This is a genomic window from Bacteroidales bacterium (assembly GCA_016709865.1).
Taxonomy (GTDB): domain Bacteria; phylum Bacteroidota; class Bacteroidia; order Bacteroidales; family VadinHA17; genus LD21.
This window is the reverse complement of sequence record JADJLX010000006.1, coordinates 115,344-173,014: the sequence shown is the minus strand read 5'-3', so window position 1 is coordinate 173,014 and position 57,671 is coordinate 115,344. Positions and strand designations below refer to the sequence as shown.

The following is a 57,671-nucleotide window of genomic DNA, read 5'->3' as shown; positions in this document are numbered from 1 at the left end:
ATATCCCGTCCATATTTGACTACAGGTGATAATATTATCTCCTTTGCATATCTGTTTGCTTTTATACTTCTATTTTCTAACATAGTCATTCTTGTTATCCGGCGTCCGGTAGTCAGGAGCATGAATCTGTTTAATTTGCGTCAGAAGCTTCAGCTTTCATACATAGGCATACTGTTATTCTCATTTATCCTGATCGGAGTTGTGGTTGCTTATCTGACAATAAATCAGTATCAGACGAAACATCATGAAAATATTAAGGAAAAGCTTAATTCCATTTATCTTGAGCTTGACGGGAAGCTTGCAATGGAGAAATATCTGTCGAACACATGGAGCAGCGGAAGTTACACATCGCTTGATGAATTGCTTATTAAACTTTCGAATGTTTTTAATACTGATATAAACCTGTATGATCTTACAGGAAACCTTATTTCAACCTCACGGCCCGAGATTTTTTACCGCGATCTGACAAGCAGCCGGATTAACAATATGGCGTTAATTAATCTGCAGGATTTTTCACGGACCGAATATTTTCAGACGGAGAAAATTGGTAATCTTGAATACCTCTCTGCCTATGTACCTTTTCTGAATGCTGAGAACAAAGTACTGGCTTATCTTAATCTGCCTTATTTCAGAATGCAGAGTGTACTTGCTAAAGAGATATCAAATCTGATAGTTGCTGTTATTAATTTCACACTACTTCTGATAGTAATAACAATGAGTATAGCTGTTTTTATTAGCGGAAGACTCACAGCACCTCTTTCAATGTTAAGCGAAGGACTCGCTTCTGTTGAAGTAGGTAAGAAAAGTGAGCAACTCAAATACAAGGGAAATGATGAGATCGGAGAGTTGGTGAAGCAATATAACAGGATGGTTGATGAGATTGAAGAAAGCACCTATAAGCTTGCCAATTCTGAAAGAGAGTACGCATGGCGTGAGATGGCAAAACAGATTGCCCACGAGATAAAGAATCCGCTCACCCCAATGAAGCTTAATGTACAGCAGCTTCTTAAATCGTGGAATGACAAGGTGCCTGATTTTGGTGAGAAACTGGAGAAGTTTACAAGGAATCAGATTGAATATATTGATAATCTGTCATCAATCGCTTCAGCATTTTCAGCATTTGCCAAAATGCCCGGTACCAATCCGGTTGAGGTAAATCTGATAGACCAGCTAAAAATTACGCTTGAACTATTCAAGGATACCGATAATACAACTTTTGAAGTTGTTTGGCCGCGCGAGAATAAAATCATAATTTATGCTGATAAAGAGCATCTAAACGGAGTCTTTTCAAACCTGATTAAAAATGGAATCCAATCTGTTCCGCAGCAGAGGGAAGGAAAGATAAAAGTTAGCATGGAGGTAAGAAGCGATAAAGCTATTGTAGCAATAAGCGATAATGGGACAGGCATATCGGAAGAACTTCAGAAAAAACTTTTCACCCCTAATTTTACCACTAAAAGTTCCGGAATGGGGTTAGGGTTGTCAATTGTAAAAAAATATGTCGAGAGTGCAAATGGCAGAATCTGGTTTGAGTCGGAAGCTGAAATAGGCACTACCTTTTACGTTGAATTACCTCTTAAGTATACAGTTGAAAAGCTGGCTTGAATAAGTGCCTGGCGTATTTAGGGTGGCCAGCAAGTACTTGATGAGTATTTTAACTTTAGTCACTCCAAACTCTAGTCACTCCAAACTTCCCTTTTTCATAAACGGGTTTTTGTAAATAATATTCAATATTTTAGTTATATTAGCGGTTCATTTTAGTTTCTAATGAGAGGAAGTTCAGGTCGCAATATTTTTAAACGCCTTATCCTTCTGTTAATGCTTTCAGTGTTAACGGTTTTGCTTTATTCGCAGGACCGGAAAATCAGTGGGATAATTAATGAATACAAAAAAGTAACAGCAATAGGGCCAGGGTTAAATAATATAACTCTTGCAGATGTGGGGAATATCGCTCAATTCGATACTGTGCTTCTTATTCAAATGAAAGGATCGATAATCTATGTGCCTGAGACAGGATCATATGGCTCATACAGAGAATCCATTGGTGCTTCAGGAAAATATGAGTTTCTTATCGTACAATCTGTAAATCCAGGGACCAAGGTTGTTGATTTCACCAATCCGATTCTCAACACTTATGACATTAATGGTTTGGTTCAGCTGGTAACAGTTCCTTCTTATCCCTCAGCTACTGTTAAGGGAACACTTACGTGTCAGCCGTGGGACAGCATAAGTAAAACAGGGGGTGTTCTGACTATGATAGTCGGAAGAAATCTTGCCCTTAATGCAAATATAGATGTTTCCGGAAAAGGTTTCTATGGAGGGGCCGTTCCAGCAACTCCTTCATCCGGAATTTGTTTAGGCACCGCAACATATGATAATTTCAGCTATCCGAATAGTTACCTGAATTCAGGATTTAAAGGTGAAAGCCATGTGACAAGAGCCTGGCTTGATCTGTCAAACATTCCATCAATCTACCCCACTTATGCCAAAGGTAAAGGTAATAATTTTACAAGTGGAGGTGGTGGAAGTGGAAGATATTCAGGTGGAGGTGGTGGTTCAAATTATGGTTTGGGAGGTAAGGGTGGAAAAGAAATGGCTTCGTGCACACCTCTTCCGGGTGAGGGAGGACTTGGAGGTAAAACAGTTGATAACACAGATCTTGAAGGATTTCTCTTCCTGGGAAGCGGAGGTGGCGGATCGACTTATGAATCGGCACCTACAGCTTCAGCAGGTGGCAGAGGCGGAGGGATCATAATAATAATGTGTGAGACTTTAAAGGGTAAGGGTAAAATAATTTCAGCTGACGGAGCACAGCCGGGAACAACTGCTTCAGGTAATGCCGGTGCCGGTGGTGGTGGTGGCGGCGGATCAATTGCATTATATCAGCAGAGCTTTTCAACTCCTCTCGATAGCTCCCTTTTGACAATATCTGCAAAAGGTGGGAAAGGTGGTAATACATCAAATCTTTATGGAGAGGGCGGAGGTGGAGGCGGTGGTTTTATTCTAACTAACAATCCAACCGATCCGGGAAATGTTACCAAGACCACTGCAGGAGGAATAGGAGGTACAAGATCAAATGCAACAACAGGTTCATCAGGAACGGCAGGTATGTCAGTGACAACCTTTGCCCCTACACTGAACGGATTCCTTTTTAATACTATTAAATCAGAAGTCACAGGTAATCTTATTGATTCAATATGTTCGAATGTTCCATTCGGAAACATACTCGGTACAAAGCCTGTTGGAGGAGTAGAAGGTTCCGGTTATCATTATCAATGGCAAAGCAGTACTCTTGCATCTCCTGTTGATGCTGATTATGTTGCAGCAGCTGGCGTAAATGATCAACAGAATTATTCCCCCGGGTTATTGACACAGACAACATGGTTCAGAAGAGTTGTTACTGATAATGGTACACCACTGGTTCTGACTGATAAAAGTACACCCATTAAAATTATTGTCCAGCAGGCAATTACCGGAAACTTAGTCGGAAAGGATACAACAATTTGCTATAATCAGAATCCTCTTCCCCTGGTGCCTCTCAATGCTGGTCCTTCAAATGGGAGCAGTAAAAATTATTACTTATATAAGTGGATTCAGAATACAACAAATACAAACTGGAATACATCACCTGATGCGACCGGAACATTCAATAAAGCTTCTTATGATCCTCCTGCTCTTACGATTACAGGACCAAATTATTATCAGAGAGTAGTTACATCAGGAAGGTGCATCAGCTACAGTTCAACAGTGACAATCACTGTTCTTCCATTGATTACCGGTAACATAACTGCCCGTCCTGATTCGGTAATCTGTGAAGGAAGCTTATTCAATAATCTTGGTGCCTCTGCCCCGGGGGGAGGAGATCTTGTGACTTATAAGTACCAATGGCAGGACAGTATTACTTCTTCGGTCTGGAAGCCGGCTGTAGGACTGAATACAGCGACTGGTTATATCCCTGATACCTCAACTTTTAGTGTTGTTGAAAACAGGTACATTAGAAGGGTTGTTTTTTCCGGACCAGATAGTGTTTGTAAAAGTAAAAGTGTCCCTATCCTTTTGACACGGTACCATAAGATTAAAAGTAACTCAATTGCTTCTGATCAGACTATTTGCTCAGGTACTTCACCTGTTCCATTAACAGGGACTATTCCAATTCAGGGAAAATCGGGAAGTTATACATATATCTGGCAGGACAGTATTAAAAATGGTGTATGGACAAATCGGGGAGTTACCGATTTTACCCATGCGCCGGGTAATCTTACGGATACAACATGGTACAGACGAATAGTAAACTCATCGAAATGTACAAACGCCAGTCTCCCGATAAGAGTTAATGTACATAAACCGATAGCATCTAATACTATTTCGGTACTTGCAGGTGGCCTTACCGACACAATAATCTGCAACGGACAGACACCTCATCTTCTCAAAGGTTCAATTCCAACCGGCGGGACAAATATTCCGGGGAGCTATATCTACCAGTGGAAATTTTCTACTGATAATGTAACTTATAACACTGTTGCAACCGCAGGAACAACAACGAATTATCAGCCTCCGGCACTTACTGCGACTACATATTATAAACGGGAAGTAACTTCAGGTACATGCTCACTCTTAAGCAGTGCTATTACAATACAAGTTCTTCCGTTAATAACAAATAATACAATTTCAGCAAATCAGACAATCTGCTACAATACTGTTCCAACCCAGCTTACAGGTACAGCTCCTGCAGATGGAGCCGGCCCCGGGTCCTATACTTATTACTGGGAACAGAGTTCAGATGGGGGGACAACCTGGTCGGTAATTTCCGGAGCTGTTTCACCGGATTATTCTCCACCGGCACTTACAATACCTATGAAGTACAGAAGAACCGTGACTTCAGGATTAAGTGGCTGTTGCACAAATATTTCCAACATTGTTACAATTTCACAATACCCGCCTTTGCCAACAGGAAAAATTACAAATATTGCAGATACTTCGATTTGCGGCGGATTGCAGGTTCTTCTTAAGGTTGAACTGACAGGTGTCTCACCATGGAAAGTTACTTATAAGGAAAACAGTGTCGACAGTCCGATAATGCCGGCTACGACTGCAAAAACAACTTTTACGGTAACTCCCGCAACAGTTTCTACCCTTGATGTATATTCTTATTCGGTTGCCAAAGTTGAGGATGCAAACGGCTGTATTGCAACCAGTCTGACTGGTACGAAGAAGGCAAATGTTTATCATGTTCCGAAGGCAAACATTACAATGAATGATTCTATTGTTTGCGGTCCGGTTATCGATCTTAAAGCTACCCCTTCATACGGAACAGGACTCTGGAAATATCCGGCAGCAGTTGTTACATCCACAGCTAATGGTCCAACTGTTACAGCTACTATTGATGATATTTATGTTGATGGGAAAATCAAGCACAATTTCACATGGGAGGAGACAAACTGGAACTGTAAGAGTCAGGATGTTATAGGTATAACATTCTATAGGAAAATTGCCTCTGTTGAAGCAGGACTAAATACAACACTTTACTCATTTGACAATATATTTTCTATGTCGGCATCACCCCCTGAACCTTGGGAAACAGGGTTATGGAGTGTTCTCAGCGGAAGTGGTGACTTCGATAATTCAACCCTTTATAACACGAAGGTACTTAATCTTGACCCTGATGTTACTAACAGCTTCAAATGGTATGTTGAGAATGGCGAGTGTAATGCTGAAGATATTGTTAATATTGACGTTGATGATATATTTATTCCTGAAGGATTTTCTCCTGATGGTAATGGTGTGAATGACATTTTTGAGGTAAAGGGCTTAGATCTTGATAATCAGGATGCAGAGCTAAAAATTGTAAATGGAGCAGGATCGGAAGTCTTTTCGACAGCTTACAGGTCAGGGCAGGATAAGAAAGTCTGGAAACCATGGGATGGGAAGAACTCAAATGGTTACGACCTTCCTGAAGGAACATATTATTATTTATTAAAACTGACTTCGCTCGGAAACGGGAAAGTATTTAAAAAGAGCGGGTTTATTATTCTTAAAAGGTATTGATTGGATGTTTTTAAAGAGGTTATCAGATGAAATAAGGCGCATGAACAAAATAAAATTTTTATTCTTCTTTTTGTTCTTCTATTCATTCACAATTGTTCCTGGTCAGGCAGTGCCTGATACCAATGGGATAAGCCTTGGATATCCCGTTTACAGCCAGTATCTGCAGAACGGACTTATGATTAACCCTGCCTATACAGGTAGTCGTGGCGCCCTGAGTTCATTTTTATCATACAGGATGCAGTGGATGGGCACTCCGGGAGCTCCGGTCATTCAGTCTGTCTCACTTCATACCCCGTTGAAAAATGACAAGGTGGCACTGGGGCTGATGGCGCAGTTTATGCAATTCGGATATACAAAGTCAACAAGTATTTATGGAGATTATGCATATCATATCCGTATGGGTAAAGGTAAGTTGTCTTTCGGACTGAAAGGCGGTGTTGATATTTCAAATACTGATTATTCAGGAATAGATCTTACTGATCCAAATGATGATGTATTTATAAAGAATGACAGACCATACAATCTTTTTAATGTTGGCGCAGGAGTCTATTACTTTAGTGAGAAAATATTTGCCGGGGCATCTATTCCGCAGTTTCTGAGTTACAGAAAGACCGACGCAGGGGATGTTCAGGCTTTTCATAGCTTTAATGAATATGATATCATTTTTTCAGCAGGCGGACTAATTACTTTTTCACAATTCTTTAAGTTCAAGCCATCTGTGCTGATTGATTATTCACTTCAGAACACAAAGAAACTCACACAGTTTGATATAAACGGTAATTTCATTTTAGGTGATTTAATCTGGCTTGGCGGCTCTTACAGAACATCGGAAGAGGTTGCTGTTGGCATACTCCAGGTGCAGGTTAATCAGAAACTTATGTTCGGATTTTCTTACGATTACCCTGTCGGGAGAATGAACTCATATTCAAAAGGATCAAGTGAATTCATTTTGCGTTACGAATTCGGCTCAAAGGTTAGTGCTGCAAATCCGAGGTATTTTTAAAGCTATGGCCAGAAGAACATTATATATAATTGTAACAATTCTCTTCGTTGGGCTCCTTCCATTGGATACCGGTGCACAGCAGCTTTCGCTGTACAAAGTCAAAAGGATGTCATTCAATTCCGGTGCTTTCAGCGAGATCTCTCCGGTAATTGTAAAGGATGGGATTATTTTCTGCTCAAGCAGGCGTTTCAGTACATTGAAAGACCGGACAACATATGACGGCAGAAGACTCTATAACATATATATTACTGAACAGAAAGACACCTCTGAGTGGAGTAATCCAAAAGAGATAAAAAGTGAGAGGAGCTCCTTATTCAATAATGGTCCTCTGAGTATAGCTGCTGATGGTAAAACTGTCTATTTTACAAGTGAGGTTGAAACAGGAAAGGTTGCAAAGAAGAAGAATTTTAAGAATCACCTGGGCATATTCGTTGCCGACCTTTCAGGAACTGATCTCACATCATTGCGACCTTTCAGGTATAATAGTACTGAATATGAAGTTGCCCATCCATCAATAAGCAGCGACGGGAAATATCTCTTTTTTGCATCTGATATGCCCGGAGGCATCGGAGGTTCTGATATATGGTATTGTGAATTTATTAACAATGACTGGTCTGCCCCGGTTAATCTTGGTGCTGACGTTAATTCCCCGGGAAGTGAGAATTATCCGTACATGCATCCCTCCGGAAGACTCTACTTTACATCTTCAAGGCCCGGAGGACTAGGTAACCTGGATGTCTACTATACATCTCTTTATTATGGTAAATGGGATGCTCCGGTACATTTGCCATCTCCGATAAATTCTGCGGCCGATGATTTTGCTTTTGTTGCCGGAGAGAATTTACAGGCAGGTTACTTTGCCACTAACAGGGAGAATAGTGATGATATTTTCAGATTTGCTTCAACAATAATCAGAAAAGCCTCATGTGATACACTTCTTGAAAACAGTTTTTGCTTCAGGTTCCTCGAGGAGAATGCTGTTAAATATGATACAATTCCATTCCGTTATGAATGGAACTTCGGTGATGGAGATAAAGCCAATGGTGCAATGGTGGAACATTGTTATAAAGGGCCGGGTACATATATTGTTAAACTTGATGTAGTGAACCTTATAACAAAAGAAGTGTTATCTGATGAGAAGGCAGATACCCTGGTACTGACTGATTTTGAACAACCATATATTACAGTGCCTGACAGAATTATTGCAGGACAGAGTATCAGATTGAGTGCGGCCAATACTAATTTACCGGGATGGAACATTGCCCAGTATTACTGGAATTTTGATGACGAGTCAGCTGATATTGGCAAGGAAGTTGATAAGACCTATATGAAGCCGGGGAGGTACAATGTTCAGCTAATTGTCACAACTGAACCTGAGCCGGGAGGAATGACCAGGGAGGCATGTGTCTCGAAAAATATTAATGTGTTGCGGCAGCCCTGATAGCGAATTTAACTAATTTTGAGATTCATGAAATTGAACAAGTCAATATATAAGTTACTCTTTACAATCCTGGTTCTGGGATTTTCGCTGGCTCCCGGGTTATTAGGGCAGCCTGTCCCGGGGAAGGATGAGAATATTCCTTTCCTTGTGACTTTCGGAAAGGAGGGCAAAACATCATGGGGTGATGCTGATTTTAACCAGATTTTCTTCTTCACTATACCTAAGGATTACAGTAAGCCAATCTATATCAGAGTCTTTGATCCAGATTGCGGCGGGCAGCATGATGAGATACAGGGCGACTTCAATTCAAGGACACTTTTTTCTGTTTTCGGAGGAAAAGGTGTTGACCCTGAAAGGAATCCGGAATCGCAGGGACTGGAAAAAGGATTAAACAACTATAAGGGGGGTAACATGCTTGCTTCCAAGGTTTTTGGTACTGAAGCAAGGTATGATAACAAGTATTATACCTTTGGCCCTTTCAACCCAACCGACGGTGATTATAATTTGAAATGGGACAGTTATATCTTCAAAATTGTATGTGAAGGGGTAGCCGGTGATGATGGGAATCTTTACAGGTATTTTCTTAGCAGTGATCCTAATAACAATATTCCTGTTGAGGGAGCCAATGCATTTACATATGAGTATACTTTCCGCATGTGGAATGATTTCAGAAGCGTTGCACATATTTACCCTTATATTGACACAGGTATTGTATATACTCAGCAGGATAATTTTGACTGGGATAATGACGGTAAAATTTTGGTTGTTTCGAGATACAAGGAAGGAATTTCTGTTGATATTTCTAATGAGGACAACTGGGCAAAAAGCAGGTTCCTGATCCAACCTGAAGAATGGAAATCATCACTCGACTTCCAGTTTCATAAGCGACAGGGCGAGTTGGTTAAAAATAATAATGTTGTTATAATCATCAGAAACTCACGCGGTGATGCTATGCCATTCTTCAGCTCACCGATCGGAGGAGTGCCGAAATACGAGCAAAAAACAAATATAAAACAGGTTCCCCCACCAAAAAAATAGATGAGATTTTCGATGAAATTTAATAATATCCTGAAATCATTCAGCGTCACTATTGCGTGTCTGCTTTTGTTTCCTGTGATATTAAACAGCCAGACTTATAGTTTCAGAAATTACAGTGGGGAGAATATTCCAAATAAATTTATCTACACCATAAGTCAATCTACAGATGGGTTTCTCTGGGTAGGAACAGGAGGAGGCATTTTCAGATTCGACGGTTATGATTTCTTCCCTGTGGTTTATCCCGACTCTGTGTTTAGCAGAAATCCCACAGTCAGTTTTAAAGATAAAAAGGGGACTCTTTGGTTTGGCTCAAATGACGGGAAGCTTTACTTTAACAGAGATGGAGGACTGGTTTCTTTAAATGTTGAAAATTCAAGAAGTATAAGTGAGATACTTCAGGGACAAGATGGCCTTATATATATTGTTCCACAGGGGAGAGCTGTTATATCTGTAAATCCGGAAAAACCGGACGAAATAAAAAAATATGAAATCACTTCTGACAGGGTAATGTTTTCTGCCACTCTTACTGCATCAGACGAGTTGCTTATTGGTTCCCAGGGTTACATTATGGCATGTAAGTTAGTAAATGATTCATTAATAGTAAAGGATATTATTGAAGGCTTTGACTATTCAAGTGTTACCTCGATCCACAGAACAGATGATGACTCAAGATTTATAGTTGGTACTGAAGATAACGGTCTGTTTCAGCTGAGGATTACTCAGGGTGGCAACCAGGTCACAAGGTTCAGGGAACATCCGGAATGGTCTGATCTTCGTGTAAAAGTTATATCTGAAGATTCAGAAAATAATATCTGGGTCTCCACTCTTGACAGGGGAGTGATACAGTTTAAATATTCTGCAAATTTCGAGAACATTGAGTCTGTGCATCTTTATAATAAGGAAACCGGACTAAGTTCGGATGATATAAGATTAACTTATCAGGATGCAGAAGGAAATATCTGGTTCGGTCTGTTTGGAGGAGGGATTTCAATGCTTACTTCTTATGCATTTGAGTATTATACTCCCGATATGTCAGTCTCAGAAAACAACATCATTTACATCAATAAATTAAATAGTAATTACATTCTCGGAACACCAGTAGGATTTCATCAGTTCGATCCTGTTAGGGGTAAATTTATTTCTTTTACAAATATCACTCGTCAATTGGGAGGAACGATGATTACATCCTATCACCTTGACAAAGAAAATAATCTCTGGATAGGAACTGACGGCAACGGATTGTATGTCAGGAATAGTGCAGGAAATGTGAGATTGTTCCACCGATCAGGTGATTCAGGTGCTGATAATATTAAAGATATCGAAGTGGATGGTAATAATATTTGGCTTGCAACAATTAATGGAGTATTTGTACTTGATATTAAAACAGCACGTGTTAAAGGTGTATTTAACAACTCTGACGGCGTTCTACCACATAACAGCATAAATAAAATTCTTATTTCTTCTGATGGAAAAGCATATATCGGCACTGAGAGTGAACAGCTTTATATGATTGACCGACAGTTAAATGTATCAAACAGTAACGGAGTATTGTCGGGAAGTGTCATCAATAAGGTTCTTTCTTTTACTGAAGGCAAGGACGGAGTTATCTGGGCATCTACTAATGGGAACGGGATATTCGGATGCAAAAATGATTCGGTTTCACCGGTTGACCGAACTAACGGTTTAATGTCAAATTATTGTTACAGCATTCTGGCTGATTCCAAAAATAATATCTGGACCGGGCATGAAAAGGGATTTTCGAGATTTGATCCTGCAACAGGTGTAGTGAATGTTTTTGGTGCAGATTTTGCAAAAGGAGGCGTATGCAACCCGGATGCAATGTTTGAGTCATCGGATAACAAGATCTTTATCGGTACCACAGAGGGTTTGATTATTTATGATAGTCAGAAGGACAGAAAAAGTAAGGTTCCTCCATTTAATAACATCACTTCAGTCATCATAAATGACAAAGTATATAGTTACCAGAAATCTTATGTTTTACCCTATGCCAGATATAAGATTATTGTAAACTATACCGGAATCAATTTCAGTGCCCCCGACAAAGTATACTACAGTACATACCTTGAAAATTGGGATTCTGACTGGAGTAAAATGACAGTTTCGCGCGAAGAGACTTATAACCTTAGAGATGGCAGATATAAGTTTAGTGTTATATCAGTTAATGAAAATAATCTGTCACAGGATCTTCCTGTTACTTTCGAAATTATAATAGCTAGCCCCTGGTGGAGAAAATGGTGGTCAATTCTTTCGGCGATAATCCTGGTTGCAGGTACGATTATAATAATTGTACGGGAGAGGGATAAAGCACAGAAAAAAATCCAGGACTATCTTGAAAAAGAGCTTGATGCCCGTACAAGTGTAGTTATGAAGCAAAAAGGCGAAATTGAACTTCAAAATATCGAGATAACCGATAGTATAAATTATGCGAAGAGAATTCAATCAAGTATACTTCCGGATATCACTAAACTTAAAGAATCATTCAAGGATGCATTTATACTTTTTCATCCGAGAGATATTGTAAGCGGCGACTTTTACTGGTTTGATAAGCTGGATGATGAGAGATTTGTACTTGTATGTGCAGATTCGACCGGACATGGTGTTCCGGGAGCATTTATGTCGATGATTGGGTCAACCCTGCTTCAGGATATTGTTACAAGAAAGAGAATCTCTAAACCTTCAGAAATCCTTGGTTTGCTTGATAAGCAGATCTTCTCTACACTTAACCAGAATGTTGAGCTTGGTGTCTCAAACGACGGAATGGATATGGTTGTTTGCGAATTCAACCTGAAAACCCGTCATATCAGATTTGCGTCGGCTATGCGTCCTGTTATTATAGTTCTTGATAATGAGCCATTTTATATAAAAGGCAACAGATCGTCAGTGGGTGGCGAGTCTGCGATTGACAAATACTTCGATGATCAGGAATACTACCTTAGCGAGGGCGATACAATTTATCTCTTCTCTGATGGTCTCCCCGATCAGTTTGGTGGTATTGACGGCAAAAAGATGAAGATAGCCAGACTTAAGAGAATTTTAGAGCAGGTTTCCAAGCTGCCTATGAGTGAACAGAAAGAGGCTTTGTCAAAATTCTATTATGACTGGAAGGGAGAATATGATCAGGTTGATGATGTACTGTTGATGGGAGTAAGAGTTTAATCCTTATTCCTTTTTATAGATGTTATTCTCTGATATTATTATCTCAGCAGTAGATTCAAGGTTGCTTTCGTTCAAATCCCTGTCCCTCAGATAAAAATCATACTTAATTGTATCTGATTCATTGTAAAAAAAGTAAAGGAATGTTACTGCAATAGTTCCTTTCAATATTTTGTTTTGGCCCAGGCGTTCCATATACGGAATCCTGTATGGTGAAGGCTTCAAAGGATCATTTGCAGATGCGGGAACCATTTCTCCATTTGTCTTCCGGTATAGTGTAAAGAAAAGATTAGTGCTGTCTTCCAGAAGACTTTCCGCAGGTTCTTTAAGACCGATATTGCCATCACCATCCTCAAAATAGAATTTTAGCCTTCCTGCCTTAGCCCTGTTGCCAAGTATATCAGTTGTATCCAAGACTTCAAAACTCCTGAATTCTATAAAAGGTACAGGAGGCAGATGCTCAATTTTCTTGCATGAGGCGGCAGCAATTGTTAAAAGAGAAAAGATGATGGTATAAATAGTCTTATTCATGGTTTTTCTGATAACATATTCCTTTAAGCAAAAACCACACCAAATTTGGTTATTTTTTTCTGAAAAATATCCTAACAGGCACACCGGTAAACTCAAATTTTTCGCGTAACCTGTTTTCAAGGTACCTCTTATACGGATCCTTGACGTACTGAGGCAGGTTGCAGAAAAATGCAAATGCCGGGGTATAAATAGGAAGCTGTGTTACATATTTGATCTTCACATATTTCCCTTTTAATGCCGGAGGTGGATTGTTCTTTATTACCTGAAGCATCACCTCATTCAGCTCAGAAGTACTGATTTTCCTGTTCCTGTTCTGGTTTACCTGTTCAATAAGTTCCAGTACCTTATGAATTCTCTGTTTGTTAATTGCTGATATGAAGAGTATCGGATAATCGGTAAATGGTGCTGTTTTCTCTCTGATATCCCTCTCTATCTGGACTGTTGCATTATTCTCTTTTTCAATAAGGTCCCACTTATTTACAAGGACTATCATACCCTTGTTATTCTTCTGAATAAGCGACATGATATTAAGATCCTGTGACTCTAATCCTCTGGTTGCATCAATAAGAAGAAGGCAGATATCAGAATTCTCTATTGTTTTAACCGCCCTCATTACTGAATAAAATTCAATATCCTCACTAACCTTGCCCTTTTTTCGTAATCCTGCGGTATCCACCAGCAGAAAATCATGATGGAATTTATTATACCTGGTGTAGATTGAATCTCTTGTTGTTCCGGCAAGTGGAGTAACAATATTTCTCTCTTCACCTAACAGTGAGTTAACAAGTGATGATTTTCCCACATTGGGTCTTCCTACAATTGCTATCCTTGGAAGTTCAGGAAGGACAGATGGTTCTTCAGCTGGAAGATGCTTAACAACTTCGTCAAGAAGTTCTCCTGTTCCGCCTCCGTTCATTGAACTGAGAGGAAAATAATCACCCAGTCCGAGGTTATAGAATTCGGTGGCATCCATCAGACGTTCACCATTGTCAACCTTGTTTACAACAAGTATAACTTTTTTATCTACCCTCCGGAGCATTGAAGATACTGCAGTATCCATTTCATGTATTCCTGTAGTGACATCAACCATGAAAAGTATAACGTCTGCTTCTTCTATTGCCAGCAGTACCTGTTTGTTTATCTCTTCCTCAAATATGTCGTCGGAGTTCTGCACATACCCTCCGGTATCGATGACTGAAAAATCAACTCCATTCCAGAATGACACACCATAATTCCTGTCTCTGGTTACACCACTCACCTCATCAACGATAGCTTCCCTCGAATCGGTAAGCCTGTTGAAAAGTGTTGATTTCCCAACATTTGGTCTGCCTACTATTGCAACTATTTTACTCATAATTAATTTAAATTTATTCTAACGGTACCCAAATCTTTTGAGAGCCAATGGCTTATCTCTCCAGTCTTTAGTAACCTTCACATATAATTCCAGGAAGACTTTCTTTTTGAAGAAATCTTCCATGTCGCGCCGGGCCTCAGTTCCCACTCTTTTCAGCATCAGACCTTTGTGTCCGATTATAATTCCTTTCTGGCTGTCGCGTGTTACATGTATAAGCGCCCTTATCTTTAATATTTTCGGTTCATCTTCAAAACTTTCTATCTCTATTTCAACTGAATAGGGGATCTCTTTCTTATAGTTTACAAGGATCTTCTCACGAATGATTTCCGACGCAAAAAAGCGTTCATACTTGTCGGTAAGCTGATCTTTAGGAAAGAATGGCGGACCTTCAGGAAGTTTTGCAAGTATGGCATTAAGAAGTGAATCGAGGTTGAAATTTTTGAGTCCCGAAACAGGTATTACAGGTGATTCCGGAAACGCTTTATGCCATTCTTCAACAACTTTTTCAAGAGTCTCCTGGTTCGAAAGATCTACTTTATTAATTGCTATAATTGCCGGAATTCCTGATTCCTTTATTCTGTCAATGTATTCACCCTCGAAAGCGTTATGTTCATTTACATCAGTAATATAAAGTATCATATCTGCATCGGATAGAGCAATGTTAACAAAGCTCATCATCGATTCCTGAAGCTTATACTGTGGTTTAAGTATTCCCGGAGTATCTGAATAGACAATCTGAAAATCTTCACCATTGACTATACCCATAATGCGGTGGCGGGTAGTTTGCGCTTTAGCTGTGATGATAGAAAGCTTTTCACCTACCAGGGCGTTCATGATAGTCGATTTACCAACATTAGGATTGCCCAGAATATTTACAAAACCTGACTTGTGATTCATAAACAAATTTTAAAATATTCCCCTTTTAAGCATACTCACCTCTTTGTCGGTAAGGAATCTCCATTTGCCACGTGGTACATTCTTTTTTGTTAGTCCGGCAAAATAAACCCTGTCGAGTTTCTTCACCCTGTATCCCAGAGTTTCAAACATTCTTCTGATTACCCTGTTCTGTCCTGAATGAAGTTCTATGCCAATCTGGCTTTTATCATCCGGATCTGCGTATGATACAGCATCTGCAACAACAGTGGTTCCGTCGAGTTCGACACCTTCTGTAAGCTTGAAAAGATCATTTTTTGTTACCGGATTGTCTAGAAATACGTGATAGATCTTTTTCCTTTTATATTTTGGATGCGTAAGCTTGCCGGCAAGGTCGCCATCGTTTGTCAGAAGAAGGACACCGGTTGTTGCCTTGTCAAGTCTTCCAACAGGGTAAACACGCTCAGTACAACCGTCGGTTATCAGATCCAGAACGGTGTGTTCGGCGTGCGGATCTTCAACAGTTGTAACATAATCTTTTGGTTTGTTAAGCAGTATATATACCTTCTTTTCTGAAGAGAGCCTCTTGTTTTTATATCTTACATCATCATCGTATGTGACTTTTGTACCGAGATCTGTAACAAGTTTTCCGTTAACTGTGACAAGTCCGTTTTTTATATGCTCATCGGCATCTCTTCTTGAACATACACCACTGTTGGCAATGAACCTGTTAAGTCTTATCAGAGTTGTATCCTGGATACCTTTTTTCTTGCCTTTTTCAGGTTTACCTGTTGTTTTACCAGCCGGTTTGCCGGATCTCCTGTCTTTTCCTCTAAGATTTTCATACATCTCAGCAGGAGTTTCTGTGGGAGCACTGCTCTTTGAAACCCTTCTTTGTGGCTTTTCAAACTTGGCAAAGGGTCTTCCTGCAGGTTTTCTGTTCTCCATATCAATTAATTATCAGGGTGCAAAGGTACAATTATTTGGCGATATAATAATTTGATCTTTTTTTAGCACCTTTGCAAGTCTGAAATTATTATCGGTATGGCACTAATAAAATCTATCTCAGGAATACGCGGAACTATAGGCGGGAAACCGGGCGAAAGCTTATCTCCCCTTGATATTGTCAAATTTTCTGCAGCATACGGAACATGGGTACAGCTTCGTCATAAGAGGGACGGATTGAAAGTTGTTGTCGGTCGCGATGCGAGGAAATCAGGAAGTATGGTAAACGGGCTGATAATAACTACTTTGCGGAGTCTTGGTATTAGTGTTACCGACCTTGGAATGGCTACAACACCAACTGTTGAGATGGCTGTTACAGGACTGAAAGCAGATGGCGGGATAATTATTACCGCCAGTCACAATCCGGCACAATGGAATGCCCTAAAACTTCTTAATGAAAAAGGAGAATTTCTGTCTTCTCAGGATGGTCTGGAGGTACTTTCAATTGCTGAAAGTGATGACTACAATTTTACATCTACTGAATTGTCGGGGACACTTGTTTACGATGAATCCTGGGGGAAAAAACATATTGATATGGTGCTGGATCTGAAACTTGTCGATTTGAATGCAATAAAACGGGCAGATTTTACTGTTGCAATCGATTGTATCAACTCTGTGGGAGGAATTATTGTGCCGCAATTATTAAAAGCACTTGGTGTAAACCGGGTAGTTGAACTTAATACAACACCAGATGGTAATTTTTCTCATAATCCTGAACCGCTTCCTGAAAATCTTAATGACATTTCAGAGGTTGTTGTAAAAGGAAATGCAAATCTCGGTTTTGTTGTGGATCCTGATGTTGACCGGCTTGCAATTGTCTCAGAGAGCGGGGAAATGTTTGGTGAGGAGTATACACTGGTTGCGATATCTGATTACATACTGAAAAGCACTCCGGGAGCAACAGTTTCAAACCTCTCATCAACGAGAGCACTGAGGGATATTACAAATAATCATGGTTGTAAACATTATTCATCATCTGTTGGAGAGGTAAATGTAGTTGAAGAGATGAAAAAGAGAAACGCTGTGATTGGAGGAGAAGGTAACGGAGGAGTTATTTATCCTGAGCTGCATTATGGCCGCGATGCTCTTGTTGGTATTGCTCTTTTTCTTTCACATCTGGCAAAAAGTGGAATGAAATGCTCTGACCTGAGAAAGATTTATCCTGATTATACTATAGCAAAGAAGAAGCTAACACTCTCTCCCTCTGCGGATTTTGGAAAGATAATAGCGGCAGTTAAAAATCATTTCAAAGGTTATCCGACTGATGAACGCGATGGGCTGTGGATCGAACATCCTCACGGATGGGTTCAGATCAGAAAATCCAATACAGAGCCAATAATGAGGATCTATGCTGAAGGAAGAACTGTCGCAGAGGCAGATGAACTTGCTGAGGCGGTCATTTCAATTGTTAAAAAATCCTAATTCTGTTTTTTTTTCAACTCCTTCGGAATAAAAGGGGGAGAACAAGTGTCTTAAAGTCATAAAGACAAAAAAGTAGTTGGTGTTAAATATTGTTAACGGCCAAGGAAAGGATAGCCCTTTTTAATACTTTTGTCCCTGATTTTTTTGAATCTATTAATTATTTTGATTTAAGATGAAAAGAACAATTATTATTACAGGCATTATCGTAGCGGTGGCAATCATAGTCCTGATTGTAGTAAGCAAACTATCCTCAAAGAATGATATAGCTAATCTTTATGCTATTGCTCAGAAAGGTCAGTTTGATATCGTTGTTACCACAACAGGCGAGTTACAGGCAAAAAAATCAGCAGATATTTTTGGCCCTAATTTCCAGCAGAGCAGAAACATCAGGGCAATGGATATCAAAATTACCGACATGGTACCTGAGGGAACTGAGGTTAAAACCGGTGACTATGTCGCAACACTCGACAGGACATCTTTTGACAACAGTCTTAAAGATGAACTTGAAAGACTTACTACCCAGGAGACAAATCTTGAGATGAAGATACTCGATACTGCCGTTACTCTTAGTAACCTCAGAGACAATATCAAAAACCTGAGATTTACAGTTGAAGAGGCAGCTATAACACTTCAGCAGTCAAAATACGAACCGCCTACCACTATACGTCAGGCAGAGATTTCACTTGATAAAGCTTCCCGTTCACTCGATCAGGCTATAAGGGGATACTCCCTGCGCGTAGAACAGGCAAAATCTGATATGAGGACTATTAAGAATAATCTTGCTGAACAACGTCAGAGAGTCTCAGATCTGCAGACGGTTCTTTCAAAGTTTATTATCACTGCGCCCTCTGATGGTATGATAATCTACAAGAGAGACAGAATGGGTGCAAAAAGGAAAGTTGGTTCCTCAATAAATCCATTTGATAATGTTGTTGCAACTCTTCCCGATATGTCGTCGATGATCTCAAAAACCTATGTTAATGAGATAGATGTTAGCAAAGTAAAAGCTGGTCAGCAGGTAGAAATTATCGTAGATGCATTTCCTGAAAGAGCATATACTGGTATGGTTACTACTGTTGCCAATATAGGTGAACAGCTTCCGAATGCCGATGCAAAAGTATTTGAAGTACTTATCGAAGTAAATGAATCTGATCCGATACTCAGACCATCAATGACTACCGGAAACAAGATTATTACCAAAACAATAAGCGATGTTACTTATATACCTCTTGAAAGTGTTCAGGCTGGTCCAGACAGTATTCCTTTTGTATATATGAAAAATAAGACACGTCAGATTGTTGTTCTTGGCGAATCGAATGAGAACAATGTTGTAATTGAGCAGGGATTGGAGCCTGGTACCGAGATCTATCTCAGCACACCTGAGGAACCAGAAGGATTCAAACTTGTCGGAGAAGAACTTATATCTGTAATTAAAGAAAAGGAACAGGCTAAAAAAGATGAAGAAGCACGCCTGAGAAAAGAGGCTGAAGCCGCAAGAGCACAGAGAGGAATGATGGGACCTGGTGGAATGGGCGGCGGAGGCAGAATGAATATTACTCCTGAGATGATGCAGCAGTTCCAGAATATGAGAGGAACAGGTGGTGCGGGCGCTGGTGCAGGTGCAGGTGCTGGTGCTGGTGGTCGTGCAGGTGCTGGTGCAGCAGCTCCGGGTGAAGCAGGCGGTGTTAGAGATACAGCAGCCATGCGTCAGTTCAGGAATATGCGTAATCAACAGGGTGGTCAGGCAGCTCCGGGTGGCGTAAGAGATACTTCAGCCAGGAGAAGAATGAATACACAGGGTGGTCAGGCCGGACAAGGTCAGGGTGCAGGTAGCGAACAGGCAGCAATCAGAAACTAACAATTAATAAGTAATAAAATGTTTAAATTTATATTACGATATTTCCACGATATAGAGATTGCTGTTGAATCAATCGTTTCAAATAAACTGAAATCGATACTTACAGCACTTGGAATCATATTCGGTGTGGCAGCTGTTATAGCCATGCTCGCTATCGGAAAAGGTGCCAAACAGGAAATTATGGAGCAGATGAAGATGGTTGGAGTTAACAATATCCTCATAAATCCTGTGATCCCTGACAAATCTTCATCATCTGATGAAGGTGAAAAGCAGCAGAAGAAATTCTCAAGAGGATTAAACCTTCTTGATGTTGAAGCAATAAGAGAAACACTTCCATCGGTAAAAAGAATCAGTCCAGAGATATCATTTAACTCTACAGCAATGCTCAACGGAGTAAAGTATTCCGCCAAGCTTGTAGGCGTTTCAAATGACTATTTTCATCTCTATAATCTTCCACTGGTGAGCGGTGCCTTTTTTAACTCCTACCAGGAAGAAAACGGAATCCAGGTTTGTATTATCGGAGCTAATATCAGGGCAAAATTCTTTAGTAAGGTTGATCCACTTGGACAGTATATAAAATTTAACGGAATATGGCTTAAGGTGATTGGTGTTCTTCAGAAAACCAATGTAAACCTTACCGGTTTTGAAGAAAAGGGGGTAAATGTTTATAACGACAATATATACATCCCTATTCAGACAATGCTTCTCAGATATCAGAACAGAGCTCTTCTTAATACAAAACTTGTATCGGAAGCAACTTCTGTGTCGTTCTTTGGCGGCGGCGGTGGCGGCGGAATGATGATGGGCCGGGTAGTTGTAAGCGGTTCAGATGCATCGAGCGATGTTGAGACCAATTATAATCAGCTCGACAGAATTGTTGTACAGGTTACCGAAACAGAGCAGCTTAATCCAACTACTGAAATCCTCAGCCGTATGCTAACAAGAAGGCATACAGGTGTAAAGGATTTTGAGATCACAGTTCCTGAACTTCTACTTAAACAGCAGCAGAGAACAAAAGATATCTTCAATATCGTCCTTGGTGCTATCGCCAGTATTTCTCTGATAGTTGGTGGTATCGGCATCATGAACATCATGTTTGCATCAGTTATGGAGAGGATTAAGGAAATAGGAACAAGAATGGCTATTGGTGCCAAAAAGATGGATATTGTTGTACAGTTCCTTGCCGAGGCAGTTCTTATAAGTGTTAGCGGAGGATTTATTGGGATTTTCTTCGGAGTGGTTATGGCAAAGCTGATAGAACAAATTGCAGGGATTATGACCATAGTCTCCTTTTTCTCTGTATTTATAGCATTTGGGGTCTCTGCAGCAGTAGGAGTAATATTCGGATATTCACCGGCAAAAAGGGCGTCTGAAAAGGATCCTATCGAGTCATTAAGATATGAATAACCCCTTCTGCCTCCTGGGGCCCCCCCCCCCGGGGGGGGGCGGGGCCCCCCCCCCGGCGGGGGGGATTAAAATATAATATAAAAATGAAGAAATTACGTTTGTTTTCAATGGTAGCTGTTCTCGTTTTTTCAGCTACAACTATAAATGCTCAGGAAGTTAAAAAGCTTAAATTCGAGGATGTTATAAAGCTGGCAGAGGAGCAGTCACCCAATGCATTGATGGCGAAGCACAGATTTCGTGCAAGCTACTGGCAGTACAGGACTTTTGTTGCCCAGTACAGGCCCTCACTTACCTTGTCAGGTACAACTCCTGATTACAGTAATGCCTATACAAGAGTATTCACAGGCGGAGTATTTGACTACGTTGCAACAGATATGCTTCAGAACCTTGGTTCTCTTGCCCTCGCTCAGAATATCGGATTAACCGGCGGATCAATTTCTCTTCAGTCTGATCTGACAGTTCAGAACGACCTTCAGGCCAATACCAACAAGTATATTACTGTTCCGGTAAGCGTAAGGCTTGTACAGCCTGTTTTCAGGTATAACTCACTCAAATGGCAGAAGAAAACTGAACCTTTGAGATATGATGCTGCGAAAAAGACATTTCTTGCAAATATTGAAAATGTTCATTCACAGGCAGTTATGAATTTCTTTTCACTTGCACTCGCACAGATAAATCAGCAGATTGCAGAGATGAACTATTCAAATGCTGATACGCTGTGGAGAATTGCCCAGGGCCGTTACACTCTTGGTACTATAGCCGAAGATGAACTGCTTCAGATGCAGCTATCGTGGTTAAACTCTGAAACTGCCAGAAAGCAGGCTGAAATGAATTTAAGAGACAGAGAGATTCGTCTGAGATCATTCCTTGGCTTTAACGATCAGGTTAGACTGGAACTTGTTATACCTACTGAAATACCTAATCTTCAGGTGTCTACACAGGAAGTATTTGACCTCGCAATGGCCAACAATCCTGAAATACTGAATCAGCAACTTACTCTGTTAAATGCACAGGCAAGCGTAGCTCAGGCAAAGGCTGACAAAGGACTAAACGCAAATATTATTGCCAGTTTCGGTCTTCAGGGAAAGGATGAAGATTTCAATACTTCATATTCAGCACTTAACAGGAATCAGGGAGTGCGAGTCGGTTTCCAGATGCCAATACTTGACTGGGGACTGGGACGCGGAAAATACAGAATGGCGCAATCAAGTCTTGAGCTTGCTCAGGTTCAGTCCGATCAGGCAATTATCGACTTTCAGCAAAACCTGCTCCTCGATGTCGAACAGTTTAACCTCCAGGCTGCCCAGGTTGCAATTGCAGCAAAATCTGACACAGTTGCTATGAAGAGATACGAAGTAACCAAACAACGCTTCCTTATCGGGAAGATTGCAGTACTTGATCTGAATGACGCTGACTCAAGGAAAGACCAGAATAAGAGGGCTTATATTCAGTCGTTGCAGAATTACTGGAACTATTTCTACAATATTCGCGCACTCACTCTTTATGATTTCGTAAACAGAAGGCCCCTGGAGACAGAATATGAGAAACTTATTGAATAATAGTTAGTATTGCTTGTTTCAGAAAGGCTGGGAATGAATTCCGGCCTTTCTTATTTAAACATGTCAAAAATCGAACTGCAAGCTGGAATTTTCTCCTCCCGGGGGAGATGTTGCGAAGCAACCAAGGGGTTTTAAACTTCTGGCTGGTCATGCTAAATACCCCAAACCCCCTTTAATTCCCTCCGGAGGGGGGATAAAAACCTTCATATTAATATTATTCTTACTGTTTTTACAAAAATTTAATATCTTTGCGCCTCAATAAAGTAGAATAAAATATAACAGAATCATTATAATCCCAAAAGTACAGACAGATGCAGAATAAAGCAGCGATCATCATTCTGGCAATTGCACTGGGTCTGGTATCAATTTACCAGCTCTCATTTACAGGTGCAACCTATAAGGTTAGAAAAGATGCCAGAGAATATGCAAAAGGAAGTTTGGTTAAAGAGACTCAATACCTCGATTCAATTTCAACTCTGACCAAGGAACAATGGAGTTTTCTTGGTAATACCTTTAAAGAGTGCCAGAAGAAAGAGCTGAACCTTGGTCTTGACCTGAAAGGCGGAATGAGTGTTATCCTGGAAGTATCTGTCGAGGATATCCTCAAAGCACTCTCAAACTATAATCCTGACAAGACATTCAATACTGCCCTTGCCCGTGCAAAGGAACTTCAGAAGACAAGTCAGTCTGATTACCTGACACTCTTTGGTCAGGCGTTTAAAGAAACGGATCCAAATGCAAAGCTAGCTTCTATATTCGGGACAGTAGACCTGAAGGATAAAATAAACTTTAACTCCACTAATGAGGATGTACTGAAAGTCCTTGATACAGAGGTTTCCGGTGCCATAACAAATGCATTCAATATCCTTCGTACTAGGATCGACCGTTTTGGTGTTGTTCAGCCCGATATTGCGCAGATGGCGACAAAGGGCCGTATTTTAATTAACCTGCCCGGTCAGACTAATCCTAAAAGGGTTCGCGAACTTTTGCAGGGTACTGCTAACCTGGAATTCTGGGAAACATATGAGAATGCTGAAATAATAGGTTACCTCTCACAGGCAAATGATCTTCTTAAGGAGATTCAGGCGAATACTGAAAAAACTGAAGTTACACCTGTACCCGGACAGGCATCTCAGACTACCCCCGCTGATACTACTAAAAAAGATCAGTCACTTCTAGATCTGATTGGTAGTGATACTACAAAAGCCCAGGAAGCTACAACCCGTGAAGAATTTGCAATACAGAACCCGCTTTTCGGACTGCTTAATCCACGAGTAGATGCTCAGGGGCAGCCACTTAGGTCAAGTATGATCGGACTTGCAAGTCTGAAAGATACTGCCAGAGTAAACACTATGCTGAAAATGAATCAGATTAAGGCGCTTTTCCCGCGCGACCTAAAATTCGCATGGAGCCAGAATCCTTATAAATATGATGAATCAAAAACCTATTATGAACTTCATGCTATAAAAATTACAACACGCGATGGCCGTCCTCCTCTCGACGGTGATGTAATTACCTCTGCACGTCCTTCTTCAGGTATCACAGGATCAGAGATCAAAGTTGATATGTCTATGAACGCTGAAGGTGCAAAAATATGGGCAAGAATGACACGTGAGAATGTTGACCGTTGCATCGCAGTTGTCCTTGATGGATATGTTCGCTCTTATCCAAACGTTGTCGGTGAAATAACCGGCGGAAACACTGAGATCTCAGGCGACTTCACAATTGAGGAAGCAGATGACCTTGCCAATATTCTTAAATCAGGTAAACTGCCTGCTCCTGCTAAAATTATTTCAGACACAATTATTGGACCTACACTTGGTAAAGAAGCTATAAATTCAGGACTTACCTCATTTGTAATAGCATTCTTCATAGTGTTGTTTTACATGATATTCTACTATAGCCGCAGTGCAGGTACAATTGCCGACATTGCTCTTATGGGGAACGTCTTCCTGCTTATGGGAGTATCTGCTTCACTCGGAGCAGTTCTCACACTTCCCGGTATCGCTGGTATTGTCCTTACTATGGGTATGTCTGTTGATGCCAACGTTCTTATTTATGAAAGAATACGTGAAGAACTGAGATCAGGGAAAGGTATAAAACTGGCCATTGCTGATGGTTATAAAGGTTCTTTATCTGCTATCATGGACTCTAACATAACTACTCTTCTTACAGGTATAGTATTATATGTATTTGGAACTGGACCAATCAAAGGATTTGCCACAACACTGGTTATAGGAATTTTCACCTCACTTTTCTGTGCAATTTTCATAACCCGTTTATTATACGAATGGCTTCTTAGGAAAAATGTTAATCTGACTTTCTCAATTAAGATGACAGCTAACATTCTCCGTGGTACCCATATTGATTTTATCGGAAAGAGAAAAATCTTCTATGCGATTTCAATACTTGTTACTGTTATCGGTATTGGTTCTCTTGTTGTCCGCGGATTAAACCCGGGTATTGATTTTACCGGTGGCCGTACATATGTTGTCAGATTTGATCAGGCTGTTAAAACAGAAGATGTAGCCAAGAACCTTCAGGGTGTGTTCGGCGAGGCTCCACTGGTTGTAACTTTTGGAAGCGATAACCAGGTCAGAATCACAACAAAATACAAGATTGGAGAAACTGGAGTAGACGACGAAGTTGAAACTGCATTATATAACGGTTTGAAGGGAATGATTCCGGGAGATATAACACTTGAGAAGTTTCTGGCTGATTACAGAAAGAGTTCGGAAACAGTACAGCCTACAATTGCAAGTGATATCAAAGGAAAAGCTATATGGGCTGTATTCTTATCGCTGATCATTATGTTCTTCTATATCTTTATGAGGTTCAGAAACTGGCAGTATGGTCTTGGAGCTTTAGTTGCAATTGCGCATGATGTTATGATTGTTATCGGGATCTATTCACTGTTCTGGGGTATACTTCCTTTTACGATGGAGATTGACCAGGCATTTATAGCAGCTATTCTTACTGTGATTGGTTACTCTGTTAACGATACTGTAGTTGTGTTCGACAGATTAAGGGAGTTTCTCCCGTTGCACAGGAAGAGACCTGTAAAAGAGGTTATTAATCTTGCTATGAATGATACTCTCAGCCGTACAATGAATACAGGTGTTACCTCAATACTTGTGCTTATTGCTATGTTCTTCTTCGGTGGAGCTACAATCAGAGGATTCCTTTTTGCAATGATAATAGGTATTATTGTAGGAACATACTCTTCCATATTCATAGCATCTTCAGTTGTTTATGATACTACTAAGAAAAAGGGAATAAAATATTGATGACAATTAATAATTCAATAAGGGACAGCCTTATCAGGTTGTCCCTTTTTTTTCTTATTGATACTGGTTTAATACTTATGAAAATCATTAAACTTTTCTAACTTTGCTGACTGTGAAAAAAGGAATAATCATTATTCTTGATTTATGAGCGGACCCGAAATATTTATAATTATAGTTGTTGCCTTGATGCTTTTCGGCGCAGAGAAATTACCTGATATAGCGAAGAGCGTTGGAAGAGGTATGCGGGATTTTAAAAAGGCCACTGATGATATAAAAAGGGAATTTGAATCCAGCACTGTAGATATAAGGAAAGATTTAAATGATGTTAAAGATTCCCTCTCAAAAGATGTTTCAGATATTTCTGATAAAATAACGAGGGATGTAAACGATGTGAGCGAATCAATCCAGAATGATATGAATGATGTAGCTTCTTCAGTCCGCCAGGAAATGAATGATACAGCTGAAAATATTCAGTCGGAAATGAATGATGTTGCTCAAAACATCGAATCGGGAATGAATGAGGTGCAGGATAATATTCAGAAAGATGCAAATGAAATGTCTGACGGATATTACAAAGAGATAAATGATTAGCACTGCCGGCATTACCAAAGCATATGGAGACCTTAAGGTTCTTAAAGGAATTGATTTAAGAATTGAAGCAAAGGAAGTAGTTTCAATTGTAGGAGCCAGCGGTGCGGGTAAAACGACTCTTCTTCAAATAATTGGTACATTGGATCGTCCGGATAGCGGATCTATATTTTACAATGGTACCGATATCAGCCGCCTTAAGGGAAAGGCCCTGGCTAATTTCCGTAATAATAATATCGGATTTGTATTTCAGTTTCACCAGCTACTGCCTGAATTTACTGCTCTGGAGAATGTATGTATCCCGGCTTATATTGCAGGAAAAAGTAAGGCTGAAGCTGAAAAGAGAGCTACAGAACTTCTTGGTTTTCTGAGTCTTTCTGAACGACTGGATCATAAACCATCTGAGCTCAGCGGTGGAGAACAACAGCGCGTGGCCGTTGCAAGGGCACTGGTTAACAACCCATCTGTAATACTTGCAGATGAGCCATCAGGGAATCTTGATACTGAAAATAAGAATGAACTGCATAAACTCTTCTTCAGGCTCAGGGATACATTCGGACAGACAATTATTATTGTTACTCACGACCGTCAGCTGGCAGCCATGTCTGACAGGATTATTCAGATCAAAGACGGACTCATAGTAACCGAATCCTGAGTCAGGGAATAAAAATTTAAAATCCTTATCTATTGCTTACCAGAATTTCTTTCTTACCGGCATAAAGCCTCATGCTTTCAAGGATTATCTCATATGCTTTCTCCCTGTTCATAAATTGATCAACTATAACATCCTTATGTTCAAGCATTTTATAGTCTTCAAAGAATCTCTTCAGTTCAACAAGAGTGTGAGGAGGTAATTCCGAGAGATCATTTATGTAATTGACAGACATATCATTACTGGCTACAGCTATTATTTTGTCATCACGTTCATTACCGTCAATCATTTCCATGGCACCGATAACTTTTGCCTCTACAATGCACATCGGATAAACATCAATTGAACAGATAACAAGTATATCAAGCGGGTCCTGATCGTCGCAATAGGTTTGTGGAATAAAACCATAATTTGCAGGATAGTGAACCGACGAAAACAGAACCCTGTCAAGCCGCAGCAGTCCTGTTTCCTTATCCATTTCATATTTCCCCTTTGACCCCTTTGGGATTTCAATTATACTTTTCACATAAGAAGGTGCATCTTTGCCTGTTTCAATACTATGCCAGGGATGAGTAAATGGATTCATTTTCTGAATATTAATATAATTCCAAAATTAAAAATAAACAACCAGTAAACATTATTACCGGAGATTAAACAATTAAAGGCTTGAATGGTTTGAATTATTAAATACCGATATTTGTGACAGAGATGTTGTATACAGTCGCAGGAAATACAAAACAACATGTTAAATATTCCAAAAACCAATAGGAAAAGAGTTGTAATAGCAGGATGCGGATTTGCAGGTCTGACTCTTGCGAAGAAACTTAAAAACAAAGGATTTCAGGTAGTTATACTTGATAAACATAATTATCACCAGTTCCCTCCTCTCTTTTACCAGGTAGCATCAGCCGGACTTGAAGAGAGCTCAATTCTGTTTCCTCTCAGAAAAATCTTCCAGAACTATGAGGATTTTCACATCAGAAAAGTAGAAGTAAGATCTGTTGATTCTGAAAATAATCAGTTAAACACTTCAGCAGGTATACTTGATTATGATTTTCTTGTACTTGCTCATGGTGCTACAAACTCATATTTCGGCTCGGCACAGATGAAAGCACATTCAAGGGGTATGAAGAGTATTGCTGAAGTACTTGATTTAAGGAATTCTCTTCTAATGAACTTTGAGAATGCTTTGATAGCCAGGGATAAAACTGAGCAGGAGATGCTTCTCACAGTTGTAATTATTGGCGGAGGACCTTCCGGAGTTGAGATTGCCGGAGCTCTGGCGGAAATGAATAAATATGTTTTGCCAAAAGATTACCCTGAGTTCAGCGAAATAAGGGCAAAGATTTATCTTGTAGAAGCAGTTGACAGAGTGCTTAGCTCGATGTCACATAAGTCATCTGAGAAGGCCAGATTGTTTCTGGAAAAGATGGGAGTGACAGTGCTTACAGGCACTAAAGCTTCGGGTTGTGATGAAAAAGCAGTTTTTCTTGACTCGGGACAAAAGATCGGAACGGCAATGATAATATGGACAGCAGGTATTGCCGGGAATAAGATTGATGGTTTAAAGCCGGAGTGTTTTAACAGAGCCGGAAGGATTAGTGTTAACAGAATAAATATAGTTGAAGGGTACACAAATATCTTCGCATTAGGCGATATTGCTTTGATGACTGAAGACAAATATCCGAAAGGACATCCGCAGGTAGCTCAGGTTGCAATTCAGCAGGCAGTACGTTTGGCAGATAATTTAGTAAGGATGCAGAAGGGAATTGTTGTTAAGGATTTTAAATACAGGGATTTAGGCACCATGGCTACTGTTGGAAGACATCTTGCAGTAGTTGAGTTGCCATTTGCAGCATTCCATGGAATAATGGCCTGGTTTATATGGATGTTCATTCACCTTATGAGTATTATTGGTGTAAGGAACAAGCTCGTAATTTTCATCAACTGGGCATGGAAATACTTCACTTATGACCAGTCAACAAGGCTGATACTCCGGCCAAAAGATCGTTCAGAATCCTTCAAGACATCTGAGTTAATATAAAACGACAGCTTACCTCACAATTGAGTGTTTATCGAGATAGCTCTTTTCAATTGAGATACCCAGACCCGGCCCGGTTGGAACCGTTATTATTCCATCATTGCTTTCTAATGAAGATGTTGGACAGGTAAATGGGATTTCATTATTAAAGCCTTTGAATTCATGATAAAGTCCCGGATTGGGAATGGCCGAAACAAAATGCATCATATATAGATAACCTAAGCCGGAGTCAGAAATATGCGGTGTACACGCCTTTTCGAAAGCCTGAGCCATTCTTGCTACTTTTATCGACCTTACCATTCCACCAAAATAGAACATATCGGGCTGAACTATTTCAAGAGCATCGTTGGCTATCAGCCAGCGGAACATATGCAGACTTGGCTCCTGTTCACCACCTGCTACAGGGATCTTTAATGCGTCAGATACTTGCTTTGTTTCTTCATACCAGTCGAAGGGAACAGGCTCCTCGTAAAAATCCATTTTGTATTCTTCCAGCAATTTCCCTATCCTTATCGCTTCATCAGCAGTATATGAACCGTTTGAATCTGCATAACATACCATTTTGTCTCCAAAAGTTTTTCTTACAAGCGGGATTAGCTTTTCTGTCCTTCCTGCCGGAGCTTCATAATTATTGCTCATTCTTCCGCCAACTTTGAATTTCACCGCTTTAGCCTTTGACTCTTCAACTTCCTTAAGCATCCGCTCAATTGTCTTTTCTGCACTTATACCCCTATCACCATTAGCCTGGTAAACAGCGATGTCCCTGTTATGTATGGTTCCTATAAGTTCCCCGATACTTTTTCCCGATATTTGTCCCAGCATGTCGAGTATTGCAAATTCGACCGTAGCAAGGGGGACCCATAATGCAAGATTCTGAAGTTTGTAATTGCTCTGATAAACATAAACACCTTCAAGAAGATTTTCAAGATCTCTTGCATCCTTTCCCTTAAAATATGGTTTTATCCTGTTCATGAATACAGGATACAACGACCTCATCTGCATGTCGTTGGATACTGAAATTCCCACTTCTCCCTTTTCTGATATAACCCTGCACAGAAATGAATCATTATACCTGAGGAGTTCAACCCTTTCGATAATTACCGGTTCCCTGAAGAGATCCCTCTTCAGGACAGGTTTCTTCAAGATATCATCCAGAATTTTATACCGGTCGTTAACAGATCCTTTTATTTGATCAAACCCCGGAATTACTGTTGCGATTCCTGCAGTAATCGTGGTTGCAAGAAAGTTTCTTCTGCTAGTTTTCATTTCAATAATTGATGTTTCAGCGGTTATTGTTAATTAATTAACAGCAAAAAATGTTGTTGATGAATTAGGCGGAGCATCATAGATAAGTTTACCGCCTGAAACAGTAACTTCTCCAAGGTCTCTGTAATTCTCTTCGTTGGCACTCGTTCTGTAGCTCATAAACTTAAATGTTTTTGTACCTTTTAATGTAATTTCTACCTTTTTTGCCTTGCTCATGTTAGTATTAGTGATCACAAATGCATCTTTGTTTTTTGTCGTGTTGGCAGAGAAAGCAATTACAGGAATCTCGCTGTCCATGGACATTGTGTATGCGACTTTCATCCCAGACTGGCCTGCTCTGGTTACCTGTTTGTAGAAATAGTAACCGGGCGTAATCTCCCAACTGCCATCTTCATTTACTATAAATGCGCAGCCAGGATTGGGATCTCCTCCGACCCACAAAGGAGGCCTCTGTATCCCGGCCCACGGAATAAGACCGTTTACACCTGCCTCATAAATGTTTCCCCAGATCTCTTTCACGAACCTCGAATCCATTTTGCTCCATGAAGTTGAAGTAACCCATGCATGAAGCTCCGGTCTCAATGACCTGAGGTAATTTACTCCCTGGCCGGTATGACTTCCATACCACCTGTTTTCATAACCTCCAACATAAAATCCATGTGATGTGATCAGACCAAGATTCTCAAGAGCTGTTGCATCTGATCCTAAAGCCTCGGGAAGTCCCCAGAAGCTGAAACGATACCAGTTAGTCGGTTCTCCGTTTGTAACCATAACATCTTTCATCCCTGCCTTGTCGAGCATTGGTTGCATAAACGTCAGAAAATCGCAAATCTGTGAGGTAGGCCAGAACAAATTGTAATCGTGGCCTTTCCCGATATTACCTTCTTTTCCGTCCCAGGGCCACCGTTCCCAGTCTTCACCTTCATTATGAAGGGAAATGTACCTGACAGGGAACTTCTCTTTGTCTTTCAGGAATTTCGCCCAGTCGATCAGGTAGTTAGCCAGATCAGTTTTATTCGATGGATCAAGGTCACGTCCACGCATAACTTTCTGAAGTGTCATGTAGGCAGGAGGTCCGTAAAGTGTGGTTATGATCTGCAGATCTCCTCCACGTGAGCGTGTCTTCTCAATTCCCATTCTCACAAACAATCTCATGTTGGAAGTTGAAGACTCGTGGTCATAGTTCCCTCCCGGTTTATCCTGGTGAAAAGGATCGAGGAACATTTTGATCAGCCCTGGTTTCAGACCTTCTTCACCGAATACAAGATCAGTTATCTCCTTACGGCTTTGTTCTGTCATTATGCTGAATCCTCCATAATCTTTTGCATCGGTTTCATAATCAATTGTCTGGGCTGTTTCAACATAATTGAAACCAAAGCCATCCCAATCGCGAAGATGTTTTGAGAAGTCTATTGTCACCGGACAACCCTGAAAAACAGGATATTGTGCCTTCAGAGGCAGGATGGTGATCAGAGAAAGTGAAATTAATAATGTTCTAATTATCATAGTCTTTAAGATTGTTTTATACCCAAAACGTACAGAGTCTCAGAAACCTTCAAAAACACCTAGTCCGAAAAGGGCAAAATCGTATTTTACCGGGTCCTCACTATCCATCTCACGGAGATTCATATCCAATTCATTAACCGCTTTAGAGTCATTCTGATTCCGTGTTATCAACCCGAGTTTCCTAGCAACATTACCTGAATGCACATCAAGCGGGCACGAAAGGATTGAGGGCGAAATAGAATCCCAGATCCCGAAGTCAACACCCCTGTTGTCGTTTCTTACCATCCAGCGCAGGTACATGTTTATTTTTTTTGCTGCTGATCCTTTAAACGGATCAGAGAGCTGTCTCTCGGTGCGTGAGGAATGAGGCAGCTCAAAAAATATGTTCCTGACATGATGAATAGCAGGCTGCAGAGAATCATTTGTGCTGTATTCCCTGAAAAGTGCTTCCAGTCCGTTCTTCTCAAGGTATATATGCTGAAGGGCTTTTATGAAGTAAATAAAGTCATCGGCGTTGAATGTCCTGTGTACAAATCCCCTTAGCCTTTTAAGTTCTTCAGGCTTATGGTTCAGAACGAAATCAAAAGGTGCATTGCCCATCAGTTCCATCATCCGGGTTGCATTTCTTATTATCATCTTTCTGTTTCCCCACGAAATGGCAGCTGCAAGAAAACCGGAGATCTCAATATCTTCTTTTTCTGTAAATGAGTGAGGAATGCTTATCGGGTCTGATTCAATAAAATCGCTGTTGTTATATTTATTTGCTTTCTCATCAAGAAACTCCCTGAGATCAGCTTTCTTTAGCTTCATATAATTAATTTTACGAGCTGTAAAAGTAAATATAATCCGGGGAAGTTGAATTAATAATTCCGATAATGGCCAACAGTCACTTCACCTTTAAAGAGTTTACAATATTTCAGGAAAAGGCTGCATTTAAAGTAGGCACCGATGGTGTTCTGCTTGGGGCAGTTGCTGATGCGATAAACAGGAAATACATACTTGATATTGGCACAGGAACCGGTTTGATAACAATTATGCTTGCCCAGAGATGTGAAGCTGAAATTGTTTCGATTGAACCTGATTATGAGTCTTTCCTTCAGGCTGAGGAAAATGTTGCCAAATGCAAATGGAGGAGCAGAATAAAACTAATAAACTGCGATCTCCAGTCTTTTAATCCGGAGGAGAGAAAATTTGACCTTATTGTATCCAATCCGCCTTTCTTCAGTGATTCTTTAAAAAATCCCGATCCGCGGAAATCTTCCGCCCGGCATAATGATTCCTTATCATCTGCCGATTTACTTAATGGTGTTGCCAAACTCCTTAATGATGGTGGCATTTTTCAGCTTATCATGCCATATGTTGAGGGCACAATATTTATAGCTGAAGCCCAGCAGTATGGACTATACTGTAATAAAATCTTAAAAATAAAGCCATTGCCCACATCTGATGTCAGGCGTTTAATAATGACATTTTCCAGGGAGCGACTCAAGCTGACTGAGAAGATTCTCACAATAGAACGTGGTGAGCGGCATGAATTTACAGATGATTATAAAGCACTTACAAAGGATTTTTATTTGAAATTTTAATGCCCCCCAACCCCCCTAAAGGGGGGCAAATCATTTCACTCTCCAGCAACCCATACTCCTCTTTCATTTCTATTCCAAGAGTTTTTAATTCATCAAGTACAGGATTATAGATCTGAGGCACTACAGGTCTGTGCACGCCGGTTATCTGAATCTTGTTCTCAAGAATCATCCTTACGGCAATAGCAGCAGGCAGAGCAACTGTTCTTGCTATTGAGGTATTTGTTGAAGGAGATCCGAAATCGAGCATTGATGATTTGATCACTTCCTTTTTCCCATCATTATATTCAGCCAGAAATACATGCTGAAGTATTACCATATCGCGTTCATTATCCGCCAGGACCATTTTTTTTATCATCCTGTCGGATGTTATATCAAATGGAGATGTCGATCTGTAATTCAGTACTTCATCAGAGAAGAGACCAAGGAATTCAAACGATCTGAGAGCAACCGAATCCTCATCAAGTCCGAGTCTGGCTGCTATATTCTTTTTAAGATCATTTGTGGTTACATTGCCTCTCTCTGCAAGGAATTCAGAATATGTCATTCCCTGGTAATCTCTTATGGTATCGTCAAGCATGTTAAGACTTTTCATTGCATCGAGGGTTTCGCACCAGCCTTTAAACCTGAAAGTTCCGCGGTACATTGTTTTTGTTTCAGGGATGCCATATATATCCATATAACTGATTGAGTCCCTGTTGGGATAAACTTCAAGGTCTCCTATCCCTGGAAAATTGTACGAGAACCTGTCTTTAAACAGATTTACCGGTTCAATGAAAACCTGTTTCCCGTTTTTAAGATAAAGAGCACTGTTTCGGCTGGCCAGTACTACTCCTTTCGGGCTCCAGGAGAATTTATATTTCATAGGGTTATCGGCAGACTCCGGAGCCGGCAAGGCACCGCAGAGTGAATAGAACTCTTCCACCTTACCGCCTTTATTATGGATATGATCGATAATCTTCATGGCCGACATATGATCGATGCCCGGATCGAGCCCGATTTCATTCAGAAACAGTACTCCGGCTTTCCTTGCCGGCTCATCAAGAGGGATCATTTCTTTCTGGACATATGAAGTTGTTACCAGTGATTTATGAAAGTGCAGACAAATCTTTGCCACATCGGTATGGTATTTATATGGCAACAGACTTACAGTGATATCATGCTCAGAAACAAGTCTCTCAAGTGTTTCAGGATCATCCATCGACCAGTCTACAGAAGAGCCATTTGGATTGCCCATTATCATCTCATCAGCTCTCGCTTTCATAGGAGAGGCAATTGTAAGTCCAATATTATTTTTAAGCAGATATTCTACCATCGGCTTAACTACCAGTCCTGCTCCGAGAATAAGTACCTTCTTCATACACATATATTTACTCCCAAGTTAGATATTCTCTTTAATAGAAACTATGATATTCATAATGTTTTCTCAGTGTCTCTCTGTGTAACCTCAGTGTCTCTCTGTGACAGTTCTTTTTTTAACACAGAGTTGCACAGAGGTTACACAGAGTTACACAGAGAGAAACAATTGAAAAGTGTATTCATTCAATAAACGATCAGGAGTCTTAATAAATTTAAAAAAGGCTTTTATTAATACCATAGGGAGTGTATCTTTGTTAACTACCGGTTGATTATAAACTAACCATTATAAGAACCTTAATAAATGTCTGATCTCCATAAGTATGTAGAGACACCGCTGATGAAGCAGTATTACGACATCAAGACCAAGCATCCTGATGCAATACTTCTATTCAGGGTAGGTGATTTTTATGAGACTTTTGGAGATGATGCAATCAGAACATCTGAAATACTTGGTATTACACTTACCAGAAGAGCTAACGGATCAGCCTCTTTTGTTGAACTTGCCGGTTTCCCTTATCATGCACTTGATACGTATCTTCCGCGTCTGGTAAGAGCCGGACAGAGGGTGGCAATTTGTGAACAGTTGGAAGACCCAAAACTCACCAAGAAGATAGTAAAAAGGGGTATAATCGAGCTTGTAACACCAGGAGTTTCCCTAAATGAGAATGTTCTCAATCATAAGGAGAATAACTTTCTTGCGGCTGTTCACATAGATAAGAAAATTGCAGGCGTAGCTTTTCTGGATATATCCACCGGCGAGTTCCTTACTTCGGAAGGTACTATAGAATATATAGATCAGATGCTGAATAATTTTCAGCCGAAAGAAGTACTTTTTGAGAAAGGAAAGAAAGACCTTTTCCTTGAATACTTTGGACCTAAGTTCTATACCTTTAAGCTCGATGACTGGATCTTCAGACCCGAGGCTGCGAATGACAGGCTGACCAAACAGTTTGAAACCTCTTCCCTTAAAGGATTTGGCGTTCAGAATCTTACATACGGTGTTATTGCGGCAGGCGCTATCCTTTATTATCTTGATATCACTCAGCACGAGCAGCTCGGCCATATTACAAATCTTTCACGAATTGAGGAAAACAGATATGTCTGGCTCGATAAATTCACGATAAAGAATCTTGAGCTTTTCCATTCACCCTATGAGGGAGCAAGAACCCTGATTGATGTGATGGACCGTACGATATCTCCCATGGGTGGGCGACTGCTGAAACGATGGCTGGCTCTCCCTCTCAAGGATATGCAACCTGTAAATGAACGTCTCGATATTGTTCAATATCTTACAGAAAATCCGGCATCAAAAGATGAAATTGCCGCTCTTATCAGGCAGGTGGGCGATCTTGAAAGGCTTATTTCAAAGGTGGCTGTAAGCCGGATTAATCCAAGGGAGGTTGTTCAGCTTAAACGAGCTCTTTTCGCAATTGAACCGCTGAAAGAGATCTGTAATAACAGTGGATCTATTCCGCTTGTTAAACTGGCAGAACAGCTGAATCCATGTAAGCTGATTGCTGATAAGATTGAGAAGGAACTTAATAATGATCCGCCAGTACAGATAACAAAAGGCAATGCTATTGCTTCAGGAATTTCAGAGGAGCTGGATGAACTGCGTAAGATTCAGTACCACGGAAAGGAATATCTTGAAGATCTGCAGAAACGTGAAAGCGAGAGAACAGGAATTACCTCGCTCAAAGTCAGCTTTAATAATGTATTTGGCTATTACATTGAAGTAAGAAATACCCATAAAGATAAAGTGCCGCCTGAATGGATAAGGAAACAGACACTTGTAAGCGCAGAACGTTATATAACCGAAGAGCTTAAGGAATATGAAAGCAAGATACTTGGCGCTGAAGAAAAGATCATATCACTTGAAACGAGACTATTCAATGACATTGTGCTGGCGATACTTGAATATATTCCTCCTATCCAGCTGAACTCTTCACTTATTGCCCGTCTCGATTGCCTGCAGTCTTTTGCTGTGATTTCTTCAGAAAAAAATTATGTGAGGCCTCTTCTGAATGATACCAGGGTCCTCGACATAACAGAAGGCCGTCATCCGGTTATTGAAAAGCAATTGCCTACAGGTGAGTCCTATGTGCCGAATGATCTTGTTCTTGATACCGAAGATCAGCAGATAGTAATACTTACAGGTCCGAACATGTCGGGGAAATCTGCACTTCTCAGACAGACTGCCCTTATCGTTCTTATGGCTCAGACCGGGTGTTTTGTTCCGGCAAAAGCTGCAAAGATAGGTATGGTTGACAAAATCTTTACAAGGGTGGGAGCCTCCGATAATATCAGTCTCGGGGAATCGACTTTCATGGTTGAAATGAACGAGACAGCCAGTATTCTTAATAACCTCTCTGACCGCAGTCTTGTGCTTCTCGATGAAATAGGCAGGGGAACAAGCACATACGACGGCATCTCCATAGCATGGGCTATGGTTGAGTATCTTCATGAAAACAAGTTCAGGGCCAAGACCCTCTTTGCTACTCATTATCATGAACTTAATGAGATGGAAAATTCATTTTCAAGGGTAAAGAATTATAATGTTTCAATAAAAGAGCTTAATAATAAAGTGATTTTCCTCCGTAAGCTGAAGCGCGGAGGCAGTGAGCATAGTTTTGGTATTCATGTTGCCCGTATGGCGGGGATGCCAAAGAGTGTTGTAACAAGAGCAGATGAGATTCTGAAAGAACTTGAACAGAGCCATGAAAAAAAGGAACTGAAAAAACCTATTGCTGATATTGCCGGTCACAGGGAAGGCATGCAGCTGAGCATTTTTCAGCTCGATGATCCTGTACTTAAGCAGATAAGGGATGAAATCCTTGAAATAGATATCGACAATCTAACTCCTGTAGAAGCGCTTAATAAGCTTTATAACATCAAAAAGCATCTTAAATAGATTATATTTCTGTAATGAATCTATTTGACGAAAAAGAAAAGAAGAGGGAAAAGCTCTTCAAGTGGTTATTCAGAGCTTCTGACAGACTTAAATCATCAGTTGACTACTTCACAAGAGTTAGTCGTTTAATATTTACTATTACACTTTTCTTTTTTTTCGCCAGCTTCCTTTTTTATATAGGTTTTACAAACACTGAGGAAAATATCTTAAAGCTCATCTCAGCTTTCAGAATACTGTTTGTAATACTTTTCATTACCAAGTTCCTGCCTGAATTGTTACATTTCAGAAGAAAGACACCTATTTCAGCAATTTTCGAATTGGTGGTATTTCTTTTTTCAACATTTGTATTGCTGTCAAATTTCAATATTGTAACAAGCAACAAGCCATTCTGGGCCTTCTTCTTCGGAAACATACCTGTAATAACTGCAATGTTTATTATTGCTATATCTGAAATATCTGTTTTTGCGAGGGTTATAAGCTCAATTAATATACCGCCTGCCCTTCTGTTCTCAAGTAGTTTTTTGATTATTATTTTTATTGGATCAGGATTATTAATGCTTCCAAAAGCTCATAATATTCCTTTAACTTTTCTCGACTCTTTATTTACTTCTGTAAGTGCCGTCTGCGTAACCGGTCTGATAGTTGTGGATACTGCAACTGCATTTACTCCTCTGGGAAAAATAATCATACTGTGCCTTATCCAGATAGGTGGCCTTGGTATTATGACATTTACAGGCTTCTTTAGTTTTGTTTTTGCATCAGGTTCATCTTTTCGCGACAGATTATTACTAAAAGAGATATTCTCTTCCCAGTCGTTGGAGAGCCTGTTCAAGTTACTTACCAAGATTATCTTATGGACTTTCATGACTGAGGCAGTTGGTGCGATAATAATATTTTATAGTCTTGATATTGACTCAGATAATAAGTTTCTGTTTGCAATATTTCATTCCATATCTGCTTTCTGTAATGCAGGTTTTTCAACTTTATCAGATGGGTTATTTTCAACCGGGTTAAAACATAATTACTATGTTCAGATAACAATTGCACTACTTATTATCCTTGGAGGAATCGGGTTTCCTGTATTGTTAAATATATATTCATTTTTTAAGCAGGTAATAATCGTTCTAATTAGAAAAATAATAAGAAAAAGGATTTATTTAATTCATAATCAGATGAATATTTCAGGAAGAATTGCCGTTCTGATGACATTTATTCTGATAGTTTTCGGTACCGGCCTTTATTATCTTTTTGAGTCGGGGAACAGCATTAGTGGTCTAAGTAACACAGATAAAATTATTGTGTCTTTTTTCGGAAGTGTAAGTGCAAGAACTGCAGGTTTCAACATCACGGATATTTCTCTCTGGGGTTATCCTACAATATTTCTTATGATAATTCTGATGTGGATTGGAGCCTCTCCGGGATCGACCGGGGGCGGTATAAAAACTACCACCTTTGCCATTGCCTTCAGATCTGCATATAACAGTATTAAAGGCCGGCAGTATATGAAGATAGGAAACCGGGAGATTGGTTCAAGCACCATCGCCAGAGTATTGGCAATAATTTTCCTTTCCCTTATGATTGTTACAATCGGCTTTTTCTGTCTTATGATTTCCGAACCGTCCAAAAATCCGGTACACCTGCTGTTCGAAGCAGTCTCGGCTTTCAGTACTGTCGGTCTAAGTCTGGCTGAAACTTCAACTTTTAGTCAGAATGGAAAGATTATTGTAATTTGTCTGATGTTTATCGGCAGAGTCGGGCCGCTTACTCTTTTAACAGGATTGCTTTTATCAAATAAGGTTAAGTATTCAAGATATCCTGAGATTGATATTGTAATAAATTAACTGCAAATTTTATCAAGATGAAATACATTGTTATAGGATTAGGTTATTTTGGAGCTAAACTGGCGACAATTCTTACTTCTGTTGGTCACGAAGTAATCGGAATAGATAATCATTCGGAGAGGTTGGATGAATTAAAAGATTCAATAACCACTGTTATGAAGATGGATTCAACCAATATTAATGCAATAAAGTCGCTTCCCCTGAGAGATACTGATGCAGTTATTGTTGCCATTGGAGAGGATGTGGGGGCATCAATTCTTACTCTTTCAATTCTTAAAAACCTTAAAGTGAAAAGAATTATTGGAAGGGCTATAAATCAGCTTCATCAGAATATCCTCAATCAGATAGGGGTGGAGGAAATAATCCTTCCGCTTGAGGAAGCAGCAAATCACGTTTCCTCAATGCTTCAGCTTAAAAACACGCTGCGGATTGTTGAGATAAGTGACGACTATGCCATTGTGGAAGTATATATTCCTGAAAAATATATTGGCCATTCTCTTGAAACTGTAGATATTGAGGAGCGGTTCAATCTTAAACTTGTTGCCGTTAAGACCCCTCCTGAGGACGGAATTATAACATCAATTTTCAGAAGGAATTATACGGTTGATCTGTCATATAACAAAACATTTCTCCTCCGCGATAATGATATCCTCGTTCTTGCAGGTAAAATAGTTGATTTAAAGAGATTCATTGAAAGTTAAGTGATAAATTTCCCAATAAATTAGACATATTAAAGCCTTATTAAACTATATGAAAATGACAGTTTCAGCATTAATAAATATGTTCCATTACAAAACATTTAATATAACCATGAAAAGGAATCTTCAATTTCTGATTTTTCTGTTTTTTGCTATTACCCTGAATTCGTATTCACAGTCAGGTAGCGTAAAGCAGGTTAAGCTAAGCAACTTTGAACTTCAGTCATCTGTTCTTATCCCTTCTTCGGGTGAAGAGATCTCAACATCTGATTATAAGTCAAAAGTATACTGGTTCCCTGTTACCGTTCCTTCAACAGTCCTAAATAGTCTTGTTAAAAACGGGATCTATCCTGATCCTTACCAGGGCATGAACAACATGCTGATACCTGATGCTAATGACGAATTCAATAAAAAGTATAACCTCGAGCAGTATAGCCACCTGCCGAATAATCCAAACCCCTGGAATAAACCCTACTGGTTCAGGACGGTATTCAGCGTTCCTGCTTCTGATAAGGGTCGCCATTTTCAGCTGATATTCAAGGGTATAAATTACAGGGCTGCAGTATGGGTAAATGGCAAACAGATAGCCGATTCTGCTCATATGGCAGGGATGTTTGCCCAATATAGTCTTGATGTAAGCAATCAAATAGTGGCTGGTCAGGAAAACGCTCTCGCTGTAAAAATATATCCGCTTGATTATCCCGGACTGCCTTCCACAGAACAGCTTAAAGCGCTTGGCGATTTCTATCCAAATGGCGGTACAACGGGCGATATTGGTAAGAATGTCACGATGCTTTGTTCAGTTGGCTGGGATTGGATCCCCCCGGTGCGTGACCGTAATATGGGAATATGGCTGCCAGTTTATCTCAGAACATCAGGGGGTACAACTATTGCAGACCCCAAACTGGTTACTACTCTTCCAAAACTTCCTGATACAACGAGTGCGAAAATATCATTGAATCTTTCGCTTATTAATCATAATCAGACAGATGATAACGGGAAGCTTACAGTTATTATAACTCCTGAAACATTTAAAGGTAAACCGATCCAGTTCACTAAGAGTGTAACTGTCCCTAAAAACTCTTCAGCTTCTGTTGACATGAATGGCGATAACACAAAAGAACTTAATATTGCCAATCCGGTGCTATGGTGGCCAAACGGATACGGAAAAGCTAACCTCTACCGGATCAGGCTTCAGTATGCAGTTACCTCAGGTGTTTCAGACGATACCTCTTTTGTATTTGGCATACGTACTGTCAGTACCAAAGCTGTCGATGTGAATGGTTCATGGCGACGCGATTTTTACGTTAATGAAAGACGTATTCAGCTTGTAGGAGGAGCATGGGTCCCCGATATGATGCTTAACCGCGATTCATTACGCTACGATTATGAGTTTCATCTCTGTCGAAATTCCAATATCAACCTTGTAAGAATCTGGGGTGGTGGTGTTACTCCATGTGATGAGTTTTGGGAGGCTGCCGACAGATATGGGATGCTTGTATGGTCTGATTTCTGGATAACCGGCGATACCCAGGGTGAATTCAAAGGCTCACCTGACTGGCCTCTGGAAGGAGAAGTATTTAAAAAGAATGTGGTAAACACAATACTCAGAATTAGAAATCACGCCAGCCTTTTGGTCTGGACAGGTGGCAATGAAGGACATGCCCGCAAGGAATTATATGATTTCATGAGAAATAGTATAATCACTTATGACGGTACCAGACCATTTATCCCAAGTTCATCTGGTTTTGCAAAACTTCCTGAAGGATGGGATATGGCATGGCCCGACAACAAACCGACCGGAGTATACAGTGGTGGCCCCTACACCTGGCAGGATCCGAAAGTATATTATAACAAAGCAATCGCAGGCAGGGACTGGGTTTTTAAAGATGAAACAGGAGTGCCCTCACAACCGCCTTATAATATCCTCCCAAAGATCATTCCAAATCTTGTCTGGGACAAAACAGTCCCCTTCCCGATGAATCACTCATGGGGTTATCACGATGCTGCAACGGGCAATGGTCGTTATGATCTTTACTATAAAGAGATGATAAAAAGGCATGGAGAACCGCAAAGCATGGAAGATTTCTCAGATAAAATGCAGCTGATGAATGCAGTTGGCTACCAGGGGATTTTTGAAGCAGCCGGACATAAACTAAACGATATCGGAGGGGTGATGCTATGGAAGCTTAATGCAGCGTTCCCAAGTGTATTCTGGCAGGTATACGACTGGTACATGATGCCAAACGCAGGCTACTATTTTATGCAGAGAGCATGCGAACCACTTCATATTCAGTTGAATCTTGCAAGTAACAAAGTTCTTGTCATAAACAGGCCATACAAACCTGCAGCAAATCTGACAGCACTTGTTGAACTATACGGTGCTGATTCAAAAAAACTCCATTCTGAAACAGTAAAAGTTACTATGGCTCCTTCGGAGGTTAAGGAAATATCATCTGTGTCGGCTCAGCTGACAGAAGCTAAGGGAGTTACTTTTGTGCTTCTGACACTTAAAGACGCTTCAGGCAAAGTTGTTTCACGAAATACCTACTGGATCTCTCCAACTAACGATTTCAAGCCTCTTAATGAAATGGCTGAAACATCAGTACAGACTAAAATTTTGAAATCGGAGAATCTGAAAAGTGAGAATAGATGGACAATTCAGGTTACAAACAATACTGATAAAGTCGCATTCTTTATCCGTCCGCAGATAATGGCTGATGGTGCAGAGGTTCTCCCATCGTTCTGGTCGGACAGCTATTTTACTCTTGCTCCTTCTGAGACAACAACAATAACTGTTAGTTGCCCGGTTGTAAATGTGATTGGGAAGAAAACCGGACTTAAGATCTCAGGATGGAATGTCCCCGGACAACTACTGTTAATTAATTAACAGCCAGGGCTTAGTTTACTTATTCTCCGTGGCTCTCTGTGCCTCCTCAGTGTCTCTCTGTGACAGTTCTTTTAAAAAGTAACACAGAGTTACACAGAGGCGACACAGAGGTACACTGAGGAAAAACAATATGACTTAACTTATTTTACTTTTGCAAAATACAGAGTACCTGAACCTGAACCAGCCGACATCGAATTGGTGAATTCGATTGTCAGCATTTCACCGGCAATTTTCCAGGTCTCTTTTGCAACAAGGTTATCCTCGCTGCCATTATTGTAAAATGTTGTTTTGGATTCAACAAGAACTGAACCATCACTATTTACTCCGGAGGCCTTTGTAACCCTTGGCATATCGTATATTGTTATCCTGGCTTCTTTTCCATCGAGGGTTACATTTTCATCAAATGGATATTGTTCACCATTTGAATTCTCATATACTCTTGTTGTAAAAAGGGTGTCTGCCTTAATTTTAATAGTAATTCCTGACAGAAATAATGAGTTGTCAGTAAGGGCAGTCTTTTCCCTGTTTAACTTCCATTCGCCTGTGAAATCGGGTTTCTGAGCAGATAAAGACAGCGAAGTAAAAACCATAAATAAAACTGCAAGTCCTGTGATTGTTTTTGCTTTCATAAGTAGAATTATAAGGTTAGTTTTTGAGATTTAGCATAAAGTTAAAGAAAATCCTGTTAATCAACTATCAGTTAGTTAAGTTATCAGTACATTAGTCTAAACTGAAATATCATAATATGAATATGCTCAGAAAAGTTAAATATTTATTGATTTCATTCCTGGTGATAGCTCCTTGTGTTTCTTTGTCAGGTAGTTATACAGGCCAGGAATTTAAGAAGCCTTTTGGATTAATGGTAGAATTTATCCGGGAGCCGGAAAATACTTTGATACTTGACAGTGAGCCTGAATTCAGCTGGATTATACCCGCTGAGGCAATTTCTCAAAAAGGATATCAGGTAATTGTCTCCTCACGCAGAGAATTTATCGACAGTAATAATGGTGACGTCTGGAATAGCGGATTAGTTATTTCAGAAAACTCATCCGGTGTTTCATATGGAGGAGCAGCGCTTACTGAAAATCGTAAATATTTCTGGAAAGTCAGGATTCAGGATAGAAGTGGTCGTCTTACGGAATATTCAGAAGTGCAGATCTTCAGGACTGGCAGATTTGGTGATGTAATTACCACGCCAAATGTTTTTCAGGTTGAATGGATAAACCCGGTTTCAGTCAAAAAAACAGCTGATGGAAATACTCTTTTTGATTTTGGCAAAGATGCTTTCGGTACAATTCAGCTTACTTATAAAACTGAAAAGACTGATACTCTTATCATCAGTCTTGGAGAAAAATTATTGAACGGAAAGTTAGACCGTAATCCCGGAGGTACAATAAGGTATGCTGAGACAAAATTAGCTGTTAAACCAGGCCAGCAAAACTATATCCTTAAACTGCAACCAGATAAGCGAAACACAACCGGGGCTGCCGTCTTGCTTCCCGACTCTCTGGGAGTTGTTATTCCGTTCAGGTATGCAGAGATTAAAAATGCTGATAAACAGATCAGCAAAGAGGATATAAAACAAGTAGCATTGTTCCATTATTTTGATGAAAAGGAGAGTATGTTTTCTTCATCTGATACGATTCTGAATCAGATATGGGATCTCTGCAAGTACAGCATGAAGGCTACCTCATTTACCGGAATTTATATTGACGGCGACAGGGAACGGATTGCATATGAGGCTGATGCATATATAAACCAGCTGGGACATTATTCTGTTGACCGTGAATATGCCATGGCAAAGCGGACTATCGAGCATTTCATGAGTAATCCGACCTGGCCAACCGAATGGCTGCTACATACGGCAATGATGGCTTATCAGGATTATTTATATACTGGTGATACTGAAATTCTTGAAAAGTACTACACCCAGCTAAAAAACAAATCACTTTTTGAACTGGCCAGAGAAGACGGACTGATAAGTTCTCAGATACGGTCAGTAAATGGTGCTTATATGAAGAAGCTGGGATTCAGGGATACGTCAAACAGGATTCGCGATATCGTTGACTGGCCGCCTGCACAGAAAGATACCGGATGGAAACTAGCTACTGCTGAAGGCGAAAGGGATGGACATGTAATGCTGCCAATTAATACCGTTGTGAATTGCCTTTTTTACAATAACATGAAAATTATGGCAGAGATTGCAGGAGTCCTGAATAATCATGATGACCAAAGGTATTTTGAAAATATGGCAGCTAAAGTCAGAACTGCAATTAATACTAAACTTATTGATCCTGAGAAAGGAATATATATTGATGGAGAAGGATCTAAACACTCTTCAATTCATTCGAACATGATGGCACTGGCATTTGGTTTGGTACCGGAAGGAAACAAAACCAGAGTTGTAGATTTTGTTAAGTCAAGGGGAATGGCCTGCAGTGTCTACGGGGCCCAGTTTTTAATGGAGGGACTATATCTGGCAGGAGAGGGGCAGTATGCCCTTGATCTTATGAGATCGACAGGCGACAGGAGCTGGTGGAATATGATAAGATCAGGTTCTACCATTACACTTGAAGCCTGGGATATGAAATTCAAGCCCAATTCTGACTGGAATCATGCCTGGGGAGCCGCTCCGGCAAATATTATTCCACGGTATTTATGGGGAATAAAACCAAAAGCTGCAGGTTTTACTGAGGTTTCTGTCACTCCCCAAATGGGTAACCTGACTTTCAGCAAAATAGAAATTCCAACAATTCGCGGACAGATAATTGGAGAATATAATGTTGTTAATGAGAAACTTAAAACCTATTTGATAGAGCTGCCTGCAAATATGAAAGGGGTATTTTCAGTTGGGCTTACTGAATCAGAGACGATCTTTATGAACGGGAAAAAAGTTAAGTCTTCTGCTAATTCACTTTTATTGAATCCTGGTGTCAATAGAATAGAGATCAGGGCTTTGAAATCTAAATCCTGAAGAAAATAAAATTGTCTTTCATTATTTCAAGGTGTAACTTTGATATGGTAACCATTTCTTGTTGAATGTATACTATCTACAGATTCAAATTGGTGGTCTTATATCTGGTTTTTTCATTACTAGTATTAGCTTGTACAAAGGATGAAGAAAAGATTGATCTCACAAAAAACTATCTTTTTACCGGTCAGGTATTTGATCAGGTAACCAGGGAGCCTGTATCTGGAGCAATTGTTCGCTATGGACATAAATTGTTTGGCGAACAGGATCATGCTCTAAACAGGATGCCACAATATGGAATAACAGGAGCAGATGGCAAATACAAGCTTGTTGTCCCCAAAGAAGTTTTTGATGATTATCAAAGATATCCGGGACCAGTAATTTATGCTGAAGGGGCAAATTATATTGGCAGTGATATATTGCATGCTCCAAAAGGGGGTGAGAATATGGATCTGGAATTATATTACTCTTCAATTCTGCAATTGCATGTCTGGAATGACACAATTAATAATCAGATAGATGAAATAAAAATCTGGATAACCGGCAATAGTTCCTTTTGGGTTTACCCCGGATTTGTTGGTATTGTAGTGCAGGGATGGTATCCCTGGCCTCAGTTTACATTTAAAGGGAGAGAATTTGACACAGTTCTTGTTATAAATGATCTCTGGGGTAATCTTACTTATTCGGTGGGTGGCGGGAAAGGCTATTTTCCGGGCCCTTACTATTTTTCGTACCCTGTGAAACTTATACCGGGTACAATAAATTACCTTGAGGTGTCATTTTGAATAACAATACAAATTTACAAAAGATTTTATTTGTTAAGATCCTGCTGAACCCTGGGGATCCTTCGCTAACGCTCAGGATGACAGGGTGATGATGAATGGAATAGGGGGAGAGAAGTGGCGATTCGTTGAAAAATTTCAAATCAGAAATACTTTGCGAATCGCCACTTCTTTCCCCCCTATCACAAATCGACAGTGTCATCCCGAAGCGCCAGCGAGGGATCCCCAAATCATATGTATACTCTCTTACCTGCAGCTATTATAAATTCATCAATCTGCTTTTCGGTTTCTTTCCTGTTTAGCAGGGGAGTCTTTTTGGCAATTTTACCAATAACTTCGATCAGAGTGTCAATCTCAGCTTCAGTTGTTTCTATACCAAAGCTTATACGGGCAACACCGGGAAATCTTAATCGCGGAAATAATCTGGCAATTATTTTCTGGAATTTCTCAAGAGAAGGAGGGACTCCAAGAATATTTTTTACCAGCATATGCGCGCAATGGCAACCATAACGTATGCCAATACCTCTCATTGATAATTCTTTAGCAACTTTGTCTGACATAAAGCCCTTCACTGTGAATACAATTACTCCCACTTTCCGGTCGAACTGGGGTGATGAAGGATCTTTCAGTCCATATATTGTAACGCCGTCTATCCCCGCTAATCCCTGAATTGCTTTTCTTGTCAGTGCCTTTTCTTCCTCTTCTATCAGACTCATCCCGATACGCTGCATCAGCAAAAGCGATTTTCCCAGGGCAGCAATACCAGCAACATTCTCTTCGCCCGATGATTTTATCTGATCTGATTCCGTTGAATTGAATTTTAGCAATCCCTTTGCTGCAATCAGCACTCCTGTTCCGAAAGGCGCATAGACTTTATGTGCGGAAAAGGCAAGAAGGTCAATACCCCATTGTTCAATTTCAATCTTCCTGTGAGCAACCAGCTGTGCTCCGTCAACAAGAAGTTTCGCACCATATTTGTGAACTATTAAGCTGATTGATTTCAAGTCGTTAGCTGATCCCAGTACATTTGAAGCACCGCTTATTGCGACCACTTTTATACGTTCATTTCCATACTCCTTTTTCTGGTTGTATCCTGCCAGTAATCTTTCCAGTTCTTCGGTATCAAAAAATCCTTCCCTGTTAATTGAAAACCGGATTACCCTGAAATTGTTAAAACGCCATGGCAGATCATTGGAAGAGTGTTCCAGAAGTGTGCTGAGGACTACAGGTTCAATACCATGTTCAACTTCCCTGTACAAACTTTCAGAAGCCATGTTTATAGCTTCGGTGGTATTGGAAGTAAAGAAAATATCGTAGTTCACCAGTGGTGCACCCAGTGCTCCGGCACAAACAGATCTCACTTCCCGGATGATCTCCTGCTGCACTGGTATTGGCTGATGCCAGATCTGATAAACTGCTTTCCAAACAGCTTCGAATGCAGGGGTACTGGCACTGTTATCCAGATTTATATATGGTTTGATACCTTCAACAGTCGGAACAAGGATTCCATTGCCAATTACTGTTCTCCTGAGTTTATTGAGAAGTTCTTTTCCTGTAAATTTTTCTAGATCATCACGATAGAGTATTTCAGAAGCAGTGAGAGTTTCATCATGAGGGCCCAAAAAAATCTCATGCCCATGTTGCTTGATTAGCTGAAGTGCCCTTGCAAAAGCAATTACATTTATAATGGCAGGTGTTCCGGCTTCAAATCTGTCAGTGCCACTTGCCCATATTACCCATCCGGGGGAGATTAGTCTGGTTGTCCCGCCTCCGGTCAGGAAAGGAACACCTCCCGGTAACTTATTTTTCTTTACTGCTAAAGCCCTTACCCCCAGAGGAAGTCCAAAGCTCTGGCTGGATATAACTTTATAACTATCCGGTTTCAGTCTTGCGCTAAGGATCTCTGCATATCTTGGAGAACAAAAAATAATAACAAATTTTCCCTTATCAAGTCCGGTGAAATCAAGTACAATATCTCTGGCCTGCTCGTATAATCGAGTTGTAACCATTGAGAAGTGACCGCTTCCCCTGTGTACGTTGGAATATGTTTCAAGAGCAGCATAAACGCTTTTCTCCAGTTCAATAAATGAATCAGTTTTGTTCATCATAAAAGAGTTAAAGATGCTTTTAAAGATAATAAAACAAAATTGACCGAAGATATCGCCAATGAACACAGTGATAGCTGGTTTCTTAATAAATCATTATATTGTGAACAGGTTTATCTTTATTAAGCTTCCTTATGGGTAATCAGCGAAACCTGGTCAGGGCACTGGGAGTAGGGTACGTAGTTATTTTTGTTGTTGCCAATATTATCGGATCGGGTGTATATAAGAAAATCGCTCCGATGGCTTCGGAACTCCATTCATCTGTATGGATCATCGCAGCGTGGATTGCAGCAGGTATTATAACACTTTTCGGAGCATTGAGTAATGCTGAAGTAGCAGGAATGCTGGCAGATACAGGAGGTGAATTTGTATATCTGAAGAAGATCTACAACCGTTTTTTTGCTTTTATGTACGGATGGTCGCTATTCACTGTTATCCAGACTGCTACAATATCCTCCCTGGCATATGTATTTGCACAATCGCTGAATAGTATTGTCCCCATACCTGAGGTTTTTGCTTCACTCCAGCATTTTACAGTCGGGGGTGTTTTCTTCCCTTTTCAGGGATTCGGAGTTAAGCTTACAGCAATTCTGCTAATACTGATTTTGACCGGTCTGAATATTTCCGGTTTGAAAAGCGGGGCAGGAGTAAGTAAAGCCATAATGATAATGGTTTTTGCCGGCCTCCTTACAATTATTCTGTTTGGTTTGACAAGCAATACTCCCAGGCCCCAGAACTTTATGGATTTAAGGGACTTAACAAATGGGACAGTTACTCTTTCGGCTTTTTATACTGCGATGCTGGCTGCTTTCTGGGCCTACCAGGGATGGGTTTCTGTAGGATTTATCGGTGGAGAGGTCAAAGATCCTACTAAGAATATTCCAAAAGGAATTGTTACAGGTGTCTTTATTGTGATATTCATTTATTTGCTGGTCAATATAACATACCTGACACTTTTATCAATTCCTCAGCTGACAGGTATCCACGAAGCTGGTAATCAGATTGCCGCTGTTGAAGCAGTGAGGAGTTTCTGGGGAACAGGAGGTGTTCTTTTTATTTCAATCCTTATACTTATTACTACACTGGGATGTACGAATGCGAGCATACTCACAGGTGCCAGGCCCTATTATGCCATGGCCAGTGAAAAGCTTTTCTTCCCCGGCATAGCAAAGATTAATAAGGCCAATGTACCATCAACCTCCCTTCTCTGGCAGGGAATTTGGGCCTCAGTGCTTGTTCTTTCCGGTACTTTCGACCAGCTGACAGACATGATCATATTTGCTGTTTTTATTTTCTATGGTGCCACCACCCTGGGGGTATTTATTTTACGCCGGAGGATGCCTGATGTGCACAGACCTTATAAGGTATGGGGTTATCCCGTTGTGCCTGCCATCTTTATTATATTTTGTATAGGCCTCTTTTTCAACACAATAATTGCCAGACCCCGCGAAGCTGCAATAGGACTCATTCTCATCTTTTCCGGAATCCCTGTATATTTCTTGCTGAAAAGAAAATACTCAAGAACAGATTCTGATCAGGAAATCCATTAACCACAAAGGACACTAAGTATTTACACGAAGGGCACAAAGGTTTAAATTACAGCAATTTCCCTTTGTGTTCTTTGAGTATCCTTTGTGTTCTTTGTGGTTAAAAAGGATCATAAAAAGAAAACTCATATAATTATGTTGGAGGATGAAGCCTTTTACTGAACCAGGTCCTCACAGATTTCATTTTTTCAACCTGACTTGCCGGAGCTTGACGTTTGCAGGTTGATCTTTCTTCGCTGTTTTCCGGTGCGCCCCAGCGTATTTCAGGACCATCATTAGGATTATATGCCATCTCAAAGGCATCCCTTCTCTTTAGTATTTCAGACAGAGTAAGTTTTTGTAAAGAGCCGTCGGACCGTGTGTATGTGATAGTAAGTTCCGAAGATTTGCGGTCAAATAACGATTGAACCTCCTTCATTTGGGGGTAATTCAAAACCTCATCCATGGCAATGAGCAGCCTCAGGTCGCGGTTAGGTGTCGAAAAATTCTCCCACTGGCCTCCTGCCAGGAAGATCCCGGCTGCATTGGAAGGCATCGGAATTACTGTACCCGGATGTAATTTGAAATATGCATCCCCGTTTGCCACCGATGTTACCCTTACTATCAGCTGTTCATGAAGAGCCTGTATTAATCCGCTTAGCTCGGTTTCCGGATCAAGCGGTTTCGGATTTATCAGCCGTGCCATAGTCTGATAAAATACTGCCGTCTCCATTTTTTTCTGCTGAAGCGAAAACGGAACGAACCCGGCCACTTCTGTCAGCTCATTGTTTTTCATCAGTTGAGGCATCCCCTTATTGAGCTTTAAAGGACGAAATGCTTTAAAACCGGGTTCCCCGACAACTTCAGTTGTGTTAAAAAGAAAGTTCCCTTTCCAGAACCTTTTAATACCAACTGTCCCGTCGGGCTGGGCATCGACCGACAGAAGCAAACCAGGATTTTTGCCTTTTTGTGGTTTTAGTCCGACAATAATCAGTGTATGTCCGTAAGGATCGGCATATACAGTACCCGGACGTATAGCTCCTCGTTCAAGAGGTACAGGGTAATAATCTGAATTCTCATTGTCGAGTGCTGTCCGGGCAGTACCGGAATGGACTCCATCTGCTGTTCTTCTCATAAAGGCATTAAAGGCTAAAACAGGATTGGTTTTTGACGTTGAGGATTCATTTGTTACCCATTGACCTGTACCCGGGTTACGTCCAAGGTAACCCCTGTCGCAAACATGGTAACCGAACGGGAGACCAAGTTTCCATGCAAAATAGGCTCTCAGGTAAAATGGATTATCTGCACAATCGGGCTGCATTATAACAGAGTTTTTCCCTGCAGGATCATCTTCCCCCAGAGAAAGGTAATTGTAAAGGAAATTATGATCCTGATTCTGCGTGACCTTATGAAGTGAGGGCCACGAAGATTGTTCATCATACTCATAGAACAGAGCGTTTATCCATGCAGAATAGAGTGTTTCCATACTGCTGTCCCAACCTCTTTTTGTTTTCCAGATCGTACCTGATGCCGGAATAGTTTTTCCGGGTGTGATCTTAAACTCTATAGTTTTTACTGTTATTTTATTCACAGTAAGTGTCGCTGTATAATTTCCTTCCGGACTACCGGCAAAATCATCTATCCTCCAGGAGGGTAATTCCTTTCCGGTCCTGCTTTTATGAGACTTTAAAATACCGGAGGTACCGGTTACCTGAATCTGTGAATTGAGTATTTCTTCTTTTCCTGCTGCAATGATCCGGAATGGTTCTCCCGGTAAGGGATTCATTGGAAGAACCATCATTGCGTTGACAGGGAGGTATTTTTCGTTTATTCTGTTTTTAGTTGTAGAATCTGCGATGGCTAGCGAAATACTACTACCCTTTGATGACCGGTCATTGCCGCATGCCGCACAACTGATTATTAAAGTAATTATCAGGCCTGAAAAGGCCTGATAAAATCTGATTCCGGTAAATATTTTTAAGCCGGTCATTTACGTATTATGAAACATATCATCATCAATCACTTTTCGGCTGTCAGCCTTATTTTTGCTGACTTCAGCCAGGGAGCAGAGAAAGTAATATTTACTTCTCCTGCTGTGCCGGTCGATTGCAGGTAAGCCAGCATTCTTCCATTGAATACCCTGTGAGAATTATCCCGGTAATTTGTCATGTCGGAATTGTTGGCACTTTCAAGCCCCAGAAGACGTGCTGGTCCGGTAATTGTGCAGGTAACCTCATCGTCAGCAAGGATAACAGGAACACCATTCTGGTCGACAATCTGAATGTTGATATGTACCACCTCTTTTTTCGATGAGAGGCTCGATTTATCAGGTGTTGCAATAATAGAATAGGATCTTCCGGATGTCTGAATGGAATACTTTGCAGCTTCCTTACCGTCTTTCAATCCGGTGACTTCCAGTTTTCCTGCTTTGAAAGGTATATCCCAGTAAATGATTCCTGTATTATCGTCTTGATTTTTAGGTGTTCCGACGGGTTCGCCGTTAAGGCTTAACTGCGATTGGGGGCAATTGGTGTAACATACAACCCTTACGGTATCTCCTTCATTATAATTCCAAACAGGAAGTGCAGAATCTGACAATCCTCTGCGGCCACCTCTGCCTTGTCGGTAGGTTCCGATATAGGTCATTGGCTTATCTGACCACATAGCCATTCTGAAATAGCCCCTTGGTTTCAGATTTCCGGCTAAGTCTATCATCCCTGAATTAAATCCTCTTGAAGGCCAGGCATTTGACTCTCCGAGATAATCAAATCCGGTCCAGATAAACTGGCCAAAAATATATTCATTATCCCTAACTGCTTTCCAGGAATTATAACTGTGACCGTTCTCACTTCCGTAAATTACTCGTTCGGGATATTTTTTATGGTCTGCAGCATATCTGTCTTCAGTGTAATTGTATCCGACAACATCAAGATATTTTGGATAATCGGTCTCATTGGTCATTATAACACCTGCAAGTGCACCAGTAACTTTTCGTGAAGTGTCGATAGCCCTGATTACCCCTGAAAGCCTTTTTCCTATTGGACCCAGACGCTCTGCATTTGGTTTTTTCGGATCATATCCCCCGCTTACCGGCTGATTGAATTCACTGCCGTTCAGAATCGGATGGGAGTAAGGATCGTTCGGATAATCGACTTCGTTCCCTATGCTCCATAAGATAACTGAAGGATGGTTTCTGTCGCGAAGTACCATTGAAGCCACATCCCTGTCGCTCCACTCTTCAAAAAAATCAAAAGTCCCCTGGAATCCGGGCTCTCCTACATTCCATCCTTGCATCCATTTCTTTTTTGGAAACTCAAACTCATCAAATCCTTCATCCATTACAAGAAATCCAAGCTCGTCACACAGTTCGTAAACGTCAGGTGCCTGCAGGTTGTGACTCATACGAATAGCATTGCATCCCAGCGATTTCAATGTAATCAGTCGGCGTTTCCATACCTCACGGGGAACTGCAGATCCTAATACGCCAGCGTCATGATGAATGCACACTCCTTTCATTTTCATCCATTTCCCGTTGAGGGCAAATCCTTTATCAGGATCGTACATCGTGGTACGGATCCCGGCATTGCATACTGTCTCGTCCACTATTTTTGTGCCGGAATATAAAGTAGTTTTCAATTGATACAGGTTTGGAGAATCTGTGCTCCATAAAAGAGGATTCTTTATAGTTAAATCAGTAGAGATCTTACTTACACTACCCGCAGGCAGCTTCTTTTTCACTGTAGACTGGGCAACTACTTTCCCTGATAAATCAAGCCACTGGATCAGGACCTTTGCATCGGTTTCAGCTTTAGTTTCATTCTTAACATCTGCACTCACCTGAATTACTGCCTGATTACTCTTTACCTGCCTTGTCTGGTATGTAACTCCCCACATATCAAAATGTACCGGATCTGAAGTTACCAGCCATACATCTCTGTAAATACCTGAGCCGGTATACCAGCGCGAGTCGGCAGACTGGCTGTGATCTACCCTTACCGCAAGAACATTTGATTCCCCTGGTTCCAGATAAGGAGTAAGATCATAAGCAAAAGAAACATATCCGTTTGGACGGAATCCCAGTAACTGACCATTTAAATAAACGGTGCTGCGATTGTATACTCCCTCAAAATACACGAAAACCTTTTTCCCGTTTAGTTCTGCAGGGATCTCCAGTTTCTTTCTGTACCAGGCAATACCGCCGGGTAAATAACCGGTACAGCTTGCCAGCGTCGGACTTAGAGTACCTTCAATACTCCAGTCATGGGGTAAGTCAAGTTTTCTCCAGCTGTTATCTTTAAAATCTGGTTTGTAAGCATCCGGCTCATCCTTAAGCCTGAATAGCCATCCGTCGTTTATCAGTTCAGCGTTACCGAAAGAAGCTTGTCCTTTTACCAAAAGAGGCATACAAAGTAAAATGCTGGAAAACAGGATTATAAAGTAATGATTGTGTTTCATGGGAGAAAAAAATTATTATATTAAACAGGGCTTCAAGTTAATAAATATTTTCCCTATTTTTGGCTGGAAGCATTGTTTGTTAACAATACCAAATCTATATGAGAAAGATAAAAATTCTTAGCCTTGCACTGTCATTATTCTTTATTGGAGTCTCTTTTCTTAATGCTCAGAACTGGCCCGGATGGCGCGGACCTAACGGTGACGGGACAAGTGCCGAGATCAGCTTGCCTACCAGATGGGATTCCGTTACCAATGTTGTGTGGAGAACCAAAGTTCCAGGTACCGGATACTCATCACCTGTAATCTGGAAGGATAAGCTTTTTATAACAACAGCTGTGAAGGAGACGCAGGAAAAAATTCTGCTCTGCTATGATAATAAAAGCGGAAAGCTATTATGGCAAAAAACTGTTGTAAAATCTCCTTTTGAGGGCAAGCACGATAATAACAGTCACGCTTCAGGCACTCCCGCAACAGACGGGAATAAGGTCTTTGTCTCCTTTTTAGACGGGAAGGATGTTGTTGTTGCTGCATATGATTTTTCAGGAAAACAGATCTGGCTCCAAAAGCCCGGAACGTTTTCCAGTCCACACGGATACAGCTGCTCCCCTGTTATCTTTGAAGACAAAGTGATAATAAATGGTGACAGTCAGGGTGATTCATTCCTAGCTGCATTAAGCAAAACAGATGGTAAAGTTATATGGAGAGTGGCACATGAAAGACCCGCTCACAGTTTCAGTACTCCGATAATCAGAAAAATTGCAGGCAAAACACAAATGATCTTTGGCGGGAATAAGGAAATTGCCTCATATAATCCATCTGACGGATCGAAATACTGGTTTGTCAACGGACCTTCCGAGGACTTTTGTTCAAGTCCGGTTTATAATGAAAAGACAGGACTTGTACTAATGAGCAGTGCCTGGCCTACGAGAATACTTATGGCTATTAAGCCTGATGGCAAGGGAGATGTAACAAATACTCATATTGTTTGGCAGACAAGGGATGGCGCTTTCTATGTACCATCACCGGCCAGCATAGACAATTATCTTCTTACAACAATGACAACCGGGAAACTTCATTGTCTCGATGTTGCAACAGGCAAAATTCTCTGGATCGAAAATATGGGTCCACAGTATTCTTCTCCTGTAATTGCTAATGGACTGATATATATGCCGAAAGACGATGGTGTGATTACTGTAATTAAGCCTGGTACAAAATTTGAATATATTTCAAAAAATCCTTTAGGTGAAAAGATGTTTGCATCGCCCGCCATAAGTAATGGTAAAATTTACCTCAGGGGTTTTAAGAACCTGTACTGTATTAGTGCAAATGGAAAGTTTTAAGTTCATGACATTAAACTATCATTTGCTTTTTTTGGTTTAATTTTGATATAAAATACGCACAATGAAAAAGATTGCAGCCTTGATTCTGTTTTTGTCTTTCTGTTATCCGGCTTTCTCACAAAAAAAGGAAACTGCAGACACTACTAAAAAAAAGCAACAGAATAGCACAATAAAGAAGGATGAGGACGCGCAGGTGGTCCATATTACTCCCGGAGCCTCAGGTGTAAAAAGAAGTATAGGATATAAATTCAGTCTGAAGCGGGGATTTGAAGATCCGGGTAACGGAATCTTCAGATATAATAATGATAATGTATCAGATGTTACAATTATATATGTGGATGATATTGATATCTCCGGAGAGGATCAGACTAAGTGGTACTCTACCTGGGACGATACAACCGGTGCAACTGCGAGAGGCCGTATTACAATTGCAGATGCTGAGGGAAAGGTTGTAACCGTTTTTTATTTCACAGATGTTTTTAAAGATAGTGACGGATTCTGGAGCTTGCCGGTTGAGTATGTTTCAGGGGTTTTGCCGACTGATAGTTATACATATTATTATGTGTTTGACCGCATTGCAAAAAAAGAGGAACCTGTAACTGCTAATCAGCCGGCGCCAGTCATCCCTGTTAATCCCGTAGTTCCGGTTGCTCCTGTTGTCCCGGTTACACCTGTTACTGAAGCTGTTGTTAATCCGGTAGTCCCTGTTGTGGTTGTTACAACTGACACAGTTGTTGTTCCGGTTGTCCCTGTTACCGAAGTTATCCCAGTAACACCAGTTGTTCCTGTTACTCCTGTAGTACCTGTTATACCAGTTACTGAAACCGTTGTTAATCCGGTACTCCCTGTTGTGGCTGTTACAGCTGACACAGTTGTTGTTCCTGTTGTTCCGGTAATAGAAGTTGTTCCTGTTACTCCAGCTGTGCCAGTAACTGAAGTTGTTACTGTTACTCCTGTTATTCCGGTAACTGAAGTTGTTCCTGTCACCCCTGTCGTTCCTGTTACTCCGGTTGTCCCGGTTGTTGCAGCTGCAAAAGATTCTATTGTAGTCCCTGTTCCTCCGGTTACTGAAGCAGTCCCTGTGATTCCGGTAGTGCCTGTAACTGAAGTGGTTCCGGCTAATCCCGTTGTTCCGGTAACTGAAGTTGTGCAGGCTAAGC

General features: G+C 40.5%; 37 protein-coding genes (2 of these 37 cut by a window edge). 24 read left to right on the top strand and 13 right to left on the bottom strand.

Translation table 11 applies throughout. The features are described 5' to 3' along the window. From IPJ16_17170 to IPJ16_17145, 6 genes are all read left to right on the top strand, one after another. Positions 1-1,605 carry the final stretch of a GHKL domain-containing protein gene (locus IPJ16_17170; GenBank protein ID MBK7628898.1) on the top strand. 2,094 nt of this gene lie to the left of the window's left edge, so 1,605 of the gene's 3,699 nt are visible here — the last part of the coding sequence; its start codon lies off the left edge, out of view; the stop codon is at positions 1,603-1,605. Positions 1,606-1,818: 213 nt separating this feature from the next. Further along, the gene (locus tag IPJ16_17165) at positions 1,819-6,045 is read left to right on the top strand and encodes a gliding motility-associated C-terminal domain-containing protein (GenBank protein ID MBK7628897.1); all 4,227 of its coding nucleotides are present in this window, start codon (positions 1,819-1,821) and stop codon (positions 6,043-6,045) included. Between the two features lie 40 nt (positions 6,046-6,085). Beyond that, on the top strand, positions 6,086-7,048 hold the full coding sequence (locus tag IPJ16_17160) for a type IX secretion system membrane protein PorP/SprF (protein ID MBK7628896.1): 963 nt from the start codon (positions 6,086-6,088) through the stop codon (positions 7,046-7,048). Positions 7,049-7,052: 4 nt separating this feature from the next. Further along, on the top strand, positions 7,053-8,489 hold the full coding sequence (locus tag IPJ16_17155; GenBank protein MBK7628895.1) for a PD40 domain-containing protein: 1,437 nt from the start codon (positions 7,053-7,055) through the stop codon (positions 8,487-8,489). Positions 8,490-8,516: 27 nt separating this feature from the next. Continuing rightward, positions 8,517-9,527: a hypothetical protein gene (locus IPJ16_17150; protein ID MBK7628894.1), complete on the top strand. Its 1,011-nt coding sequence runs from the start codon at positions 8,517-8,519 to the stop codon at positions 9,525-9,527. 12 nt (positions 9,528-9,539) lie between these two features. Continuing rightward, on the top strand, positions 9,540-12,704 hold the full coding sequence (locus IPJ16_17145) for a SpoIIE family protein phosphatase (protein ID MBK7628893.1): 3,165 nt from the start codon (positions 9,540-9,542) through the stop codon (positions 12,702-12,704). Positions 12,705-12,707: 3 nt separating this feature from the next. Here the strand turns inward: IPJ16_17145 and IPJ16_17140 are convergent, their stop codons facing one another. The 4 genes from IPJ16_17140 to IPJ16_17125 are packed head-to-tail and all read right to left on the bottom strand — an operon-like array spanning position 12,708 to position 16,407. Next, positions 12,708-13,232, bottom strand: coding sequence for a hypothetical protein (locus IPJ16_17140; GenBank protein MBK7628892.1), 525 nt, complete (start codon positions 13,230-13,232; stop codon positions 12,708-12,710). 49 nt (positions 13,233-13,281) lie between these two features. After that, the gene (gene der / locus IPJ16_17135; GenBank protein ID MBK7628891.1) at positions 13,282-14,586 is read right to left on the bottom strand and encodes a ribosome biogenesis GTPase Der; all 1,305 of its coding nucleotides are present in this window, start codon (positions 14,584-14,586) and stop codon (positions 13,282-13,284) included. 18 nt (positions 14,587-14,604) lie between these two features. After that, positions 14,605-15,483, bottom strand: a complete 879-nt coding sequence (gene era / locus IPJ16_17130; protein MBK7628890.1) for a GTPase Era — start codon at positions 15,481-15,483, stop codon at positions 14,605-14,607. 9 nt (positions 15,484-15,492) lie between these two features. Further along, positions 15,493-16,407, bottom strand: a complete 915-nt coding sequence (locus IPJ16_17125) for an rRNA pseudouridine synthase (protein MBK7628889.1) — start codon at positions 16,405-16,407, stop codon at positions 15,493-15,495. Positions 16,408-16,503: 96 nt separating this feature from the next. Here IPJ16_17125 and glmM point away from each other — a divergent pair, with 96 nt between their 5' ends. From glmM to IPJ16_17090, 7 genes are all read left to right on the top strand, one after another. Continuing rightward, positions 16,504-17,886, top strand: coding sequence for a phosphoglucosamine mutase (glmM, locus tag IPJ16_17120; GenBank protein ID MBK7628888.1), 1,383 nt, complete (start codon positions 16,504-16,506; stop codon positions 17,884-17,886). A 172-nt stretch (positions 17,887-18,058) separates the two neighbouring features. Continuing rightward, a complete protein-coding gene (locus IPJ16_17115) occupies positions 18,059-19,744 on the top strand; it encodes an efflux RND transporter periplasmic adaptor subunit (GenBank protein ID MBK7628887.1) in 1,686 nt (561 codons plus the stop codon). An 18-nt stretch (positions 19,745-19,762) separates the two neighbouring features. Next, positions 19,763-21,151 carry an ABC transporter permease gene (locus IPJ16_17110; GenBank protein MBK7628886.1) on the top strand — a complete coding sequence of 463 codons (1,389 nt, stop codon included), beginning with the start codon at positions 19,763-19,765 and terminating at the stop codon, positions 21,149-21,151. A gap of 83 nt (positions 21,152-21,234) precedes the next feature. Then, positions 21,235-22,710, top strand: coding sequence for a TolC family protein (locus IPJ16_17105; GenBank protein MBK7628885.1), 1,476 nt, complete (start codon positions 21,235-21,237; stop codon positions 22,708-22,710). Between the two features lie 311 nt (positions 22,711-23,021). Beyond that, complete coding sequence (gene secDF / locus IPJ16_17100) at positions 23,022-25,997, top strand: protein translocase subunit SecDF (protein MBK7628884.1); 2,976 nt, start codon at positions 23,022-23,024, stop codon at positions 25,995-25,997. A gap of 144 nt (positions 25,998-26,141) precedes the next feature. Continuing rightward, positions 26,142-26,588, top strand: a complete 447-nt coding sequence (tatA, locus tag IPJ16_17095; protein ID MBK7628883.1) for a twin-arginine translocase TatA/TatE family subunit — start codon at positions 26,142-26,144, stop codon at positions 26,586-26,588. Further along, positions 26,581-27,240 (top strand): ABC transporter ATP-binding protein, encoded by a 660-nt coding sequence (locus tag IPJ16_17090; protein ID MBK7628882.1) that lies wholly within the window; start codon positions 26,581-26,583, stop codon positions 27,238-27,240. Before tatA ends, IPJ16_17090 begins: the two co-directional genes overlap by 8 nt. 25 nt (positions 27,241-27,265) lie before the next feature. On the opposite strand, the gene IPJ16_17085 is transcribed toward IPJ16_17090, so the two are convergent. After that, positions 27,266-27,823 carry an inorganic diphosphatase gene (locus IPJ16_17085; GenBank protein MBK7628881.1) on the bottom strand — a complete coding sequence of 186 codons (558 nt, stop codon included), beginning with the start codon at positions 27,821-27,823 and terminating at the stop codon, positions 27,266-27,268. Positions 27,824-27,979: 156 nt separating this feature from the next. Between IPJ16_17085 and IPJ16_17080 the strand changes: the two genes are divergently transcribed. Continuing rightward, a complete protein-coding gene (locus IPJ16_17080) occupies positions 27,980-29,281 on the top strand; it encodes an NAD(P)/FAD-dependent oxidoreductase (protein MBK7628880.1) in 1,302 nt (433 codons plus the stop codon). Positions 29,282-29,290: 9 nt separating this feature from the next. On the opposite strand, the gene IPJ16_17075 is transcribed toward IPJ16_17080, so the two are convergent. Genes IPJ16_17075 through IPJ16_17065 form a run of 3 tightly spaced genes read right to left on the bottom strand, consistent with a single transcriptional unit; the run spans position 29,291 to position 32,860 of the window. Then, positions 29,291-30,544 carry a mandelate racemase/muconate lactonizing enzyme family protein gene (locus IPJ16_17075; GenBank protein MBK7628879.1) on the bottom strand — a complete coding sequence of 418 codons (1,254 nt, stop codon included), beginning with the start codon at positions 30,542-30,544 and terminating at the stop codon, positions 29,291-29,293. A gap of 33 nt (positions 30,545-30,577) precedes the next feature. Beyond that, positions 30,578-32,047, bottom strand: a complete 1,470-nt coding sequence (locus IPJ16_17070) for a hypothetical protein (protein MBK7628878.1) — start codon at positions 32,045-32,047, stop codon at positions 30,578-30,580. A 42-nt stretch (positions 32,048-32,089) separates the two neighbouring features. After that, positions 32,090-32,860 (bottom strand): TIGR02757 family protein, encoded by a 771-nt coding sequence (locus IPJ16_17065; GenBank protein ID MBK7628877.1) that lies wholly within the window; start codon positions 32,858-32,860, stop codon positions 32,090-32,092. 65 nt (positions 32,861-32,925) lie between these two features. Here IPJ16_17065 and IPJ16_17060 point away from each other — a divergent pair, with 65 nt between their 5' ends. Continuing rightward, entirely contained in the window at positions 32,926-33,636 is a 711-nt protein-coding gene (locus IPJ16_17060) for a methyltransferase (protein MBK7628876.1), read from the top strand. On the opposite strand, the gene IPJ16_17055 is transcribed toward IPJ16_17060, so the two are convergent. After that, the gene (locus IPJ16_17055; protein MBK7628875.1) at positions 33,608-34,993 is read right to left on the bottom strand and encodes a saccharopine dehydrogenase NADP-binding domain-containing protein; all 1,386 of its coding nucleotides are present in this window, start codon (positions 34,991-34,993) and stop codon (positions 33,608-33,610) included. The two genes, IPJ16_17060 and IPJ16_17055, sit on opposite strands and share 29 nt — an antisense overlap. A 300-nt stretch (positions 34,994-35,293) precedes the next feature. Between IPJ16_17055 and mutS the strand changes: the two genes are divergently transcribed. From mutS to IPJ16_17035, 4 genes are read left to right on the top strand one after another with little or no spacing between them, the layout of a single operon-like run. Next, on the top strand, positions 35,294-37,903 hold the full coding sequence (mutS, locus tag IPJ16_17050) for a DNA mismatch repair protein MutS (GenBank protein MBK7628874.1): 2,610 nt from the start codon (positions 35,294-35,296) through the stop codon (positions 37,901-37,903). Positions 37,904-37,917: 14 nt separating this feature from the next. Then, positions 37,918-39,744 carry an ATPase gene (locus tag IPJ16_17045; GenBank protein ID MBK7628873.1) on the top strand — a complete coding sequence of 609 codons (1,827 nt, stop codon included), beginning with the start codon at positions 37,918-37,920 and terminating at the stop codon, positions 39,742-39,744. A gap of 17 nt (positions 39,745-39,761) precedes the next feature. Continuing rightward, positions 39,762-40,445, top strand: a complete 684-nt coding sequence (locus IPJ16_17040; protein ID MBK7628872.1) for a TrkA family potassium uptake protein — start codon at positions 39,762-39,764, stop codon at positions 40,443-40,445. 55 nt (positions 40,446-40,500) lie between these two features. Further along, positions 40,501-43,332, top strand: a complete 2,832-nt coding sequence (locus IPJ16_17035) for a beta galactosidase jelly roll domain-containing protein (protein ID MBK7628871.1) — start codon at positions 40,501-40,503, stop codon at positions 43,330-43,332. A 140-nt stretch (positions 43,333-43,472) separates the two neighbouring features. Here IPJ16_17035 and IPJ16_17030 read toward each other — a convergent pair whose 3' ends face one another. Beyond that, complete coding sequence (locus tag IPJ16_17030; GenBank protein ID MBK7628870.1) at positions 43,473-43,961, bottom strand: hypothetical protein; 489 nt, start codon at positions 43,959-43,961, stop codon at positions 43,473-43,475. Positions 43,962-44,077: 116 nt separating this feature from the next. Between IPJ16_17030 and IPJ16_17025 the strand changes: the two genes are divergently transcribed. Next, positions 44,078-46,306, top strand: coding sequence for a family 78 glycoside hydrolase catalytic domain (locus tag IPJ16_17025; GenBank protein MBK7628869.1), 2,229 nt, complete (start codon positions 44,078-44,080; stop codon positions 46,304-46,306). Between the two features lie 65 nt (positions 46,307-46,371). Then, positions 46,372-47,088: a hypothetical protein gene (locus IPJ16_17020; protein MBK7628868.1), complete on the top strand. Its 717-nt coding sequence runs from the start codon at positions 46,372-46,374 to the stop codon at positions 47,086-47,088. Between the two features lie 227 nt (positions 47,089-47,315). Here IPJ16_17020 and IPJ16_17015 read toward each other — a convergent pair whose 3' ends face one another. After that, positions 47,316-49,193 carry an aminotransferase class V-fold PLP-dependent enzyme gene (locus tag IPJ16_17015; GenBank protein MBK7628867.1) on the bottom strand — a complete coding sequence of 626 codons (1,878 nt, stop codon included), beginning with the start codon at positions 49,191-49,193 and terminating at the stop codon, positions 47,316-47,318. A 131-nt stretch (positions 49,194-49,324) separates the two neighbouring features. Here IPJ16_17015 and IPJ16_17010 point away from each other — a divergent pair, with 131 nt between their 5' ends. Beyond that, positions 49,325-50,740: an amino acid permease gene (locus IPJ16_17010; GenBank protein MBK7628866.1), complete on the top strand. Its 1,416-nt coding sequence runs from the start codon at positions 49,325-49,327 to the stop codon at positions 50,738-50,740. 130 nt (positions 50,741-50,870) lie between these two features. Here the strand turns inward: IPJ16_17010 and IPJ16_17005 are convergent, their stop codons facing one another. Together IPJ16_17005 and IPJ16_17000 are read right to left on the bottom strand one after the other, a co-directional pair. Next, entirely contained in the window at positions 50,871-52,706 is a 1,836-nt protein-coding gene (locus IPJ16_17005) for a hypothetical protein (GenBank protein ID MBK7628865.1), read from the bottom strand. A 29-nt stretch (positions 52,707-52,735) separates the two neighbouring features. Beyond that, the gene (locus tag IPJ16_17000; GenBank protein MBK7628864.1) at positions 52,736-55,171 is read right to left on the bottom strand and encodes a DUF4982 domain-containing protein; all 2,436 of its coding nucleotides are present in this window, start codon (positions 55,169-55,171) and stop codon (positions 52,736-52,738) included. Positions 55,172-55,269: 98 nt separating this feature from the next. Between IPJ16_17000 and IPJ16_16995 the strand changes: the two genes are divergently transcribed. Next, complete coding sequence (locus IPJ16_16995) at positions 55,270-56,511, top strand: PQQ-binding-like beta-propeller repeat protein (protein MBK7628863.1); 1,242 nt, start codon at positions 55,270-55,272, stop codon at positions 56,509-56,511. 61 nt (positions 56,512-56,572) lie between these two features. Next, positions 56,573-57,671, top strand: the 5' portion of a protein-coding gene (locus IPJ16_16990; protein ID MBK7628862.1) for a hypothetical protein. Its footprint extends 1,088 nt past the window's final position; the window shows 1,099 of its 2,187 coding nt (coding positions 1-1,099); the start codon lies at positions 56,573-56,575; the stop codon falls past the right edge of the window.

Coding starts and splice junctions, on each gene's coding strand:
- IPJ16_16995 (MBK7628863.1), top strand. CDS start 55,270: ATGAGAAAGATAAAAATTCTTAGCCTTGCACTGTCATTATTCTTTATT.
- IPJ16_17040 (MBK7628872.1), top strand. CDS start 39,762: ATGAAATACATTGTTATAGGATTAGGTTATTTTGGAGCTAAACTGGCG.
- IPJ16_17020 (MBK7628868.1), top strand. CDS start 46,372: ATGTATACTATCTACAGATTCAAATTGGTGGTCTTATATCTGGTTTTT.
- IPJ16_17035 (MBK7628871.1), top strand. CDS start 40,501: ATGACAGTTTCAGCATTAATAAATATGTTCCATTACAAAACATTTAAT.
- IPJ16_17005 (MBK7628865.1), bottom strand. CDS start 52,706: ATGACCGGCTTAAAAATATTTACCGGAATCAGATTTTATCAGGCCTTT.
- IPJ16_17025 (MBK7628869.1), top strand. CDS start 44,078: ATGAATATGCTCAGAAAAGTTAAATATTTATTGATTTCATTCCTGGTG.
- secDF (MBK7628884.1), top strand. CDS start 23,022: ATGCAGAATAAAGCAGCGATCATCATTCTGGCAATTGCACTGGGTCTG.
- glmM (MBK7628888.1), top strand. CDS start 16,504: ATGGCACTAATAAAATCTATCTCAGGAATACGCGGAACTATAGGCGGG.
- IPJ16_17075 (MBK7628879.1), bottom strand. CDS start 30,544: ATGAAAACTAGCAGAAGAAACTTTCTTGCAACCACGATTACTGCAGGA.
- IPJ16_17150 (MBK7628894.1), top strand. CDS start 8,517: ATGAAATTGAACAAGTCAATATATAAGTTACTCTTTACAATCCTGGTT.
- mutS (MBK7628874.1), top strand. CDS start 35,294: ATGTCTGATCTCCATAAGTATGTAGAGACACCGCTGATGAAGCAGTAT.
- IPJ16_17085 (MBK7628881.1), bottom strand. CDS start 27,823: ATGAATCCATTTACTCATCCCTGGCATAGTATTGAAACAGGCAAAGAT.
- IPJ16_17115 (MBK7628887.1), top strand. CDS start 18,059: ATGAAAAGAACAATTATTATTACAGGCATTATCGTAGCGGTGGCAATC.
- IPJ16_17065 (MBK7628877.1), bottom strand. CDS start 32,860: ATGAAGCTAAAGAAAGCTGATCTCAGGGAGTTTCTTGATGAGAAAGCA.
- tatA (MBK7628883.1), top strand. CDS start 26,142: ATGAGCGGACCCGAAATATTTATAATTATAGTTGTTGCCTTGATGCTT.
- IPJ16_17060 (MBK7628876.1), top strand. CDS start 32,926: ATGGCCAACAGTCACTTCACCTTTAAAGAGTTTACAATATTTCAGGAA.
- IPJ16_17045 (MBK7628873.1), top strand. CDS start 37,918: ATGAATCTATTTGACGAAAAAGAAAAGAAGAGGGAAAAGCTCTTCAAG.
- IPJ16_17080 (MBK7628880.1), top strand. CDS start 27,980: ATGTTAAATATTCCAAAAACCAATAGGAAAAGAGTTGTAATAGCAGGA.
- IPJ16_17140 (MBK7628892.1), bottom strand. CDS start 13,232: ATGAATAAGACTATTTATACCATCATCTTTTCTCTTTTAACAATTGCT.
- IPJ16_17125 (MBK7628889.1), bottom strand. CDS start 16,407: ATGGAGAACAGAAAACCTGCAGGAAGACCCTTTGCCAAGTTTGAAAAG.
- IPJ16_17165 (MBK7628897.1), top strand. CDS start 1,819: ATGCTTTCAGTGTTAACGGTTTTGCTTTATTCGCAGGACCGGAAAATC.
- IPJ16_17090 (MBK7628882.1), top strand. CDS start 26,581: ATGATTAGCACTGCCGGCATTACCAAAGCATATGGAGACCTTAAGGTT.
- IPJ16_17155 (MBK7628895.1), top strand. CDS start 7,053: ATGGCCAGAAGAACATTATATATAATTGTAACAATTCTCTTCGTTGGG.
- IPJ16_17160 (MBK7628896.1), top strand. CDS start 6,086: ATGAACAAAATAAAATTTTTATTCTTCTTTTTGTTCTTCTATTCATTC.
- IPJ16_17055 (MBK7628875.1), bottom strand. CDS start 34,993: ATGAAGAAGGTACTTATTCTCGGAGCAGGACTGGTAGTTAAGCCGATG.
- IPJ16_17015 (MBK7628867.1), bottom strand. CDS start 49,193: ATGATGAACAAAACTGATTCATTTATTGAACTGGAGAAAAGCGTTTAT.
- IPJ16_17110 (MBK7628886.1), top strand. CDS start 19,763: ATGTTTAAATTTATATTACGATATTTCCACGATATAGAGATTGCTGTT.
- IPJ16_17145 (MBK7628893.1), top strand. CDS start 9,540: ATGAAATTTAATAATATCCTGAAATCATTCAGCGTCACTATTGCGTGT.
- IPJ16_17030 (MBK7628870.1), bottom strand. CDS start 43,961: ATGAAAGCAAAAACAATCACAGGACTTGCAGTTTTATTTATGGTTTTT.
- era (MBK7628890.1), bottom strand. CDS start 15,483: ATGAATCACAAGTCAGGTTTTGTAAATATTCTGGGCAATCCTAATGTT.
- IPJ16_17105 (MBK7628885.1), top strand. CDS start 21,235: ATGAAGAAATTACGTTTGTTTTCAATGGTAGCTGTTCTCGTTTTTTCA.
- der (MBK7628891.1), bottom strand. CDS start 14,586: ATGAGTAAAATAGTTGCAATAGTAGGCAGACCAAATGTTGGGAAATCA.
- IPJ16_17010 (MBK7628866.1), top strand. CDS start 49,325: ATGGGTAATCAGCGAAACCTGGTCAGGGCACTGGGAGTAGGGTACGTA.
- IPJ16_17000 (MBK7628864.1), bottom strand. CDS start 55,171: ATGAAACACAATCATTACTTTATAATCCTGTTTTCCAGCATTTTACTT.